Source organism: Winogradskyella sediminis, from assembly GCF_003387355.1.
Taxonomy (GTDB): Bacteria; Bacteroidota; Bacteroidia; order Flavobacteriales; family Flavobacteriaceae; genus Winogradskyella; species Winogradskyella sediminis.
Genome location: NZ_QUNH01000002.1, coordinates 156,949 through 214,619, shown reverse-complemented (window position 1 = coordinate 214,619; position 57,671 = coordinate 156,949). Strand labels below are relative to the sequence as shown.

The 57,671-nt window shown below is 34.0% G+C and carries 50 protein-coding genes (2 of these 50 only partly in view); 24 read left to right on the top strand and 26 right to left on the bottom strand.

The window, feature by feature from the left end; genetic code table 11:
* Both C8N41_RS08265 and C8N41_RS08260 read right to left on the bottom strand, forming a co-directional pair.
* A protein-coding gene (locus C8N41_RS08265; protein ID WP_092447698.1) for a lytic transglycosylase domain-containing protein crosses the window boundary here: on the bottom strand, positions 1–45 show its 5' portion. 909 nt of this gene lie to the left of the window's left edge; the window shows 45 of its 954 coding nt (coding positions 1–45); its start codon is at positions 43–45; its stop codon lies beyond the left edge, outside the window.
* A 131-nt stretch (positions 46–176) separates the two neighbouring features.
* Entirely contained in the window at positions 177–845 is a 669-nt protein-coding gene (locus tag C8N41_RS08260; protein WP_092443954.1) for an alpha/beta hydrolase family protein, read from the bottom strand.
* Between the two features lie 162 nt (positions 846–1,007).
* Here C8N41_RS08260 and C8N41_RS08255 point away from each other — a divergent pair, with 162 nt between their 5' ends.
* Positions 1,008–1,304: an N-acetyltransferase gene (locus C8N41_RS08255; RefSeq protein ID WP_092443956.1), complete on the top strand. Its 297-nt coding sequence runs from the start codon at positions 1,008–1,010 to the stop codon at positions 1,302–1,304.
* A gap of 75 nt (positions 1,305–1,379) precedes the next feature.
* On the opposite strand, the gene C8N41_RS08250 is transcribed toward C8N41_RS08255, so the two are convergent.
* Both C8N41_RS08250 and mtaB read right to left on the bottom strand, forming a co-directional pair.
* A complete protein-coding gene (locus C8N41_RS08250) occupies positions 1,380–1,883 on the bottom strand; it encodes a hypothetical protein (RefSeq protein WP_147298943.1) in 504 nt (167 codons plus the stop codon).
* 84 nt (positions 1,884–1,967) lie between these two features.
* Positions 1,968–3,302 carry a tRNA (N(6)-L-threonylcarbamoyladenosine(37)-C(2))-methylthiotransferase MtaB gene (gene mtaB, locus C8N41_RS08245; RefSeq protein ID WP_115838929.1) on the bottom strand — a complete coding sequence of 445 codons (1,335 nt, stop codon included), beginning with the start codon at positions 3,300–3,302 and terminating at the stop codon, positions 1,968–1,970.
* A 45-nt stretch (positions 3,303–3,347) separates the two neighbouring features.
* Here mtaB and C8N41_RS08240 point away from each other — a divergent pair, with 45 nt between their 5' ends.
* Positions 3,348–4,997: an ABC transporter substrate-binding protein gene (locus C8N41_RS08240; RefSeq protein WP_115838928.1), complete on the top strand. Its 1,650-nt coding sequence runs from the start codon at positions 3,348–3,350 to the stop codon at positions 4,995–4,997.
* A gap of 43 nt (positions 4,998–5,040) precedes the next feature.
* Here the strand turns inward: C8N41_RS08240 and C8N41_RS08235 are convergent, their stop codons facing one another.
* Together C8N41_RS08235 and C8N41_RS08230 are read right to left on the bottom strand one after the other, a co-directional pair.
* Positions 5,041–6,216 carry a GlmU family protein gene (locus C8N41_RS08235; RefSeq protein WP_115838927.1) on the bottom strand — a complete coding sequence of 392 codons (1,176 nt, stop codon included), beginning with the start codon at positions 6,214–6,216 and terminating at the stop codon, positions 5,041–5,043.
* Between the two features lie 148 nt (positions 6,217–6,364).
* Positions 6,365–6,616, bottom strand: coding sequence for a type B 50S ribosomal protein L31 (locus tag C8N41_RS08230; protein WP_092443965.1), 252 nt, complete (start codon positions 6,614–6,616; stop codon positions 6,365–6,367).
* A gap of 158 nt (positions 6,617–6,774) precedes the next feature.
* Here C8N41_RS08230 and C8N41_RS08225 point away from each other — a divergent pair, with 158 nt between their 5' ends.
* The 7 genes from C8N41_RS08225 to C8N41_RS08195 all read left to right on the top strand — a co-directional run bounded on the left by C8N41_RS08225 (position 6,775) and on the right by C8N41_RS08195 (position 13,869).
* Positions 6,775–7,308, top strand: coding sequence for a DUF4199 domain-containing protein (locus tag C8N41_RS08225; protein ID WP_115839526.1), 534 nt, complete (start codon positions 6,775–6,777; stop codon positions 7,306–7,308).
* Positions 7,309–7,352: 44 nt separating this feature from the next.
* Positions 7,353–8,306 carry a glycosyltransferase family 2 protein gene (locus C8N41_RS08220; RefSeq protein WP_115838926.1) on the top strand — a complete coding sequence of 318 codons (954 nt, stop codon included), beginning with the start codon at positions 7,353–7,355 and terminating at the stop codon, positions 8,304–8,306.
* 73 nt (positions 8,307–8,379) lie between these two features.
* Positions 8,380–10,107 (top strand): phospho-sugar mutase, encoded by a 1,728-nt coding sequence (locus tag C8N41_RS08215; RefSeq protein ID WP_211318190.1) that lies wholly within the window; start codon positions 8,380–8,382, stop codon positions 10,105–10,107.
* A 3-nt stretch (positions 10,108–10,110) separates the two neighbouring features.
* Positions 10,111–11,946 (top strand): ABC transporter ATP-binding protein, encoded by a 1,836-nt coding sequence (locus C8N41_RS08210; RefSeq protein WP_115838925.1) that lies wholly within the window; start codon positions 10,111–10,113, stop codon positions 11,944–11,946.
* 359 nt (positions 11,947–12,305) lie between these two features.
* Positions 12,306–12,848: an RNA polymerase sigma factor gene (locus tag C8N41_RS08205; protein ID WP_115838924.1), complete on the top strand. Its 543-nt coding sequence runs from the start codon at positions 12,306–12,308 to the stop codon at positions 12,846–12,848.
* Positions 12,849–12,922: 74 nt separating this feature from the next.
* A complete protein-coding gene (locus C8N41_RS08200) occupies positions 12,923–13,426 on the top strand; it encodes a hypothetical protein (protein WP_115838923.1) in 504 nt (167 codons plus the stop codon).
* Positions 13,427–13,434: 8 nt separating this feature from the next.
* Positions 13,435–13,869: a Spy/CpxP family protein refolding chaperone gene (locus tag C8N41_RS08195; protein ID WP_092443975.1), complete on the top strand. Its 435-nt coding sequence runs from the start codon at positions 13,435–13,437 to the stop codon at positions 13,867–13,869.
* A 45-nt stretch (positions 13,870–13,914) separates the two neighbouring features.
* On the opposite strand, the gene C8N41_RS08190 is transcribed toward C8N41_RS08195, so the two are convergent.
* The 12 genes from C8N41_RS08190 to C8N41_RS08135 form a co-directional block, all read right to left on the bottom strand.
* Positions 13,915–14,985 carry a WD40/YVTN/BNR-like repeat-containing protein gene (locus tag C8N41_RS08190; protein WP_115839524.1) on the bottom strand — a complete coding sequence of 357 codons (1,071 nt, stop codon included), beginning with the start codon at positions 14,983–14,985 and terminating at the stop codon, positions 13,915–13,917.
* Between the two features lie 96 nt (positions 14,986–15,081).
* Complete coding sequence (locus tag C8N41_RS08185) at positions 15,082–15,750, bottom strand: SCO family protein (protein ID WP_092443977.1); 669 nt, start codon at positions 15,748–15,750, stop codon at positions 15,082–15,084.
* A gap of 6 nt (positions 15,751–15,756) precedes the next feature.
* Complete coding sequence (locus C8N41_RS08180; RefSeq protein WP_249033258.1) at positions 15,757–16,323, bottom strand: toxin-antitoxin system YwqK family antitoxin; 567 nt, start codon at positions 16,321–16,323, stop codon at positions 15,757–15,759.
* 57 nt (positions 16,324–16,380) lie between these two features.
* A complete protein-coding gene (locus C8N41_RS08175; protein WP_115838921.1) occupies positions 16,381–17,136 on the bottom strand; it encodes a YHYH protein in 756 nt (251 codons plus the stop codon).
* Between the two features lie 162 nt (positions 17,137–17,298).
* Positions 17,299–17,403: a hypothetical protein gene (locus tag C8N41_RS08170; protein WP_147298942.1), complete on the bottom strand. Its 105-nt coding sequence runs from the start codon at positions 17,401–17,403 to the stop codon at positions 17,299–17,301.
* Positions 17,404–17,486: 83 nt separating this feature from the next.
* Positions 17,487–17,813, bottom strand: coding sequence for an EF-hand domain-containing protein (locus C8N41_RS08165; protein WP_115838919.1), 327 nt, complete (start codon positions 17,811–17,813; stop codon positions 17,487–17,489).
* A 109-nt stretch (positions 17,814–17,922) separates the two neighbouring features.
* Complete coding sequence (locus C8N41_RS08160; RefSeq protein WP_115838918.1) at positions 17,923–18,669, bottom strand: hypothetical protein; 747 nt, start codon at positions 18,667–18,669, stop codon at positions 17,923–17,925.
* 89 nt (positions 18,670–18,758) lie between these two features.
* Positions 18,759–19,046 (bottom strand): EF-hand domain-containing protein, encoded by a 288-nt coding sequence (locus C8N41_RS08155; protein WP_115838917.1) that lies wholly within the window; start codon positions 19,044–19,046, stop codon positions 18,759–18,761.
* A gap of 148 nt (positions 19,047–19,194) precedes the next feature.
* On the bottom strand, positions 19,195–20,625 hold the full coding sequence (locus tag C8N41_RS08150; protein WP_115838916.1) for a CotH kinase family protein: 1,431 nt from the start codon (positions 20,623–20,625) through the stop codon (positions 19,195–19,197).
* Between the two features lie 139 nt (positions 20,626–20,764).
* On the bottom strand, positions 20,765–21,265 hold the full coding sequence (locus tag C8N41_RS08145) for a hypothetical protein (protein ID WP_115838915.1): 501 nt from the start codon (positions 21,263–21,265) through the stop codon (positions 20,765–20,767).
* A 2-nt stretch (positions 21,266–21,267) separates the two neighbouring features.
* The gene (locus tag C8N41_RS08140; RefSeq protein ID WP_092443994.1) at positions 21,268–21,582 is read right to left on the bottom strand and encodes a hypothetical protein; all 315 of its coding nucleotides are present in this window, start codon (positions 21,580–21,582) and stop codon (positions 21,268–21,270) included.
* 39 nt (positions 21,583–21,621) lie between these two features.
* Positions 21,622–22,200: an RNA polymerase sigma factor gene (locus C8N41_RS08135; RefSeq protein WP_092443996.1), complete on the bottom strand. Its 579-nt coding sequence runs from the start codon at positions 22,198–22,200 to the stop codon at positions 21,622–21,624.
* A 191-nt stretch (positions 22,201–22,391) separates the two neighbouring features.
* On the opposite strand from C8N41_RS08135, the gene C8N41_RS08130 reads away from it, so the two are divergent.
* The 4 genes from C8N41_RS08130 (at position 22,392) to purL (ending at position 30,542) form a co-directional block, all read left to right on the top strand.
* The gene (locus C8N41_RS08130; RefSeq protein ID WP_092443998.1) at positions 22,392–23,603 is read left to right on the top strand and encodes an RsmB/NOP family class I SAM-dependent RNA methyltransferase; all 1,212 of its coding nucleotides are present in this window, start codon (positions 22,392–22,394) and stop codon (positions 23,601–23,603) included.
* Positions 23,604–23,626: 23 nt separating this feature from the next.
* Positions 23,627–25,414, top strand: coding sequence for an endonuclease (locus C8N41_RS08125; protein ID WP_115838914.1), 1,788 nt, complete (start codon positions 23,627–23,629; stop codon positions 25,412–25,414).
* Positions 25,415–25,619: 205 nt separating this feature from the next.
* On the top strand, positions 25,620–26,708 hold the full coding sequence (locus tag C8N41_RS08120) for an endonuclease (protein ID WP_115838913.1): 1,089 nt from the start codon (positions 25,620–25,622) through the stop codon (positions 26,706–26,708).
* 162 nt (positions 26,709–26,870) lie between these two features.
* Entirely contained in the window at positions 26,871–30,542 is a 3,672-nt protein-coding gene (purL, locus tag C8N41_RS08115; RefSeq protein ID WP_115838912.1) for a phosphoribosylformylglycinamidine synthase, read from the top strand.
* A 62-nt stretch (positions 30,543–30,604) separates the two neighbouring features.
* Here purL and C8N41_RS08110 read toward each other — a convergent pair whose 3' ends face one another.
* Positions 30,605–33,235, bottom strand: coding sequence for a chondroitinase-B domain-containing protein (locus C8N41_RS08110; protein ID WP_115839523.1), 2,631 nt, complete (start codon positions 33,233–33,235; stop codon positions 30,605–30,607).
* Positions 33,236–33,488: 253 nt separating this feature from the next.
* On the opposite strand from C8N41_RS08110, the gene C8N41_RS08105 reads away from it, so the two are divergent.
* From C8N41_RS08105 to C8N41_RS08080, 6 genes are all read left to right on the top strand, one after another.
* Complete coding sequence (locus C8N41_RS08105) at positions 33,489–35,261, top strand: AMP-dependent synthetase/ligase (protein ID WP_115838911.1); 1,773 nt, start codon at positions 33,489–33,491, stop codon at positions 35,259–35,261.
* A gap of 235 nt (positions 35,262–35,496) precedes the next feature.
* Entirely contained in the window at positions 35,497–35,952 is a 456-nt protein-coding gene (locus C8N41_RS08100) for a MarR family winged helix-turn-helix transcriptional regulator (protein ID WP_092444008.1), read from the top strand.
* 1 nt (position 35,953) lies between these two features.
* Positions 35,954–38,362: a 3-hydroxyacyl-CoA dehydrogenase/enoyl-CoA hydratase family protein gene (locus C8N41_RS08095; RefSeq protein WP_115838910.1), complete on the top strand. Its 2,409-nt coding sequence runs from the start codon at positions 35,954–35,956 to the stop codon at positions 38,360–38,362.
* Positions 38,363–38,461: 99 nt separating this feature from the next.
* Positions 38,462–39,655: an acetyl-CoA C-acyltransferase gene (locus C8N41_RS08090; RefSeq protein ID WP_115838909.1), complete on the top strand. Its 1,194-nt coding sequence runs from the start codon at positions 38,462–38,464 to the stop codon at positions 39,653–39,655.
* Between the two features lie 32 nt (positions 39,656–39,687).
* A complete protein-coding gene (locus tag C8N41_RS08085) occupies positions 39,688–40,035 on the top strand; it encodes a four helix bundle protein (protein WP_115838908.1) in 348 nt (115 codons plus the stop codon).
* Positions 40,036–40,078: 43 nt separating this feature from the next.
* Positions 40,079–41,887 (top strand): acyl-CoA dehydrogenase family protein, encoded by a 1,809-nt coding sequence (locus C8N41_RS08080; protein WP_092444016.1) that lies wholly within the window; start codon positions 40,079–40,081, stop codon positions 41,885–41,887.
* Positions 41,888–41,966: 79 nt separating this feature from the next.
* On the opposite strand, the gene C8N41_RS08075 is transcribed toward C8N41_RS08080, so the two are convergent.
* Together C8N41_RS08075 and C8N41_RS08070 are read right to left on the bottom strand one after the other, a co-directional pair.
* Positions 41,967–43,391 (bottom strand): M56/M15 family metallopeptidase, encoded by a 1,425-nt coding sequence (locus C8N41_RS08075; protein WP_115838907.1) that lies wholly within the window; start codon positions 43,389–43,391, stop codon positions 41,967–41,969.
* Positions 43,384–43,770: a BlaI/MecI/CopY family transcriptional regulator gene (locus tag C8N41_RS08070; RefSeq protein WP_115838906.1), complete on the bottom strand. Its 387-nt coding sequence runs from the start codon at positions 43,768–43,770 to the stop codon at positions 43,384–43,386. The genes C8N41_RS08075 and C8N41_RS08070 overlap by 8 nt, the downstream gene beginning before the upstream one ends.
* Before the next feature lie 115 nt (positions 43,771–43,885).
* Here C8N41_RS08070 and C8N41_RS08065 point away from each other — a divergent pair, with 115 nt between their 5' ends.
* From C8N41_RS08065 to C8N41_RS08055, 3 genes are read left to right on the top strand one after another with little or no spacing between them, the layout of a single operon-like run.
* Positions 43,886–45,031: a DUF6265 family protein gene (locus tag C8N41_RS08065; RefSeq protein ID WP_211318189.1), complete on the top strand. Its 1,146-nt coding sequence runs from the start codon at positions 43,886–43,888 to the stop codon at positions 45,029–45,031.
* A gap of 13 nt (positions 45,032–45,044) precedes the next feature.
* Positions 45,045–46,391: a M28 family peptidase gene (locus C8N41_RS08060; protein ID WP_115838905.1), complete on the top strand. Its 1,347-nt coding sequence runs from the start codon at positions 45,045–45,047 to the stop codon at positions 46,389–46,391.
* Positions 46,392–46,436: 45 nt separating this feature from the next.
* Positions 46,437–48,071 carry a M1 family metallopeptidase gene (locus C8N41_RS08055; RefSeq protein ID WP_115838904.1) on the top strand — a complete coding sequence of 545 codons (1,635 nt, stop codon included), beginning with the start codon at positions 46,437–46,439 and terminating at the stop codon, positions 48,069–48,071.
* 129 nt (positions 48,072–48,200) lie between these two features.
* Here C8N41_RS08055 and C8N41_RS08050 read toward each other — a convergent pair whose 3' ends face one another.
* Complete coding sequence (locus tag C8N41_RS08050) at positions 48,201–49,478, bottom strand: glycosyltransferase (RefSeq protein ID WP_115838903.1); 1,278 nt, start codon at positions 49,476–49,478, stop codon at positions 48,201–48,203.
* 18 nt (positions 49,479–49,496) lie between these two features.
* Complete coding sequence (locus C8N41_RS08045) at positions 49,497–51,581, bottom strand: HAD-IIB family hydrolase (protein WP_115838902.1); 2,085 nt, start codon at positions 51,579–51,581, stop codon at positions 49,497–49,499.
* Between the two features lie 327 nt (positions 51,582–51,908).
* Here C8N41_RS08045 and C8N41_RS08040 point away from each other — a divergent pair, with 327 nt between their 5' ends.
* On the top strand, positions 51,909–52,481 hold the full coding sequence (locus tag C8N41_RS08040; RefSeq protein WP_115838901.1) for a YdeI/OmpD-associated family protein: 573 nt from the start codon (positions 51,909–51,911) through the stop codon (positions 52,479–52,481).
* A 2-nt stretch (positions 52,482–52,483) separates the two neighbouring features.
* On the opposite strand, the gene C8N41_RS08035 is transcribed toward C8N41_RS08040, so the two are convergent.
* The 3 genes from C8N41_RS08035 to C8N41_RS08025 all read right to left on the bottom strand — a co-directional run bounded on the left by C8N41_RS08035 (position 52,484) and on the right by C8N41_RS08025 (position 56,115).
* The gene (locus tag C8N41_RS08035) at positions 52,484–53,947 is read right to left on the bottom strand and encodes a MoxR family ATPase (RefSeq protein WP_115838900.1); all 1,464 of its coding nucleotides are present in this window, start codon (positions 53,945–53,947) and stop codon (positions 52,484–52,486) included.
* Positions 53,948–54,033: 86 nt separating this feature from the next.
* Positions 54,034–55,164, bottom strand: a complete 1,131-nt coding sequence (locus C8N41_RS08030; RefSeq protein ID WP_115839521.1) for a vWA domain-containing protein — start codon at positions 55,162–55,164, stop codon at positions 54,034–54,036.
* Positions 55,165–55,437: 273 nt separating this feature from the next.
* Positions 55,438–56,115 carry a Crp/Fnr family transcriptional regulator gene (locus tag C8N41_RS08025; RefSeq protein ID WP_092444035.1) on the bottom strand — a complete coding sequence of 226 codons (678 nt, stop codon included), beginning with the start codon at positions 56,113–56,115 and terminating at the stop codon, positions 55,438–55,440.
* Between the two features lie 104 nt (positions 56,116–56,219).
* Between C8N41_RS08025 and C8N41_RS08020 the strand changes: the two genes are divergently transcribed.
* Positions 56,220–57,671, top strand: the 5' portion of a protein-coding gene (locus tag C8N41_RS08020; protein ID WP_115838899.1) for a heavy metal translocating P-type ATPase. Its footprint extends 924 nt past the window's final position; 1,452 of the gene's 2,376 nt are visible here — the first part of the coding sequence; it begins with the start codon at positions 56,220–56,222; its stop codon lies beyond the right edge, outside the window.

Here is a 57,671-nt window from a genome sequence, read left to right as displayed (position 1 = left end):
GCAAACCACACCTACTAATGCTAAACTATTCTTTATCATTTTCATGTCCGTAAATTTAATATTAACTGAAGACCAAAAAATCATCACTATGCTTCATCTCACTGATTCACAGCGCTTTCAAAATGACCTTTCAAAATTTTTCTTTTTTATAAATGTAATCAATCTAACCTCAGGATTCAAGCGCAACCCTCAATAAGTTTTGGTAAATTTTCGTTAAACCATTTATATTTAACGATAATCATAATGTGTGTTCCACCTTTTACAACAATACAATTTCCACGAGAAGAATAAGGGAAAATAGCATCTTTTTCACCATGGATATAAATAGCATCGGGATGCGGAGCTTCTTGACTCCAACACACCACTTGTTTTATCGCCCAATCCAAATAGGTTTTATCGCTTACAGACAAATATTTTTTATACAAATCTACACGTTTCTTTACGGTTTCTCCAAAAGCATATTTAGCCAAAATATCGATATTACTCACTAAAGACGTGGGTAAGATTTTATAAGCTTTAGTAACTTTTAGTAGTTTGAAACGTTTTGGAAGTTCGTGATGAGACTTAACGCTAGAAACTACAATTAGCTTTTTTAAGTTTAAAAATCGGCTCATTTCTTGTACTAATATACCACCAAAAGAGACTCCGAGTAAAACTATATTATCGTGTTGAATATATTGACACATCCGCTGAGCATAACTACTAAGCGATTCTTTAGCGTCGGGTATTTGCCATTCTAACCAATGAATTTTATAGTCTGACTCTGGTAGTTTTATATGTTCAAATATCGAAGGATTTGCAGCCATACCTGGCATGAGATATACATGAGTTAATTGACTTGTCATAGGTCTTAAAACTTTATATTTGGGTATCTTAATTAATTACAATTTAAGCTTTTAACATCGACAACCTAAAAAATTCGTTGATTTTTTGTACCTTTGCACAGCAAAACTATATAAAATATAGTATCTACACTGCCAACCGCTGAATTTAATAAAAAAGAAATTATGACAGAAACTGCTCAGTTAATTGACAATGACTTCCTACGTCAATTTGAATTAAATGTTGAAAACGAAATGGCAATTATAGAATACTCACTACAGGAAAGGAAGATTTTCTTAACCAAAATGATTATTCCAGATACGATTAGAACAGACGAATTTGAATTAGATTTTATAGATTTAGTTTTTTCAAACATTAAAGAACGCAACATTAGCGTAGTACCAACAAGCCCTGAAATTGCAAAATTTGTAAGACGTAATAGAAAATACAAACGTATGCTTCCTGTTGGGATTCGCATATAATTACAACCGTATAGATTGAAAAAAGCCGAAACTAATTTAATATTTCGGCTTTTTTTTATCTGAAAACTGAAAAGCTTACGGTCTTGAATATATCAGTTTTAAATCTTTAGTTTCTATAACTTCCGTGGCATCTTCGTTATAAATTTCTACGGCATCTTTATACGTCGTTGTCAAAGTATTTTCCTTAAGCACGTAGACTCTATTTGAAATCATAATAGTATCCTCTTCGTTTATACGATATTCTGAAGCAAAACTTATAATTCCTTCAGTATTACAATCAGAATTTATTTTGTACATGTTAGTACCATCTTCTTTAAAATAGTGTAAAACATTAGAAAATTCATTTCCAGACGATACCGTACCGTTGGCTTCAAAAGTTAAGGTTTCTTCTTTATTACAATCTATTTCTTTAAGGAGATTTATATGTGCCACTCCATCTTGATTGCCATCAAATGGAATATCTACAGTACGTGTGGTAAGTACCCACATACCAACAACACTATGTTCTTTTTTGTCCGAACAAGCTGTTGCAACACTTAATAAACCAACAAGACAAAAAATGCTAAAAATTTTATTCAAAGTAGACGTGATTTCTAAAGTCAAATATAAAACGAAATAATCTTTTATCAGAAAAATACTTCGTTTTAATCACGTAAAAATTACCTAATTAGCCACAAAATCCTCCTGAAACTCAAAACGAACCATACCATCATCATCAATCTTAGTTAGTTTCACATGAGCAAGTGTATTAACTAGTTCAGGATTCCATGGCGTTTTCACTTTAACATAATTTTCCGTAAAACCATGAATATACCCTTCTTTATTTTCGCTCTCAAACAATACAATTCTGCTTGTATCTAATTGGTTTTCATAAAATGCTCTACGCTTTTTCGCCGATAGTCCTCTTAACATTTTGCTTCGTTTAGCGCGTTTAGCTTTAGACACAACATTAGGCATCTTAGCCGCTTCAGTATTATCGCGTTCAGAATATTGAAACACGTGTAAATACGAAATATCTAATGCATTTAAAAAGTTATAGGTTTCAAGAAAAATATCGTCGGTTTCACCAGGAAATCCAACAATAACGTCTACTCCAATACAAGCATGCGGCATTACTTCCTTTATTTTCGCCACCCGATCCACATACAATTCTTTCATATAGCGACGCTTCATCTTTTTCAAAATTTCATTACTTCCGCTCTGTAATGGTATATGAAAATGAGGTACAAAAGCTCTAGAGTTAGAAACCAATTCAATAGTCTCATTCTTTAACAAATTAGGCTCTATTGAAGAAATTCTAAGGCGCTCAATACCCTTTACCTTATCTAATTCTTTAACCAAGTCTAAAAATGTATGTTCATGTTTTTTATTACCAAATTCGCCTTTACCATAGTCGCCGATATTCACTCCGGTTAATACAATTTCTTTGATGCCTTGTTCGGAAATCTCTTTTGCATTTTTAAGCACATTATCCATAGTATCACTACGTGAAATCCCTCTAGCTAATGGAATTGTACAATACGTACATTTGTAATCGCAACCATCTTGAACCTTTAAAAATGCCCGAGTTCTATCACCAATAGAATAGCTACCAACATAGAAATCGGCATCTTCTATTTCACAAGAATGAACTTCACCAAAATCATTTTTAGTAAGATCATTTAAGTAATCCGTGATCTTAAATTTCTCAGTTGCACCAAGTACCAAATCAACACCATGAATATCGGCCAACTCCTCTGGTTTTAATTGCGCATAGCAACCAATAGCTACAACAAAGGCTTCTGGGTTACTCTTTTGTGCCTGTTTTACTATAGACTTAAAACGTTTATCTGCATTTTCAGTTACCGAACAGGTATTTATAACGTAAATATCAGCCGACTCTTTAAAATCTACACGATTAAAACCTTCATCTTTAAAACTTCTAGCTATTGTAGAGGTTTCTGAAAAATTAAGTTTACAACCTAAGGTATAAAATGCGACTTTTTTTGTTGGATTCATTCTTGTACTTTTACCAAGTTGGCAAATTTACAACATATAAGTTATATGCTAAAACTCACACCATTCTTATTCAATAGATTGCTTTTTATAATAAGCTTTTTGGTACTATTTTCTTGTACTTCAAACCAAAGCACGTCAAAGGACCATCTCGTGTTTAGGTATAACGAGCATAAAAACATAGGCTCACTAGACCCAGCATTTTCAAAGGATTTAGCAGATATTTGGGCTACCCATCAATTATTTAATGGATTGGTGCAAATGGACGACCAACTTAATGTAAAACCCTGTATTGCTAAAAGTTGGACAATTACAGACAGTGCTAAAACTTATACATTTACGCTTAGAGATGACGTATTTTTTCATAAACACGAACTGTTTGGTGTTTCCAATTCTTCTAATAAGCCCGATTCTACTAGAACTGTAAGAGCTTCAGATTTTGAATATAGTTTTAATCGTTTAAAAGATAAAGCGATAGCTTCGCCAGGAAGTTGGGTATTAAATAAGGTTGAGAACTTTTCTGCGCTTAATGATTCTACCTTTCAAATTAAATTAAAACAAGCGTTTCCTGCATATTTAGGTTTACTAACCATGAAATATTGTTCTGTAGTGCCAAAAGAAATTATAGAACATTATGGCACTAATTTTAGGTCACATCCCATAGGCACAGGCCCTTTTAAATTTAAACGTTGGGAAGAAAACTTAAAATTAATTTTTAGACGTAACGACAACTATTTTGAAACAGACGATACAGAGCAACAACTCCCTTATCTCGAAGCTGTTGCTATAACTTTCTTACCCGACAAGCAAAGTGAATTTCTACAATTTGCACAAGGTAATATTGATTTTGTTTCAGGTTTAGACAGCTCTTATAAAGATGAAATTTTAACTAGTATAGGGCAATTAAAACCCAACTATTCTAATGATGTTAAGATGATTCGTGGACCATACCTAAATACAGAATATCTGGCGTTTTATATGGATTCAGAAATCACCCCTATACAATCCTTAAAGTTAAGAAAAGCGATTAACCTTGGTTTTGATAGACAAAAAATGATGACATATTTAAGAAATGGTATAGGAATACCTGCAAATGGTGGTTTTATTCCAAAAGGCTTGCCTGGCTATGACGCTACTATAGGTTTTGAATACAATCCGGACTTAGCAAAACAATTAATCACCGAATTTAAAACCGAAACAGGAATTTTAAACCCTGAAATTACATTAACCACAACAAGCAATTACCTCAGTTTTTGTGAATTTATTCAACGAGAACTTCAAAAAACAGGATTAGCAGTTACTATTGATGTAATTCCTCCTTCCAGCTTAAAAGATGCAAAGGCCAATGGGCATGTCGATTTCTTTAGAGCGAGTTGGATAGCCGATTATCCTGATGCGGAAAACTATTTGTCTTTATTTTATAGTAAAAATTTCGCACCAAAAGGACCAAATTACACACACTTTAACCATGCAGAATTCGATAAAATGTATGAAGCAGCTTATTTAGAAACAGACTCAGAAAAGCGAATAGCCCTATATACTAAAATGGATTCTTTAATTATGGCTTCTGCTCCAATAGTGCCTATGTTTTATGATGAAGTTGTAAGATTTACAAGAAAAAATGTGACAGGCTTGGGTATTAATGCCACCAATCTACTTGAACTAAAATCCGTAAAAAAGACTAAACTCAAAAATTAAAATCACTGAGGTACCATTGAAAACGCAACTTTAAGATGATATTTTAATTTTTTCGATATTGGCTGGTTTCTTCAAAAACATGGGTTAATATCGCTTCATCTAATTCGGTAAATTCTTCTTTTCGCCGTTTCATAACAACTTCTGCAACCTCAAAAGCTTTGTTCGTTTTATAAGTTACAAATCCTTTGCTTCCACCCCAAGAAAAACTCGGCACAAAGTTTCTAGGAAAACCACTACCAAAAATATTAGCACTGACACCAACGACAGTTCCGGTATTAAACATTGTATTAATACCACACTTACTATGATCACCCATCATTAATCCACAAAATTGTAAGCCTGTTTTAGCAAAGCCTTCAGTTTTATAGTCCCACAGTCTAACTTCTGCATAATTATTTTTTAAATTACTAGTATTTGTGTCTGCTCCAAGATTACACCATTCACCTAATACAGAATTTCCTAAAAACCCATCATGCCCTTTATTAGAGAATCCAAAAATAACAGCGTTACTGACCTCACCACCTACTTTACTATGTGGCCCCACCGTTGTTGCTCCATAAATTTTACTAGCCATTTTTAGCGTCGCATTATTGCACAAAGCAAAAGGTCCTCTTACAATAGATCCCTCCATGACTTCAGAATCTCTACCTATATAAATAGGTCCAGAACTCGCATTAAGTGTTGCAAAATTTAACGTGGCTCCTTTTTCAATAAAAATGTGTTCAGGATTAATGGTATTAATGGAAGCTGGAATTGGTTCAGATTGTCTATCCTTTGTAATCAGGTTAAAATCTTCAACAATGGCCTCTCCGTTGAGCGCAAAAATATCCCAAGTATGTTCAATTTTTAAAAGATCACCTTCAAATTCTATAGCTTCAAAAGTTGAAAAATCCGTTACCTCTTCTCCTTCTTTAATGAAAAACGCAATGACATCTTCACCTTTAAACAATGCTTGGTGATGTTTTAGATTTTTTACAACTTCTACAACTTCCAAGTTAGGAAGAAAAGAAGCGTTAATCATAATATTATTTTCCATTTCTACCATCGGAAACTTATCTGCCAAGTAATCTTCAGTAACCGTTGTTGTGGTATATTCAATATACGATTCCCATTTTTGGCGTATGGTTAAAATCCCCACCCTTAGGTCTGCAACTGGTCTGGTAAAGGTAAATGGCAAAAGATTATTGCGGTATGGACCATCAAATAATATATAATTCATTGTATGTATTAAAGTTAGAAGTTAACGTTGTGGATGTTGAGTCTCTATAAAACGAACTTAATTACGATACCAAAAGTAACCTAATTACGTAAAATAAAAAAGCCTTTCTGATGACAGAAAGGCTTTTTTATATATTGGTAAGCGAAGTTTATTTTTTAAACTTAGCATATTTATTTTTGAACTTGTCAATACGACCAGCTGTATCAACTAATTTAGATTTACCTGTATAGAATGGATGAGATGTTCTAGAAATTTCCAATTTTACCAATGGATATTCAGTACCATCAACATCGATAGTTTCGTTTGTATCAGCTGTAGACTTAGTTAAATATACCTCTTCGTTAGACATATCTTTAAACGCTACTACTCTATAATTTTCTGGATGTATTCCTGCTTTCATCGCTAAATGCTTTTAATGTATTCGATTTTTCGAGGTGCAAATTTAAGTAAAATTTATAAATCTACAATCTTTTTCACAAAATTTATTTAGCAAATATATGTAACATTTATGTAACTTTGGGTACTAACCAACTAATAAACCAAAAACTTACAAATATTATGGATAAATCTATGAAATCTTCGGCCGTTAATTTAGGGTTGTATTTAGCACTTATACTATCATCGTTTACAATTATTGGGTATGCTGTTTACCTCGACTTGTTTACAGCATGGTGGTTTGGAATTGGTCAGATGTTTTTAGTAATTATTTTTGGTATCATATCTGCGATAAAAGCTAAAAAACTCTTAGGTGGTTTTATAAGTTTTAAAGAAGCATTCACTGCTTTTTTTATCACCATTGCGATTGGAATATCAATTCCTGCGGTTATCGGTTTTATCATTTTTAATATTGTAGACACAGAGGCTGCCAGTATTCTTCAGCAAAAAATAATAGACAATCAATTAGCTATGATGGAAAAGTTTGGTGCACCACAGGCATCCATTGATGAAGCATTGGAACAAATGCAGAAAGAAGAAAATTTCTTTTCGTTAACCAATACTATCAAATCTATTGCTTACCAACTTGTAGGATTTAGTATCGTCGGACTTATTGTTGCAGCGGCTACAAAAAGAAAAGATCCAAACGTAGCTTAAATAATTTCTTTATTTTTGAAGTGTAGAAATTATAGCAAAATCATATGGATATATCAGTAGTAATTCCACTACTTAACGAAGAAGAATCTTTAAAAGAACTACATGATTGGATAGTATCAGTAATGCTATCCAATCAGTATTCTTATGAAATTCTTTTTATAGATGATGGTAGTACTGATAAATCATGGCAAATTATCTCTGAACTTAGTGAAATTAATCCTAAGGTAAAAGGCATTAAGTTTCTTAAAAACTTTGGAAAATCGCAAGCCTTACATGCTGGTTTTGCTAAAGCCGAAGGAGATGTTGTGATAACAATGGATGCCGACCTACAAGACAATCCTGAGGAAATCCCTGAACTTTTTAAAATGATTATTTCAGATGGATACGACCTTGTATCTGGTTGGAAAAAGAAGCGCTATGATTCCTATTTCTCTAAAAACCTACCTTCAAAATTATTTAATTGGGCAGCAAGACGGACCTCTGGAGTTACTTTAAATGATTTTAACTGCGGCCTAAAAGCCTACAGCAATACCGTTGTAAAACATATTGATGTTTATGGAGAAATGCATCGCTATATTCCGGTACTTGCTAAAAACGCAGGATTCACTACTATAGGAGAAAAAATAGTACAGCACCAAGCACGAAAATACGGACATACCAAATTTGGGATGAATCGTTTTGCAAACGGATTTTTAGACCTTATAACTATTTGGTTTGTATCTCATTTTGGAAAACGACCAATGCATTTATTTGGTGCACTAGGTGTAATTATGTTTTTTATCGGTTTTTGCTTTGCCACTTATTTAGGAATAGACAAATTATTTCTAAACCCAACGGGACGACTAATAACCGACAGACCGCAATTTTACATTGCCTTAGCCACCATGATTATTGGCTCTCAATTATTTATTGCAGGCTTTTTAGGAGAACTTATTCTCCGTACCAACCGACAGCAACAACGCTACTTTATAAAGGAACATTTGAATCTAACTCCTTAGTACAATTTTGTAGCTTTACAAAACATATAAAAATATTGAATTGTTTATTTTTGTTAATAAATCCATTTTATCCATGATACATATAAAACCAGAAATTTTAGAACGTGTAAACGCGTGGTTAACACCACATTTTGATGAAGACTCTCAAAAAGAAATTAAAAACATGATGGCTTCTAACCCAAAAGAATTAGAAGAGAGCTTTTATAAAGATCTTGAATTTGGAACTGGAGGTATGAGAGGTATAATGGGACTTGGCACCAACAGAATAAATAAATATACCTTAGGAAAAAACACCCAAGGCTTAAGTAATTATTTAAAAGAACAATTTCCTGGTGAAGACGTAAAAGTTTCAATTGCATACGATTGCAGACATAACAGTCAAATCTTCGGAAAACTGGTTGCTGATGTATTTTCTGCCAATGGTATACAAGTTTATTTATTTGAAGAATTACGACCTACTCCAGAATTATCATTTGCATTAAAGCACCTCAACTGTCATTGTGGTATTGTGCTTACTGCATCACATAATCCACCAGAATATAACGGTTATAAAGTATATTGGCAAGATGGAGGGCAATTAGTACCACCTCAAGATGCTGGTGTTATCGCAGAGATTAATCGTATAAATTATTCTGAAATTAAATTTGAATCTAATTCCGATTTAATACAATATATAGGTAAAGATGTAGATAATGTTTTTATTGAAGCCTCTATTAATAATGGAAGTTTTAATACACCAGCTGAAGCTAAGGCCAACTTAAATGTTGTATTTACCTCATTGCACGGAACGTCTATAACAGCTATTCCAGAAACCTTAAAACGTGCAGGATATACCAATGTAAATATTGTAGAAGAGCAACGAGAACCAAATGGAGATTTTCCAACAGTTGTTTCTCCTAATCCTGAAGAGCCAGAAGCACTTAAAATGGCCATGGAATTAGCAGATCGTGTGGAAGGAGATATTGTAATCGGTACGGATCCGGATTGTGACCGTTTAGGAGTTGTGGTACGTAATTTAGAAAATGAGTTGGTGATACTTAATGGTAATCAAACCATGGTATTAATGACCGACTTCTTACTTCGACAATGGAAAAACGCTAATAAAATTAATAACAACCAATTTATAGCTTCTACAATAGTATCAACACCGATGATGTCTGTTTTAGGAGACGCGTATGGTGTTGAATGTAAAATTGGCCTTACAGGATTTAAATGGATTGCTAAAATGATTAAAGATTTCCCAGACATGGATTTTGTTGGTGGTGGAGAAGAGAGTTTTGGATTTATGGTTGGTGACTTTGTAAGAGATAAAGATGCTGTCACTTCTACACTATTAGCGTGCGAAATTGCTGCACAAGCAAAAGCGCAAGGTAAAACCATGTACCAAAAGCTAATTGATTTATATATAGAACACGGGTTTTATAAAGAACGATTAGTATCCTTAACGAAAAAAGGGATTGAAGGTGCATTAGAAATTAAACAAATGATGGTTGATGCAAGAGACAATCCTCTAACTGAAATTAATGGTGAAAAAGTTGTTTTAATAGAAGATTACTTAGTATCTAAATCAAAAAACATCCTTTCTAATGAAGAAACACCTTTAGATATTCCTAAATCTAATGTATTAATTTATTACACTGAAAATGGAAGTAAAATAGCATTACGACCAAGTGGAACAGAGCCAAAAATCAAATTCTATATTAGCGTCAACACAGAATTAGACAATTCGTCGGACTTTGCTAAAACGGAGCAATTGTTGGGTGACAGAATTGAAGCTATCCTAAAGGATATGAAATTATAATTAATGGACTATATAAAAAAGTTAACACGGTTTATTATCCCCTATAAGAAATATGCTTATCTAAACATTTTCTTTAATATTCTATACGCCCTCTTTGGGACTTTATCATTTGTTTCTTTAATGCCAATGTTAAAAGTTTTGCTAAAAACAGCAGAACCAATTGCAAGTAAGCCCATCCGTACTAATTACGACGGCATTTTAGAGTACGGTGATTATTTAGAGGACTCTTTAAATTTCTTCATAACACAAAAAATTCAAGCAGATGGTCAATACAGCGTTTTAATTTTAATGATTTGTGTTGTCTTAGCTACCTTCCTACTTAAAAATGCGTCAGGATATTTTTCTAACTTTTTCCTAGCCTACCTTCGAAACGGAATTTTAAAAGACATAAGAAATGAACTGTATAATAAAACCGTAACGCTTCCTATATCCTATTTTTCAGAAAAAAGAAAAGGTGATATTATAGCGAGAATATCAGGTGATGTTAATGAAATTCAAAATTCATTATTAGCAATTTTAGAATTGCTCATCAGAGAACCTTTGACCATTATATTTACCATTATTGTAATGTTTACAATTAGTCTAAAGCTTACCATATTTGTATTCATTTTTATCCCAATTTCTGGATTTATAATCTCAAGAGTTGGTAAAAGCTTAAAGAAACGTTCTAAACGAGTACAGGAAGAAAATGGTTCATTTCTATCCGTTTTAGATGAAACATTAAATGGTTTAAAAGTTATTAAAGGGTTTAACGCTGAGAATAGATTTAATTCCACTTTTCAAAAATCAACTTCAAGACTGTACAAATTTGCTAACGAATTAGCTCATAGACAGAATTTAGCATCACCGACATCTGAATTTTTAGGAATTGTAGTTATTGCTGTTATTCTACTGTATGGAGGACAAATGGTTTTGGTTGATAAAACCTTAACTCCAGATCAGTTTATAACCTACATGGCTCTAGCCTATAATATTTTAACACCAGCTAAAGCCATTAGTAAAGCTTCCTATAAAGTAAAATCTGGTAATGCTTCTGCTGATCGTGTTTTAGATATTTTAAATACGGAATCTATTGTGAAAGACCCAAGTGATGCCAAAGTAAAAACAGCTTTTGAATCGGAGCTTAAACTCAATCAAATTTCTTTTAAATATGAAGATGATTTGGTGCTTAAAAATTTCTCACTTAATGTTCCTAAAGGCAAAAGTGTAGCTCTAGTAGGACAATCTGGGAGTGGAAAAAGTACAATTGCCAATTTAGTTACTCGGTTTTACGATGTTAATCAAGGTACCATTACTATTGATGGAGATGACATTAAACATGTAACGAAGTATTCGTTGCGAAATTTAATGGGATTAGTCACTCAAGATTCTATCTTATTTAATGACACTGTTGCCAATAACTTAAAGATAGGTAAAATTGATGCTACCGACAAAGAAATCGTCGATGCGTTAAAGGTAGCTAATGCTTGGGAATTTGTTAAAGATTTACCACAAAGCATACATACTAATATAGGTGATTCTGGTGGAAAATTATCTGGTGGTCAAAAACAACGCTTAAGTATTGCAAGAGCAGTGCTTAAAAATCCACCAATAATGATATTAGACGAAGCAACCTCAGCTCTAGATACCGAAAGTGAAAAATTAGTACAAGATGCTTTAGAGAAAATGATGCAAAATAGAACATCAATTGTTATTGCGCATCGGCTTTCTACAATTCAAAATGCGGATCTTATTGTGGTAATGCAAAAAGGTGAAATAGCAGAACAAGGTACACATACAGAACTTATGGCTAAAAATGGAGTCTATAAAAAACTGGTAGATATGCAGAGTTTTGACTAATTTTTCAGCAAAGATTTAAAACTTTAAAAGGTACGCGTATGTTATTATCCCACGCACTAAGCCATCTTATTTTTCTAAAAGTATACGATAAAAAAAAGGATGTATTAATTATACATCCTTCTTTTTTGTTATCAGATTTGGGGAACTGATAACCCATAATAGGTTAAGCTTAAAGCAAACATAGACTAAAAATCACTATGATACAAGAAAAATATACATTTTATCGTTATTTTGTGCGTTTTGTCGGTTTTAATGATTTTAAGAAAGTAATTATTGGACACTAAAAAACACAGTATCTTTATTTAAACTTCAATTAAACTTTTAGTAAATTTCAGAGTCTTACTAGTAAATAAAAGTCATTGGTTAACGAATCGGAACTTATAACTCGTTTAAAAAACTCTCTTACAAAAGAAGCGGCTTATAGAGAATTATTGCAACTCTATAAAGAACGTTTGTATTGGCATATCCGTAAAATTGTAATTAATCATAACGATGCAGATGATGCCCTTCAAAACACCTTTATAAAAGTGTATCGTAATATTGAAAATTTTAAAGGAGAGAGCAAATTATTTTCTTGGTTGTATCGTATAGCGACAAATGAATCTATTACACTCATTAATAAAAATGCAAAGCGTTTACAGATATCTAATGAAGAACACCAATCGAGAGCCATTAACAATTTGCAAGCCGATGTTTATTTTGAAGGAGATGACATTCAGCTAAAGTTACAAAAAGCGATTGCAACCTTACCAGAGAAACAACAACTGGTTTTTAATATGCGCTATTTTGACGATTTAAAATATAAAGATATTGCTGAAATTTTAGAGACTAGTGAAGGTGCTTTAAAGGCGTCTTATCATATTGCAGCAAAAAAAATTGAAGCATTTTTAACTTCAGATTAAACCATTTTAATAATTTGAAGTCAAAGCATTAGAAAAGAGATTAAAATAATTTCGGTTATACCGATACAATAATTATGAAAAACAGTAATTTACATAACGTAACAACTTCAGGTTTTAAAACACCAGATAATTATTTTGAGTCGTTTGAAGCTGATTTATTGGAACGCTTAAATGAAAAAGAAGTTATAAAGGCTTCTGAGGTTTCAGGATTTACTGTTCCTGATGATTATTTTAAGACTGTAGAAAATACCGTATTAGAAAAGCTTAATACCACAACAGAAAAACCGGTTATTACATTAAAACCGAAAAGTACATTTTATTATTTTTCTGGTATTGCTGCAAGTATCGTTCTGTTATTTAGCTTAGTATTTAATAACGATAATATTACCATTGACAATTTAGAAACAGAGCTTATTGAAAATTATCTATATCATCAAGACTACAGTGCCGATGATTTAGCCACCTTATTAAAAACGGATGATATTTCAGTAACTGATTTTATAGATATAGATATTTCGGACGAAACACTAGATCATTATTTTGAAAACGTCGATACTGAAGACCTAATTTTTGAATAAAAAAGATTATGAAAATAGCATATACACTTATTCTTTCTTTATTGATTTCAACGAGCCTATTTGCTCAAAAACTTGATAAAGAAAAAATTAAAGCCTTAAAAATTGCTCATATTACTGAGCAATTAGACCTTACCGAGAGTGAAGCACAAAAGTTTTGGCCAATTTACAATGCCAATGAAGATGCTGAAGATAAGTTAAGAGAAAATTCCGCCTACAGAAGAAAAGGTAAAAAACCAGAAGAACTAACAGAAAGTGAAGCAAAAGCACTTCTTTTAGCTATGGAAAAAAATGAAAAACAAAAAGTAGAATTGCATTCTAAAATGCTCAATGAATTATTAGAATTTTTACCTGCAAAAAAAATAATTAAACTATATCAAGCAGAGCGTTCTTTTAGACAAAAGCTTTTTGATGAATACAAAAAACGACACTCTAAAAGACAATAAATTATAACGACAAATTCTAAAGGAAACTTTTTACGTTTCCTTTTTTTATTCTCTAAAAGTTAATTTACTTATCCTACCTTTTCCTGCAGCGTAAGCAATAGAATCATTTTGAAATCGGATGGTATAAAACCCTTCATCACTTAAGTGCGTCCATGTATCACCAGAATCGTTACTGTAATCAATTCCTTTAAACCCAACAGCTACCAGCTCTTTCCCTCCACTATTTGGAATATATTGCACACAGCTTCTGTAACCTGGTCCTTTACCATTTGCGACTATTTGCCAGGTTTTTCCTCCATCGCTTGTTCTTATCTTGTTATTTAAGGTATCCTTTGGAGAAGTATAATCTCCACCGATAGCAAATCCATTTTTTTCATCATAAAAATCTAAGGAGTATATACCTGTGGTTGCCTTCCCTTGTATAATTGGTGTATCGTACACTTTCCAAGACTTTCCTTTGTTTGGTGAATACAATATTCTACTCGATTTACCTCCTGTTGCTACCCAAGTATGGTTCCCAACTATCGCTATATTAGTATCGCTTGCAGCAAAAGCAGTTTCACCGTGGTTAGCTTTTGGTAATTTATCGCACCCTAATTTTGTCCAAGTATCACCTCCATCTCTTGTTATGATAATACTCATACAGTCTTCTGTGGGATCACCTATAGCAAGACCTTCTTGTTCATTCCAAAATGCCATAGCATCGTAAAAAACGTCTGGGTGATTTTCTTGATAAACGACATTATGGCTTATATAAGCCCTAACATCATTATTATAATCTAACTTAAACAGCAACGCAGGAGACGCAATGCTTAAATAAAATAAATTCTTCCCATTAAACGCAGATGACCTAAACGATGGTAAAACCGAATCTTTAATCATAAGATCCGTAGCAACGCTGCCATCTCTTAAATATATACCTCTCTTGCCCTCTTGAGCTCCATAGTAAATATCTCCGTCAATTTCTTGAATAGTCCTTATACTTAATGTAGAATCTTTAAGTATACCTTTAATCCATATTCTAGACAATTTTCTTTGATTCACTATTTCTGATTTATTTTTTTTACCACAACTAAAAACGGTAACAACAACCAACAATAGAAGTAAATTTCTCATTATAACAATTTTACTCAAATATAGAAAAGCTTTACGATTAATACCGCAAAGCTTTTCAGAAACCATAATCAATCAATCAAAAGCTAAGTCATCACTCTAGCCTTCTTCTTTTAAGGCTTTAACATCTATTATTAATTGTTGCATAGATGCTCTATTTAATCCGTTATAAATACCTCTTATATGTTTATTTTTATCAATAAGTAAAAAGTTTTCAGTGTGTAAAAAATCATCAATAGTCTTTGATTCACCTAAATCATTTTCCACAAAATACTGATCGCGACCTAAACTATAAATCTCATACTTATCCCCTGTAACTAAATGCCATTTATGAGGTATCACTCCGTGTTTTTCTGCATAGTTTTTTAAAACAGAAACCGAATCTTGTGTTGGCGTCACCGAATGCGATAAAAATAAAATGTCGTTATCATCTTTAAACTCCTCCTGTAGTTTAAACATATTACCTGTCATTTGTGGACAGATCCCAGGACAACTAGCAAAGAAGAAATCTGTAATATAAATCTTGTTTTCAAATGTCTTTTGCGTAATACGCTCACCTAATTGATTCGTTAGATTAAAATCCGGTATTTTATGAAATTCTTTTTCAGCCTTGCTACCAGGTATTAACCAGTTTGGCGTAAACGATTCTTCATTATAATACGGTAAATAGTCTACTCTGCTTGTGTCTTCAACTTTAATCTGCTCTTTTTTAGGTTGGTCTTTACAGCTTACAGTAACTATAAGCAAACCGATTAGTAGATATTTCATGCTCCTTTATTTACTTGTGGTTACTTCTTTTTTAATAACGACTTCGTTCTCTAGTTTGTAACATGAATTAGCACGTCTAAGTCCAAAAACGCGACCATTCTTTGCTTCGTAATTAACATATAACTTGCCATTTTCTAACCAAGCTTTTTGCAAACCGTCCTCCTTACCATCAACCAAATGTCGTTCTTTGGCAAGTTGACCTGTTGGATACCATTTCTTTTCAATTCCATTCTTCTTCCCGTTAATGTAATTAACTTCTGAGCCTAACATTCCGTTTTCCCACCAGCTTTTATAACTGCCCACTAAGCGATTTTGCATGTAATGAGATTCTACACGAAGCACTCCGTTTTTAGACCATGTTTTAGCAACACCTTCCTTTTTTCCATTATAAAAGCCTATCTTTTCTTTTAATGAATCATTAAAATGATACCTCAACGCATACCCTGAATAAGGTTTATTTTTATAATACCAAACACCCTCGTTACCATTAAGCGTAATACTATCTCTTAAGACTTCAACATCAGCAATAGGAAACGTTTCTGTTTTATTAAAAGTAGCCTCGCGGGTGCTCATATTACAGCTCATCAATACTGCGAAAACGAACAATGATGGTATCTTTAATATTTTCATTTAGTAACCTTGATATGGACCTGCAAACGCAATATAAGATCCTGTTGTTGAATACAATTCATTGATAATATGATAATGATACTCTTCTTCTCCATCCGTGTACTGTGTTGTAGAAGTATGACCACCTGAAGCATCTAAATCTACAGGATACGTGCCGGTTGAATTACATTTTCTGCCGTAAAGAAATACTCCATCTAATAAAATACCTACTAAATTATCGTCGTCATCAGAAAACGCTTTAGGCTCTAAGTGATAGTGATACACTCCTGGTCCTATGTGCGCACCTGTCCAGTCTAAACTTGCAGCCGCAGCATCTAGTGCGCCACCTCCTTCTTGGTCATTAAATATTGAGGCGCCACTAACTGCTATACCAATAGTATCGAAATTGGTTGCTATCGCATTACCATCTAAATCTGGTGTAGCATCTACAATGATAGTTGTAGCATTGTTGTTACTAGACATAATGCTAGGTGTTGACTCTACTGTGGGTTCATCTCTGTAAAGCTCGTGACCAGAACCCCAATAAACGGTTTCATGGTCTGGTAAACCTGTAGTTTCTATAACAACACTAGATCCATCTAAATAGATGGTTGTGGCTTCTGTATTAAACGCTGAGAACGCAGCGTGTAATTCGCCAATAACCTCGCCTGTATCGTCAGTGGCATCATCTGTAGTTGAACTATCATCAGAGGAACACGATATCCCTAAGGCCAAAAAGGCTAATAATAAAGCTAGTGGTTTTACTGTCTTTTTCATAATTATTTTTTTATGGTTATAATCTTTTAGATGCTATTACTTAAAAAAACTTGTGCTTTGAATTCATTTTTTTCAACTGGAAATATCACCATCGTATTTAAGGACCTTAAAACAATATATATTAAGGTTTTTGGTTCATCAACCTATATTTAGGCTTCATTCTTATTTTCTCCTTTTGTTATCTGCATCGTTCTCATAAAACACTTTTAGTTCTTCTAAATTTAACTGACTATCACCATTGGTGTCTATCTCTTTAAATTTATCCATTAAATCTTGTTTATCTTTTGCTGCAACTTCCAATTCATTTAATTGTCCATCTTCATTTTGATCTACTGCTTTTAAAAGTGCCTTTACCGATATTTTTTTGGTTTAGAGCTATCCAATGAGGCCTCTAGTTCCTCTATATCAATATATCCATCCTCATTGCTACCTGTGATTTCAAAATCTTCAGCAATTTTCCCTCTTTCATCTTTAGACGCCTCATCTTTATCTATTTTACCATCGCTGTTAATATCTAACAATTTCAATATTTCTGAAGCATCTGGCTTTTCTCCTTTATTTGGTCCGCCTCCTTGTTTTCCTCCGTGACTTCCACCAGGAGGACCTTGAGCAAAACTGCCAAAACTGATTAACATACTCATTACGACAATGGCTAACTTTATAGGTCTGTATTTCATAATTTATCGTTTTACTGTTATTATTTATTCTTTAAATTTTATGACTTCCTTAATTCACTGATTATCATATATTGGAGTATTATTAAAACAATAACCGTGTGCTCTAATTCTATAACGCTTTACTAAGCTGATATGCCATAGTTTTTGTTTTATCTCGTAAGTTTATGGCGTTGGTTAATTGTATTTCGGATTGTAATAACCAATCTACTAGACTATTTTGATAAGCTCTACTTTTTAGTAATTCCATATAATTAGATTCGGTAGTGTAAGAATCGAGACAATTAATTCTAAACTCACGCTTAGTTAACATATCTATTAAGGATACATGTTTTTCTATAGCTGGCTGTAATCGGCCTATTACGATATTTTCAATTTTTGTTTCTTGACTTTCAAAATTGTCTAATTCATTTGGATAAGCCGCTATGAGATCTTTAAGTATATCACTTTGTATAAATTCGAACTTGTTAGTTGTGTTTACTGAATTTATAGCACCGTAATGTAATTTTGTGGGCTTATAATTGACATTAACCACATTTCTTTTTTCACTCGCTGTGAGTTGGGAAAGCTGTTGATGCATTAATAAATCTATGGTGTTCTCAATGTTTTGAGTTGTCTCTGTATAATTAATAATGGAAGCATCTAAAAGCACTAGGTTAGAATTTAGCTCTTCATTTAAGGACTGGTATATTTTTAATTCTACGATTCTATTTTTCCTTAATTCGTTTAAATCATTGATTTTCCATGCTATTAAAACACCAATTACAATTAATAAAATTTCACCTAAAGCATAAATTAAGTAGTTTCTAATTTTTCCTGAAAACAATAATTTTCTTCTTATCTTTCTAAATAACCTCATATCCAATTATCTGTTTTGCGCATTAGGTATTAAAAAAACTTCATAATTACTCACGAAGTTTTTACAACTACATCATCAATTGTTTTTTATTAATCTCTTTTCTTTCGTTCTGGTTTCGGAGCATTTTTAAACTCTTCTTCAGAAATAAATCCATCTTCGTCAGTATCTATCATAGAAAAATCGTCTTTTAAAGGGCCTTTTAATTCATCTTTTGAAAGTTTACCATCTTCATTTTCATCTAGCTCTTTTAGTAACTCACTAAATGTTGGCGGTTCTTTTCTTTTTTGATGGTCTTGAGATTGTGCATTGGCGTTAGTAGACATAAATAATGCTATTCCAAATACTAATACTACTGTTTTTAATGTTTTACTTTTCATTTTTTTAAGTTTAACGTTATGTAGGTTTAGATGCTCTTTTACTTATAAACTTGTGTTACCTTTTGTTAAATAAAACAAAAAAAACTCCGTGAGTTCTCACGGAGCATTTCAACAATTAAAAATCAATCAACTCAAAACATCTTTATTTTTATTGTCCATTTAAATAACTATTTACTGCTGTTGCTCTAGAGCCAGCATGAGCATTTAGTGTATTAACCGCAGATTGAAATTCTGAACTACTGTTTAAGAATGAGTAACCATCTATCTCTGCTGTAACATAAGGTTCTATAAGATCGGCATATGCTGCATATTGAGCTTGAATAGTGTTTACGTTAAAGGCGCCGTCAATAACCTCTTGCACGTAAGAATTATATTGAGCCTTATACACATCGTCAGCATACAAATAGCCAATTAAAGGCCACTCGGCACTATTTAACCCTGAAAAATCTAAAGCCAAAGCACCTCCCATATTTCCTGTCTGTAAGGCTTCGTTATTATCCCAAGGAATCCAATTTAACTTGTTCGTATCTTCATCATTATACAAATAGTAATTATGCGTCATTCTACCATAAGTATCCCAGTTTTGAATGACAGTATTTGTTGCCAGATACTTTAAGAATACATCAGTATCCAATACGCTTTCTAAGTTAGCTCTCCAAGTTGCTGGATCTGTAGTTCTAGTATTAGCATTTAGATAGGTATACAAACTTTCTACATCTGAGAAATCGGCATCATCTTCATTAGTTTTCTTCACAAATTCATCCTCATCATAAGTACCATAAGCAAAACTAGCAGCATCACCATCTGGCTTATATAAATTGCCATCATTATCCGAAAACTGAGTATCGATTACAGTATCATCGACTTCTTCTACCATAGTGTATAATCCGAAATAAATTGGCCCATCACCATGATCTATATATACGGTATAGAAAGCAGTGTGAGAGCCTACAAGTCCTGCATTTCTAAAAACATCCCCTGCTACTTTTTCTCTCAGTTGAGACTTATCATTGTAATTATTTTTTAGACTTAATTTTTTAAATCCATAAAAACGTTGATTATCAATTTGCGGATAATCATCTTCAAACTCATCAAAATCTAATTTTAATGATAGTTTTAAAATACCACTAGCCCAAGAAGATGCTAAACTAGAATTTCCTTTAAAGCGCACCCCAACTCTATACCACTCTATATCTTTATAAAACACTTCCGCTGGCATAAAAATTGGATCTTCGTCATCATCGGAAAATGATCCATTTCCGCTACCAAAAGTGCCATATAAATCCGTCATATCATCTAACATACTTTCCCATCGCGAAGACTCAATAACAATATCTATTCGTTTTACGGTATTGTCTTCAAACACCTCTTCAAAATTTGGATCTGCATCTTTACTATGTGTTTCTGTGGTCCAATCCGTGGCTTCAAAATCGGCATCGTTAATAATCTCTTCATTTTCGTCTTCACCTGTTGTAGTTGTACCGTCATCATCACTGCTACAGGCATTAAAAGTAAGGGTAGTGATACTGCTTAAAATTACTACAGTAACAAGTGTCATGATTGTTCTAAGTCTTTTCATCTCTATTGGTTTTTAAATTTACTATATAGAGATTTAGATGTGAAAATGAATTTTAACTTGTTATCGTATATGTTAAAAAAAACACAAACAAAAAAACCTTCATATATAATGAAGGTTTTACTGTGGGATAAAGTTATTATTAGGGTCTAGGAGGTGGTCTATGACCTTCGCTCATATTAGGAGGAAGTGGTCGGTTGGCATTATCACCTTGACGTAATGCATCGAATAATATGCTTTTAAATTTCTCCTTTTGTTTTTCGTTTGAAATGTTATGAATCATTTTAAAATGATAAAACGTCTCCTTCTCTTTTGCGGTTTCTTTTTCGCACACTAAAGATGTTATCGAGTCTATTATTTTTGGGTTAATAGAATCGTTAGATAACATACTAAAAAGGTAATCTTTTAATGCTTTTACTTCATCCGATAAATTTTTAATGGTTTGGTGATGTCCTTTGCTTTTTTCATTAAACTCCTCTAATTGTGCGGCATTAAAATTAAGTTCTTTAACTATAAAATCTTTATCTCTTTGCTGTCCTTTAGGTCTGTCATTGCGACTTAAACCCATATAATTATATAAGAAAAACCCATTCACCACAATTAGGAAAACAAGTAAAATATATAGTATTGTATTTTTTTTCATAACTAATTTAATATAGTAGATTCTGTACTTGTAACTAAACCATAAGACTCTGCGAAATTACTTAATCCCTCTTCGTACGATGTTTCTTTTAAATTGTTAAATGCTAAGATATTTAAAACCACAACACATACTAAAGTTGCCAACTGTAATTTTGGTGTAAACCAAGTTCCTGTTACATCTTGAACGTCCTCTGAGGCATTCCGAATTTGATGCATTACGTTTTCCTTAAAAAAAGGAGACACTTTAACCTCTTGTATCGACGCAGCAGCATCTAAGGTGTCTTTAACTTTTTTATTCATTTCAACATTAGTTTTCATAATTATATATTTAGATGCATAAGCTTAAAAAAACTTGCGCTAATGTTCATTTTTATAATAATTTTCTAATAGTTTTTTCAGGTTCTTTTTGGCTCTAAACATTACCGATTCTACTGAAGACAAACTTCTATCTGTAATTTCTGCAACTTCCTGATAGCTCTTACCATCTATTTTATGCAAGGTAAACACTACAGCCTGACTTTCTGGTAAACTATTTATAGCTTTAAATAAAGTTGCATTAAGCTCTTTATTTTCGAGCAGAATTCCTGGATGATTCATTTCTGTGAAATAATTTGTTTTATCCATAGGAATTACATTTCCTGTTATAGATTGTAAAAAAGCAAACCGTTTTTTTGTGTTTTTCTTTCTTATAAACTCTAAGCATTTATTCGTAGTAATTCGGTATATCCAAGTGGATAACTTAGATTCTCCTTTAAATTTATTGATAGAATTAAAAACTTCAATAAACACATCTTGTGCAATATCTTCGGCATCTTCTTTATTTGGCACAAACGAAATACAAGTACTAAATACTTTTTGCTGATATGCATCCAATAATTGACTATAAGCTTTGGTGCTTTTTAGTTTAAGTTCTTGTATAAATTCGGTTTCTTTCAAAAAAGTGTAGGCTATGCAATCGATGCGAATTTAGTTTAGATATAACTAAAAAAAAAATTGGCAGAATTATTTATTGAAAATCACACTAACACTTTGCAATATTATATTATACTGTGAATCTTTTCACTTACCTTTGCATGTTCATTTTTGCAGAAATATTAACCTGCATTCTGAAATATTAATATTTATTTATGAGATTACATAGAAACTTATGCTTTGCCGTAATTGACGGATTACACCTTATTTTTAATGAAGGTGAATACGCAGACAAAGTGATACAACAATTACTAAAACGAGATAAACGTTGGGGAAGTAGAGATCGAGGATTTGTTGCAGAAACCGTTTATACCATTGTGCGTTACCAAAGGCTTTATGCAGAAATTGCAGATGTTAAAGCGCCGTACGATAGAGATAACCTTTGGAGAATATTTGCCGTTTGGGCAACCTTAAAAGGCATTAAGCTGCCAGATTGGAAATATTTTACCGACACTCCAACACGAAAAATAAAAGGGCGTTTTGATGAATTGTCTAAAATTAGAAAATTTAAAGAATCCATACCAGATTGGATAGACGATTTGGGCGTAAAAGAATTAGGCGAAGCCGAATGGTCCAAGGAGATAGCCATGCAAAATGAGCAAGCAGATGTAATACTTAGAGTTAATACGCTAAAAACAACAAAAACCGATTTACAACTTAAACTACAGTCCGAAGATATTGAAACTGAGTTTTTACCAAATCATCCGTATGCCTTAAGATTAAAAGAACGTGCCAATGTTTTTGTGACACAAGCTTTCAAAGATGGTTGGTTTGAAGTACAAGATGCATCCTCTCAATTAGTGGCAGACTATTTAGATGTAAAACCAGGCATGAAGGTTGTAGATGTCTGTGCTGGTGCTGGTGGAAAAACCTTGCATTTAGCTTCTTTAATGGAAAATAAAGGTCAGGTTATTGCTATGGATATTTACGAAAGTAAATTAAAAAAGTTAAAAATTAGAGCGCGTAGAAACGGTGTTCATAATATTGAAATGAAAGTTATCGATTCTACCAAACCGATTAAGAAGTTACATGGTAAAGCCGATCGCTTATTAATTGACGCTCCTTGTTCTGGTCTAGGCGTGTTAAGACGAAACCCAGATGCCAAATGGAAATTAGCACCTGAGTTTATCGATAATATTAAACAAACACAACAAGAAGTGTTAGAGCAGTATTCCAAAATGGTGAAATCTGGTGGTAAAATGGTTTATGCAACATGTTCTGTTTTGCCTTCTGAGAATCAAAAACAAGTGGAAAATTTCTTAACTTCAGAAGCTGGAAAAGAATTTACATTTATAAAAGACAAAAAAGTTTTAGCCTATAAATCTGGTTTCGATGGATTCTATATGGCACTTTTAGAGAAGAAATAACAGAATTAATTACTACAATATCTATGAAGCATATTTACATTCTATTTTTATTAATTTCAAGTATCGGATTGGCTCAAATCCCTTCCGATTATTATGATAGTGCAGATGGCTTATCTGGTTTTGCATTAAAATCAGAGCTAAAATCTATTATTACTAATGGTCACAACGACCAAGGTTATGATGGATTATATACTGGTTATGCTACTGTATTTATCGACAATATAGAAGAAAGTGGTTATGAAAATGACGGCACCCTTTTAATGTATTATACAGAAAATCCTAACGGCACAGACCCTTACACGTTTACTTTAGGCACAAACCAATGCGGAAATTACAATTCTGAATCCGATTGTTACAACCGTGAGCATTTAGTTCCACAAAGTTCTTTTGGCAGTGCATCTCCAATGAAGAATGATATTCACCATGTGGTCCCAAGTGATGGTTATGCCAATGGTAAAAGAAATAATTTTCCTTTTGGTACTGTGTCATCTGCAACTTGGACATCACTAAATGGATCTCAACTAGGATCAAGTAACGTCACAGGTTATTCTGGTACTGTTTTTGAGCCTATAGACGAATTTAAAGGTGACATTGCTAGAGCGATACTTTACTTTGTAACACGCTATGAAAACAACGTAGATGGTTACTCTAGTTTTGAAATGTTTAACGGCACAGAAAATCAAGCACTAGAAGATTGGGCTATTGATATGTTGTTAGATTGGCACTATAATATCGATCCTGTAGATCAATATGAACGCGATAGAAATGATGCTGCTTTCAACTTTCAAGGTAACGCCAATCCTTTTGTAGACCATCCTGAATATGCTAATATGATTTGGAATCCAACTCCAGATACTGAAGCTCCTTCAACTCCTACCAACTTAGTAGCATCAAATCCTACGAATAGTACTATTGATTTAAGTTGGGATGCATCTACAGACAATATAGGTGTTACAATTTATGATATATATATGGATGGCAATTATGCTTTTAGTGCTAACAATACCTCTGCTACTAAAACAAATTTAATTCCAGGTGTTAACTTTTGTTTTACAGTTGTAGCTAAAGATGCTTCAGGAAATGAATCAGATCCTAGTAATGAATCTTGTGAAACGACTACAAACAATGGAGATAATCCTGATCCAAATTGTATTGACGAAAATTTTGAAAACATAGGAACTTCATCTGGATCTTACTCAAGTGTTACTTGGACAGGTAATGAAGGTCTTACTTGGAATGCAACAGATGCCAGAACAGATCAAACGCTAGATAGTAGAGCCATAACCATTAGAAATGGAATACTAGGACCAACTGATTTTAGTAACATTTCCTTTATAGATAAATTAACTGTTACGACTCAACGCGTTTTTGGAGGCGGTTCTGGAAATTTTGATTTAGTTGTAAATGGCAATGTTGTAGGCACAATACCTTATGGAGACGACCCTGAAACGACAACAATTATGGTTAATGTGAACCCTGTAACATCATTAGTAATTAACAATAATAGTACACCATCTAACAGAGTGATGTTTGATAATTTATCTTGGACTTGTGGTCTACTATCCACACCAGAATACAACTTAGAACATATCACACTTCATCCGAATCCGGTTAAAAATGAATTGACTATAGGTTTAAAATCTAATATTACTACTAATATTGAAATTTTTGATATTCTCGGAAAACGTGTTTTAAGGCAGCGCATTTCTAAAACAAGCGGCATAAATGTTACCGATTTAAGAACGGGCATTTATATTGTAAAAATGACACAAGGTGATTCTACAATCACAAAAAAACTTATAAAACAATAAGCATATAAGTTAATAATAGAATAAAAAAAGCAGCTAGAGTAGCTGCTTTTTTTATTTAAAATCATCATTATCAAAGTTTAAAACAGCACGATGTAGAAGGAGTTAAAATACATATCTAATCTCTATTTTTATTTACCTTTGCTCTAAATAATTTTAAGAATTCTCATCTATAGATTCTTATATCATTTAAAAAAATTAATTATTAATGAAACACTTTTACACTTTTATATTAGCATTTGTAACCTCATTTGCATTTGCGCAACTTACACCACCAACAGCATTAGAAACTTACTATAATAGCGTTGATTTTTCAGCAACCGGAATAGCTTTAAAAAATGATTTAATTGACCTTACCGAAGATAAACATGTTAATTATTTAAGCTATAGCGATGTTTGGGAAGCGTCTAGAGTTACAGATTTAGATCCTAATAATTCTAATAATGTAATTTTACTTTATGGTTACAATAATACAGACGGTGATATTACTACGGACAGAAGTCGTAGTAAATATGATAACGGAGGAGGCGTTGGAGATTGGAACAGAGAACATGTATACCCAAAATCTTTAGGAAACCCTAATTTAGGTACCTCTGGCCCTGGCTCTGATGCTCAAATGTTGCGTCCTAGCGATGTACAGAGAAATGGACAACGAGGAAGTTTAAAGTTTTCTGATAAGAATGCTGGTGCGTTTGCTAACGGTGAATCGGGCAACTCCAACGGAGGTTGGTATCCAGGTGACGAATGGAAAGGCGATTGTGCCAGAATCATAATGTATATGTACATTCGTTATGGAGAACGTTGTTTACCTACAGGTGTTGGTACTGGTAGCAGTGCTTCTACGCCTGATGATATGATTGATCTGTTTTTAAAATGGAATGCTGAAGACCCTGTAGTTGAAGGTGGTATTGAGGATGAAAGAAACACCTACCATGGAAACCTTTCCAATGAGTTTGCACAAGGCAACCGAAACCCTTTTATTGACAACCCGTATTTAGCGACTGTTATTTGGGGAGGTCCTGCAGCACAAAACCGATGGGAAGACCTATCTGTTGTAACCCCTCAGCTAGATGGTATTGAAATGTTTCCTAATCCGGTAAACGGCAACGAAGTTACTATTCTTTCTAACCATGATATTACGGTAGAAGTATATGATATTTTAGGAAAAAAAGTGACGGTTCAAAACATCACATCAAACCAATCTAAATTAAATATTTCTACCTTAACTAAAGGTGTATATATCGTAAAATTAAATTCTAAGATTGGAACACAGACTAAACGATTAATTAAACAATAAGCAATAGTTCATATCGTATTAAAGCGGCTCTAAGAGTCGCTTTTTTTTATGTTCAAAACATCGTGAACAACTCCCAATTTTCAATACATATTTATGAGTTAAATCACATTTAAAAAAAGTAAATTTGCATTTTACTAAACACAACTCAAATACATCGTATAAATGATTCATTTCTTCGGAAACCAAAACAGCAAGGTATTTGCTGTTCAAGCAACAAAAGAATTATCAACAGCAACCATTTCAAAATTGACATGGTTATTTGGCGACCAACCAAAACTAGAACAAGCATCTCTCGATGCTTTTTTTGTTGGACCAAGAGCCGCAATGATCACTCCTTGGAGTACCAATGCCGTTGAAATCACTCAAAACATGGGAATTTCAGATATCTTAAGAATTGAAGAATTTACTTCAGTTACTAAAGATTTCAATGACTACGACCCTATGATTTCTGAAAAATACAAAGGGTTAAGTCAAGATGTGTTTGATATAGATATTCAGCCTCAGGCGATTGTAAATATCGAAAATATTTCAGAATACAATCAACAAGAAGGCTTATCACTCAGCGATGAGGAAGTCGCCTACTTAGAAAGTGTTTCTAAAAAGATAGAACGTCCTTTAACCGATTCTGAAGTTTTTGGGTTCTCACAAGTCAACTCAGAACACTGTCGGCACAAAATTTTTAATGGCACATTTGTAATTGATGGAGAAGAAAAAGAAACGTCGTTATTCAAACTTATAAAAGAAACATCGAAACAACATCCTAACGATATTGTTTCGGCATATAAAGACAACGTCGCCTTTATAAAAGGACCTGTTGTTGAGCAATTTGCACCAAAACGTGCGGATGTTCCAGATTACTATACAACTAAAAATTACGAATCTGTAATTTCATTAAAAGCAGAAACCCACAATTTCCCAACAACTGTTGAGCCATTTAATGGCGCAGCAACAGGTTCTGGAGGTGAAATTAGAGATCGATTGGCTGGTGGAAAAGGGTCTTTACCATTAGCCGGAACTGCGGTTTACATGACCTCATACTCACGTTTAGAAGAAGAACGTCCTTGGGAAAAAGCATTTCCTGAGCGAAAATGGCTATACCAAACTCCAATGGATATCCTAATTAAAGCTTCTAACGGAGCTTCGGATTTTGGTAATAAATTTGGACAACCACTTATCTGTGGATCGGTTTTAACTTTTGAGCATCAAGACCAAAATGGCAAACTAGGCTACGACAAAGTTATTATGCAAGCTGGTGGTATTGGATACGGAAAAGCTGAACAAGCTATAAAAGACACACCTCAAGAAGGAGATAAAATTGTCATTCTTGGTGGTGATAATTATCGCATTGGTATGGGAGGGGCTGCCGTGTCTTCTGCAGATACTGGTGAATTTGCATCAGGTATTGAGTTAAACGCGGTACAACGTTCTAATCCTGAAATGCAAAAACGTGCCGCAAACGCTGTTCGTGGTATGGTAGAAAGCGAGGATAATTTTATCGTATCTATTCACGATCATGGTGCTGGTGGACACCTCAACTGTTTATCTGAACTTGTTGAAGATACAGGAGGAAACATAGATTTAGATAAACTACCTGTTGGAGATCCTACGTTATCTGCAAAGGAAATTATTGGTAACGAATCTCAGGAACGTATGGGATTAGTTATTGCTGATGAACATATTTCTACCTTACATAAAATTGCAGATAGGGAGCGTTCTCCTATTTATGATGTTGGTGAAGTAACAGGAAAACACCGTTTTACTTTTGAATCGAAATCTACTGGTGAAAAACCTATGGATTTAGCCTTGGAAGACATGTTTGGAAGTTCGCCAAAAACCATAATGAATGATGTTACGGTTGAAAAAGAATATTCAGGAATTTCATATAATACTAAAAAATTCTACGACTATTTAGACCAAGTTTTACAACTAGAAGCTGTCGCCTCTAAAGATTGGTTAACAAATAAAGTAGACCGCTGTGTTGGTGGTAAAGTGGCCAAACAACAATGTGTTGGTCCTTTACAAATTCCTTTAAATAATGTTGGAGTAATGGCACTCGATTTTAAAGGTAAAGAAGGAATTGCAACCTCTATTGGGCACTCTCCTATTTCAGGATTAATTAATCCGGAAGCAGGAAGTAGAAACTCTATTGCAGAAGCGTTAACTAATATTGTTTGGGCACCTTTAAAAAATGGATTAAAAAGTGTTTCACTTTCTGCTAATTGGATGTGGCCTTGTAAAAATGAAGGTGAAGACGCTCGTTTGTATGAGGCTGTAAAAGCAGTTTCAGAATTTTCAATCGACTTAGGTATTAATGTACCAACAGGAAAGGATTCGCTTTCTATGAAACAAAAATATCCGGATGGTGACGTGATTTCTCCTGGTACAGTCATTATTTCTGCAGCTGCAAATTGTAATGATATCACCAAAGTTGTAGAGCCTGTTTTTCAAAAAGAAAAAGGGTCTATCTATTACATCAACCTTTCTCAAGATTCTTATGAATTAGGTGGTAGTTCATTTGCACAAATCAATAATAAAATCGGAAATACCACACCAAATATTAAAAGTGCAGCTTACGTAAAAACAGTATTTAATACGATTCAAGATTTAATAAAAGACAATCAAATTGTTGCTGGACATGACGTGGCTTCCGGTGGATTGATTACCACTTTATTAGAAATGTGCTTTGCAGACACTCAATTAGGAGCTGAATTAAATTTAACAGAAATCAACGAAAGTGATTCGTTTAAAATTTTATTTGCAGAAAATGCAGGTATTGTTTTCCAATCTGTTGACAATACTATAGAAGCTAAATTAGCGGATGCCAATATTGAATTCTATAATATTGGACGCGTAATGGAAAATGATGTTTTAGGCATTATTAATGGTAACGACGTCTTTACAATGACGGTATCAAAATTGCGAGATACGTGGTTTAAAACTTCTTACCTACTCGACCAAAAGCAAACTGCTAACGGCTTGGCTAAAGATCGATTTGATAACTATAAGCATCAAGCTTTAAATTTTAATTTCCCAAATCATTTTACAGGCCAACTAAATGATAGTGTGGGCACACCTCAACTAAGACCTAAAGCAGCTATACTTAGAGAAAAAGGTTCTAATTCTGAACGCGAAATGGCAAATGCAATGTATTTAGCTGGGTTTGACGTGAAGGATGTACATATGACAGATTTAATTTCTGGCAGAGAAACCCTTGAAGATATTCAGTTTTTAGGAGCTGTTGGTGGATTTAGTAATTCGGATGTTTTAGGTTCTGCCAAAGGTTGGGCCGGATCTATAAAATACAATGAGAAAGCCAATAAGGTGATTAACAATTTCTTTAAGCGTGAAGACACCCTTTCTGTTGGTATTTGTAATGGATGTCAGTTAATGATGGAGCTCGATTTAGTAAATCCGGATCATGAGGTTCACGGAAAAATGACTTACAACGATTCACATAAACATGAAAGTGGTTTTACATCGGTTAAAATTCAAGAGAATAATTCTGTAATGCTTTCTAGTTTAGCAGGCAGTACCTTAGGGGTTTGGATTTCTCATGGTGAGGGTAAATTTAGCCTTCCTTATTCTGAAGAAAACTATAATATTGTAGGGAAATATGGCTATTCTGAATACCCAGCTAATCCTAACGGTTCAGATTTTAATACGGCAATGTTAGCTGATAAAACAGGAAGACATTTAGTAACCATGCCACATATTGAACGTTCTATTTTTCAATGGAATTGGGCACATTATCCTGCAGGTAGAAAAGATGAAGTTTCACCGTGGATAGAAGCGTTTGTGAATGCAAGATTATGGATTGAAAAAAATAATCTCTAAGTAAGAAAAAGGGCTTTTTAAATTGAAAAGCCCTTTTTTATTTAAATAAATATTGTCTCTATTTACTTAGAAATGATAATAGCTTTAGACATATACTTATCATCTGAACTAGATAATTTTAAAATATAATTACCGCTCATTACTTTTGATAAATCAAGAGTAAATAAAGAATTAACAGTTTCTGTCTGCCCATTTAAAATTAAACGACCATCAACACTAAAGAGTTTGTAAGATTCAATATAAGCATCGTTGTGCAATTTTATATTTAAGAGACCTTGAGTCGGATTTGGATAAATTGAAATGGTATTTTCTAAATCTACATCACTAACCGATAACACTTCTGAGCCAAAAAACTCAACTTCACCAACGGCTGTCCAGACACTTTCTCTAGAGTCACCTGCGCTATTAAACCGTCCGTAGCCTAATAATTTCACATAACGTGCATCGACTTCAACTTCGTAAAGGTTAAATTCAGTTGTGTTAGTTGCCGACAGAAGCAAATCTCCAGAAGTAGGTAATACCATTGTAAAATCTGCATCTTCTGTTCCTGTTGTTGATACTAAAAACTGAATACCAAATGGATCTGATTTATTGGTGGTATTAAACTGTATTAAATTCAATGTATGCATGCTGCCCAAATCATAAATAATATACTCACCATCACCTTTGTAGTCATCAATCAAAATATCACCATCATCTGCTGCCCAAACAGAACTCATATCTTTATCTAAGGTATTACTAGCATAGTTAAATTTGTCGACTCCATTTACTTCTTCTTTAGAAAAAGCATGAATTGTAACCGGATCTTCTCCTTCAATACCAGTATTAATAAGATCATATAAATCTGTTAAATCGGCACCATTCTGAGTAATATTCAATTGTCTTATGATACTACTTTCACCCGATGTTTGTGTAAAGGTAACCGAGCCATTTCTAACACTCGTATCTGTATTTTCGGTAACGCTTACAGACACCGTAGCATCACCTGTACCGGAACTAGGATCTATAGAAATCCATGCGTCATTAGAAACAGCAGTCCAACTGACATTGGCATTTACAGTGACATCGTAATTATCGGCTTCTGGATTAAGGTCAGACAAACCACTTACCGTTAATGATTCCGGAATTTCAACAGTACAGTCACCATCTAAAATACTGTCCCCAAAATTATTTAAGAAACATGCTCCAATACCTTGCCCTACCATATCATCAGTTACAGGTTCATATACACCCATATCAGCACCAACACCAGTAATTCCTGTACCAGAAAATGTAAAAATTTCACCCACTGCTGTAGCAAGTATACCTAAATCTTCAGAAAAACCAGCGTTTGTCTCACCAAGAGAAGCGCCTGCATAGACATTTCCTGAGTAATCCAAATTAGTTCCTAGATCTGCATATGAGTTTTCCGTATCACCCGTAATAATATCACTTACATTGGCGTTCCCTGTGGTAAAAAAGATTAGGTTGTTAGAAACTGTCCCTGTAGGATCAGTAGAACCTTTATCCGTATTATAGTATAAGGGAGCATTGGTATTAATTATAGTGTTGTTAGAGACATTTATATTTTCAACCTTTTGATAAGAACTCGATGTATTATCTGAAGTGCAAGGCACTGCATTACTAGCGCTGCCACCTAAAAAAGTTATACCATTATTCCATTTAGCCTGATCTATAACTGTTATACAGTCTTGAATATAATTATTGGTAATGTTATGTTCACTATCCACAATTCTAATTCCACCTGTACCATCAACATTTTCTCCTAAAAAGTAATTACCATCTACTGTAGCATTAGAGCCATGTCTAAGTACCAGTGACCCTCTACTTCTTCTAAAAGTATTATTAATATAAGAGTTGTTTTTACTTTTGTTTGTGATAATTTCATTTTCACCATCCGCCTGAACAAAATAGTTGTTACTGACCATTACACTACTATCTACATTTTGATAAGAACTTGTACCGATACGTATGGTTTCACTGTCTCCAGCATTGGTTAAGTTAGCATCAATTTTTTCGTAATTATAGAAATAGTTATTACTAATGGTATGCCCAACGATATCGCAACTCGTATTTATCTCAGGTTCGCCATCATCTACAGGAGGATAAGCGTTATACGCCAATTCTACAAGCACCATATTTCCAGAATTAGATTTATTCATAAAAGAACAATTAATTACAGTATTATAAGTGCCGTATAACATCACCCAATTGTGCTTCTTGCTTTGTCCCTCAACCTGATCAGACGGATCAACCGTTAAGCCATTCATTGCACAATTTTGAATTGTACTGTGGTTGGCGTAATCTTCACCATCTCTAAATTCAATCACCACACTAGATCCATAACCGCCTTGCCAATAAAACCCATCGACAATGACATGGTCACCTCCAATACTCATTCTTAAACCACCTGTAAATTTTACGCCACCAGGTGTTTCTGCTCTAAAGGTAATAGGCATATCTGCAGTACCTGTAGTAGGAGAAAATTTAATTCTTTCGTCTGTATCATAGATACCATCAGCTAAAATAACCGTATCACCCGGAGCGAGTGTTTCAAATAAATCATTGATAACATCGATATCATCAAGGTCATCAACCATATGTGTTTCTTGAGAGAACACGCTAAATGTAGACAGTAAAAGTAAACTTACCGCTATAAAAAAGACAGTCTTTAAGGTGTAAATTGTTTTCATTTGAATATTGATTATTAATTTATAAATTGGTTTACCAATCTGGTTAACCAAATATATAAAAAAATAATATTGTATCAATAAAAAAAGACATCTATTATTGCACTTTTCTAAAATCTGTAACTAAATTTATAAGATTATGATAACCCGTTTTCATATTATCAATTATTTTACATCAACAATCCTAATTTTATATTTTTTAAGTTTAAATTTTATATTTTCGTAATATCTCTATACTAAATAAGCTCCTATTAATATGACTGAAGTAACACGTCTTTTTGATTTTCCATATTACCAATTAAAACACAAACCAAATTCTAAAGCTCTAGTTACCAAATACAATGGTAAATGGGAAGCTATATCAACTCAAGAATACATAGATAAATCAAATGCGATTAGTAGAGCTTTATTGCGTTTAGGGGTTAAAAAGGACGATAAAATTGCAGTGATTTCTTCTACCAATAGAACAGAATGGAATATTATGGATATCGGAGTGCTACAACTTGGCGCCCAAAATATTCCTATTTATCCAACCATAAGCGCTGATGATTACGAATATGTTTTAAACCATAGTGAGTCTATTTATTGTTTTGTATCTGATGTAGAAGTCCTTAACAAGGTGCGAAAAGTACAAGCGAATACGAGTATTAAAGAGGTCTATTCATTTGATCACATTGAGGGTTGTAAACACTATTCTGAATTATTAGAACTTGGAAAAGATGACAGCAATCAACCTGAAGTTGAGTTGAGAAAAGATGCTGTAAAGTCTACTGATTTAGCTACAATTATTTATACCTCAGGAACTACCGGAAAACCCAAAGGTGTTATGCTCTCCCACTGGAATATTACAAGTAACGCCCTAGATAGTTCACCTAGAGTTCCATTAAAAAAAGGAGAGACACGTGTACTGAGTTTCTTACCTATTTGCCACATCTTTGAGCGTCTGTTAATCTATGTTTATCAATATTCTGGCGCCTCTATATATTTTGCAGAAGGCATAGATAAAATTGGTGAAAACGCTCAAGAAATAAAACCTAATTTAATGAGTGTTGTACCACGATTATTAGAAAAGGTATTCGACAAAATAATGCTTAAAGGAGATGAATTATCTGGTATAAAAAAAGCGCTATTTTTTTGGGCAGTAAGTCTGGGAGAACGCTGGAAACCATATGGTGCCAACGGAGCTTGGTATGAATTTCAATTAAAAATTGCGAATAAACTTATTTTTAGCAAATGGCGCGCAGCACTTGGTGGAGAATTAGGAACTATGGTCTCTGGAAGCGCAGCATTACAACCTAGGTTAGCCAGAATTTTTGGTGCTGCTAAAATGAGAGTTATGGAAGGCTATGGTCTTACAGAAACGTCTCCGGTGGTTGCAGTTGGTTTATATAGAGATCATATGTATAGAGTGGGAACAGTTGGTAAACCTATAGATAACGTAGAAGTGAAAATTGCAGACGATGGAGAACTTTTAATAAAAGGGCCTAATGTAATGTTGGGTTATTATAAAGATCCTGAAAGAACTGCAGATGTCATGACGGACGACTTTTTCCATACAGGAGATAAAGGAGAAATTGATAGTGATGGTTTCTTAAAAATTACAGGACGAAAAAAGGAAATGTTTAAAACCTCTGGTGGTAAATATGTTATTCCACCCCTTTTAGAAAACGACATGAAACAATCGCTTTTTATTGAACAAATTATGGTAGTAGGTGAAGGAGAAAAAATGCCAGCAGCTTTAATTCAACCTAATTTTGACTTTATACGAGATTGGATTGACCTCAAACAAAATAACGTTGGTAAAACAGATGCCGAAATTGCAAGCTCTGAAATTGTAATTCAACGCATTCAAAAAGAAGTTGACAAATACAATAAGCACTTTGGAAAATGGGAGCAAATAAAACGTTTTGAGTTGACACCAGATGTATGGTCTATCGATGGAGGACACCTGACTCCAACGCTAAAAATGAAACGCAAAATCATTAAAGAGATTTATCAAGATCTATATGATAAAATTTATCGCTCATAAATAGATTATTGTAAATAAATACAGCATCCTTTTTTTATCTAAATTTTAAGGTTAGGTTAAGAATTTTATTTTAAAACGCTTCCTTAAAAATATCATTTTCGCAATAAACACAGCTAAAAACTTATGTTTTCTAAACTTTAACACTAGTTTTTTTAACTATCACTAATTATTATTTTTTCATTTTATTATGCGTGCATAGTAATTTTTTCTTATCTTTGATTCTCAAATCAAAATAATGAAAGATAAAACCATTGACTATGTCCTTAGAACCACATGGTTAGCAGTTAATAAAATGTACAATGAAGAAGCGTCTGAATTTGGGACTACAATGGCTACTGGGTTTGCCTTATTAAGTATTGACCCAGAGAAGGGAACACCTTCTACATCATTGGGACCTAAAATGGGCATGGAAGCAACAAGCCTCTCAAGAACACTAAAAACAATGGAAGCCAAAGGCTTAATAGAACGCAAACCAAATCCTGAAGATGGACGTGGTGTCCTCATTTTCTTAACAGAATTTGGTAAGAAAAAAAGGGATTTATCAAAAGAAAAAGTTCTAACATTTAATGAAACCATTAAAAACAACGTCTCTACCGAAGAACTAGCGCATTTTTATAAAGTTGCAGAAATCATTAATAACATGATTTCAAATAAACAGATATACAATAAAAAAGAACACATTTTAAAATAAGATGAGTAAACGAAGAATAAACAAAATTGCAATTATTGGATCTGGAATTATGGGAAGCGGTATCGCTTGCCATTTCGCCAATATAGGTGTCGATGTTTTATTATTAGACATTGTACCTAGAGAACTAAACGACAAAGAAAAAGCTAAGGGTTTAACCTTAGAAGATAAGGTCGTAAGAAATAGATTAGTAAATGAAGCCTTAGCAGCCTCATTAAAATCAAAACCCTCGCCCATTTACAGTCAAGCATTTGCAAGTAGAATTACAACTGGTAATTTAGAAGATGATATTGCTAAAGTTGCCGATGTCGATTGGATTATGGAAGTGGTTGTAGAACGACTCGATATTAAACAGCAAGTTTTTGAAAAACTAGAACAGTACAGAACTCCTGGTACTTTAATTACCTCTAATACTTCTGGGATTCCAATTAAGTTTATGAACAAAGGACGTAGTGAAGATTTCCAAAAGCATTTCTGCGGTACACACTTCTTTAATCCTGCACGTTATTTAAAGTTGTTCGAAATCATTCCAGGACCTCATACAGATCAAGAAGTTTTAGACTTCCTAAATGAATATGGTGAAAAATTCTTGGGTAAAACTTCTGTTATTGCCAAAGACACCCCAGCTTTTATAGGAAACAGAATTGGTATTTTCAGCATTCAAAGTTTATTTCACACCGTTAAGGATTTAGACCTAACGATTGAAGAAGTTGATAAATTATCTGGCCCTGTGATTGGTCGTCCAAAATCTGCAACCTTCCGTACCGTTGATGTGGTTGGCTTAGATACTTTGGTTCATGTTGCAAACGGAATTAGAGAAAACTGTCCTAATGACGAACGGTTGGCACTATTTGAATTACCAGATTTCATCAATACCATGATGGAAAATAAATGGTTAGGTAGTAAAACAGGACAAGGGTTTTATAAGAAAACTAAAAACGATAAAGGCAAAACCGAAATTCTATCTTTAGATCTTAATACGTTAGAATACAGAGAAAAGAAACGTGCCAAATTTGCAACTTTAGAACTCACAAAAACGATTGATAAAGTTGTAGATCGTTTTAAAGTCTTAATTAAAGGAAAAGATAAGGCAGGTGAGTTTTACAGAAAAAGTTTTACGGCACTATTCGCTTACGTCTCAAATCGAATTCCTGAAATATCAGATGAGCTTTACAAAATTGATGATGCCATGAAAGCTGGTTTCGGATGGGAACACGGTCCTTTCCAAATTTGGGATGCTATTGGTGTAGAACAAGGAATAGCGTTAATGAAAGCTGAAGGTTTAGAGCCTGCTGCTTGGGTTAACGACATGATTGCTGCTGGTCACAAGTCCTTTTATACGGTAAAAGATGGAGCTTCTTATTATTATGATATTCCTTCTAAAACACACACAAAAATTCCTGGTCAAGACAGTTTCATCATCTTAGATAATATCAGAAAAACAAATGAAGTCTTTAAAAATTCTGGTGTCGTTATCGAAGATTTAGGTGATGGTATCCTAAACGTAGAATTCCAATCTAAAATGAATACGATTGGAGGCGACGTTCTTGCTGGTTTAAATAAAGGGATTGATTTGGCCGAAAAAGATTTTGCTGGATTAGTCGTTGGAAACCAAGGAGCAAACTTCTCTGTAGGTGCAAACATCGGCATGATTTTTATGATGGCTGCTGAGCAAGAGTATGATGAACTCAATATGGCTATCAAATATTTCCAGGACACCATGATGCGTATGCGCTACTCTTCTATCCCAACAATTTCTGCTCCACACGGCATGGCTTTAGGTGGCGGTTGTGAATTATCATTACACGCCGATAAAGTAGTTGCAGCGGCAGAAACTTACATGGGACTCGTAGAATTTGGTGTTGGTGTGATTCCTGGTGGTGGAGGTTCAAAAGAAATGGCTCTAAGAGCTTCTGACACCTTTAAAAAAGGAGATGTTCAACTCAATGTATTGCAAGAATATTTCTTAACCATTGGTATGGCTAAAGTGTCAACTTCTGCTTACGAAGCTTTCGATTTAGGGCTGCTTCAACAAGGAAAAGATATTGTAGTTGTTAACAAAGACCGTCAAATAGCCGTGGCAAAACAACACGCTAGATTAATGGCAGATATGGGCTACACACAACCTGTAAAACGAGATGATGTTTTAGTACTCGGTAAACAAGCACTGAGTATGTTTATGGTTGGTACAGACTCTATGGAAGCCTCTAATTATATTAGTGAACACGATAGAAAAATCGCTAATAAATTAGGTTATGTAATGGCTGGTGGTGACTTATCGGAACCAACAAAAGTTAACGAACAATATTTATTGGATTTAGAGCGCGAAGCTTTCTTAAGTTTATGTACAGAACGCAAAACATTAGAACGTATTCAACACATGCTAACCAAAGGAAAGCCGTTACGTAATTAGAAATGACTTCATCGTTTGCCTATAGCCTTTAGCTGTTGGCAATGTGAATTAAACATTATAATGCTAATAGCCCAGAGCTACTAGCCAAAAGCATAAAATATGAAAACAGCATATATAGTAAAAGCATACAGAACCGCGGTTGGTAAAGCACCAAAAGGCGTGTTCCGTTTTAAAAGAACAGATGAATTGGCCGCTGAAACCATCAAATATATGATGAAAGAATTGCCAAATTTAGATCCTAAGCGTATCGACGATGTTATTGTTGGTAATGCCATGCCCGAGGGCTCTCAAGGTTTAAACATGGCACGTTTAATCTCATTAATGGGATTAGATGTTGTAGATGTTCCCGGTGTCACGGTGAACCGTTTTTGCTCTTCAGGAGTTGAGACTATAGGTATGGCCACAGCAAAAATTCAAGCAGGAATGGCCGATTGTATCATTGCGGGTGGTGCAGAAAGCATGAGTGCTGTGCCAATGACAGGGTTTAAGCCCGAATTGAATTACGATGCTATCGTAAAAAATGGCCATGAAGATTATTATTGGGGCATGGGAAATACCGCTGAAGCTGTCGCTCAAAAATTCAACGTCTCTCGTGAAGACCAAGATGAATTCGCCTACAATTCGCATATGAAAGCCTTGAAAGCACAAGCCGAAGATCGTTTTCAAGATCAGATTGTTCCTATTGAAGTGGAACAAACTTATATTGATGCTAATGGCAAAAAAGCCACAAAATCATACACGGTAACAAAAGATGAAGGTCCTCGAAAAGGTACAAATCTTGAAGCTTTAGGAAAACTAAGAGCTGTATTTGCTGCAGGAGGGAGTGTAACTGCTGGTAACTCATCTCAGATGAGTGATGGTGCTGCCTTTGTCATGGTAATGAGTGAAGATCTGGTAAAAGAATTAGGTTTAGTACCTATTGCAAGAATGGTCAACTATGCTGCTGCCGGTGTTGAACCTCGTATCATGGGAATCGGACCAGTTAAAGCAATTCCAAAAGCCTTAAAACAAGCCGGTTTAAAACAAGACGATTTAGCTTTAATTGAACTAAATGAAGCCTTTGCGTCACAATCCTTAGCCGTCATTAGAGAATTAGATCTTAACCCTGATATTATCAATGTCAATGGAGGTGCCATTGCACTTGGGCATCCTTTAGGATGTACAGGAGCCAAATTATCGGTACAATTGTTTGATGAAATGCGTAAGCGCGACATGACCGGACAATACGGAGCAGTAACCATGTGTGTTGGTACAGGACAAGGAGCTTGTGGGATTTTTGAATTCCTAAATTAGAATCAAGATTAGTAGAATCTAGAACCAAGACTATGCACAATTTTAAAAAATTGGAAATTTGGAATGAAAGCATGGATTTAGTTTCAGAATCATATAAGATCACTCGAAGTTTTCCAGAGTTTGAAACGTATGGGCTAATCAATCAAATGAATAGATGTGCAATTTCAATCCCCTCGCATATATCAGAAGGAACAAGTAAAAGTTCAAATAAGCATTTTGCTAATTATCTAGAACATAGTTTAGGTTCTGCTTTTGAATGGGAAACACAACTGAATGTCGCTTTTAATGAAAGTTATATTTCAGAAGAAAAATTTAAAGAATTAGAAAACAAAATAAAACAAATACAAAAAATGATTTCAAGTTTCAAATCAGGACTATAATAGTCTAGGACCTTGGTTCTTGTATCTAATAATCTAATAAAACATGGCAACAGAAGAAAAAGACATTTTAAGAGGAGGACAATTCCTAGTAAAAGAAACAAATTGTGAAGATGTGTTTACTCCTGAAGATTTTTCAGAAGAACAAACCATGATGAAAGAATCCGTAATGGAATTCAACGAACGCGAAATTATTGCACACAAACCAAGGTTTGAAGCAAAAGATTACGCGTTAACCGAAGAAGTAATGCGAAAAGCTGGTGAAATGGGCTTTTTAGGAGTTGCAGTTCCTGAAGCTTATGAAGGTTTAGGAATGGGATTCGTCTCTACCGTATTAACCTGCGATTACATTTCATCTGGTACAGGCTCTTTTAGTACCGCTTTTGGTGCGCACACAGGTATTGGTACCATGCCAATTACCTTGTATGGAACCGAAGAACAAAAACAAAAATACGTCCCAAAATTAGCTACTGGTGAGTGGTTTGGTGCGTATTGTTTAACAGAACCTGGTGCAGGATCTGATGCTAATTCTGGTAAAACAACCGCTGAACTTTCTGCCGATGGAAAATCGTATAAAATTAACGGTCAGAAAATGTGGATTTCAAACGCAGGTTTCTGTAGCTTAATGATTGTATTTGCGCGTATTGAAGACGATAAAAACATCACAGGTTTTATTGTTGAATACGACAGTGAAAATCCAAATGGTATTACTTTAGGTGAAGAAGAACACAAACTAGGAATTCGTGCCTCTTCTACACGACAAGTATTTTTTAACGATACCGTTGTTCCTGTAGAAAATATGCTAGCTGGTCGTGGTGAAGGCTTTAAAATTGCAATGAATGCATTAAATGTTGGTCGTATAAAATTGGCCGCCGCTTGTTTAGATTCTCAAAGAAGAATTTTAACCACTGCGGTGCAATATGCTAATGAACGTAAACAATTTAAAACACCTATTGCTAACTTTGGTGCTATTAAAACCAAATTAGCCGAAATGGCGGCAAGTGCCTATGCTGGTGAATCTGCAACTTATAGAGCTGCAAAAAATATAGAAGACAGAATCGCATTACGTGAAGCGGCTGGTAATTCGCATCAAGAAGCAGAATTAAAAGGAGTTGAAGAATACGCGATTGAATGTTCTATCTTAAAAGTTGCGGTATCCGAAGATGTACAGAATTGCGCAGATGAAGGTATTCAAATTTTTGGAGGTATGGGATTCTCTGAAGAAACACCTATGGAAGCCGCTTGGAGAGATGCGCGTATTGCTCGTATATATGAAGGTACCAACGAAATTAATAGAATGTTAACCGTTGGTATGCTCGTAAAAAAGGCTATGAAAGGTCATGTCGATTTATTAGGTCCTGCTCAGAAAGTACAAGAAGAACTAATGGGTATTCCATCATTTGAAACTCCAGATTACACTGAATTATTTTCGGAAGAAAAAGAAATGATTAAGAAGCTTAAAAAAGCATTCTTGATGGTTGCTGGTGGAGCGGTTCAAAAATTTGGACCTCAACTTGAAGAACACCAACAATTACTTATTGCTGCGGCAGATATTTTAATCGAAATCTATATGGCTGAATCTGCCATTTTAAGAACTGAGAAAAATGTAAAACGTACTAGTGAAAAAGAGCAGTCAGCCCAAATAGCGATGTCTAAATTATATTTGTATCATGCGGTAGATATCGTTGAAGAAAAAGGTAAAGAAAGTATTATTTCTTTTGCTGAAGGAGATGAGCAACGTATGATGTTAATGGGACTAAAACGCTTTACGAAATACGCTAATTATCCAGACATAGTAGATCTTCGTATTGAAATTGCTGAAAAAGTTAAAGCAGAAGGAAAATACTGCTTTTAAAAATTAGGTTAAGTTGAAAATGGTTAAAAGCCAATTCTTCCCTTTCATGATTGGGGTTGAATTGGCTTTTTTATTTAACTTATTTAGTTTTTCTTATTTCTAATAAACCGTCGTAAATAGACTGAGCAATTTTCAACTGTTGGTCTTTATCAGTAAGCATTACTCTATTACTTTCATTAGTCATAAAGCCTAATTCTAAGTAGACTCCAGGAACTCTAGTGTTTTTTAAAAGGTAAAATCCTGTTGCTTCCTTTACTCCTCTACTGGAAAAATTATTTAATTGATTCTCAACTAATATGTTAGCATAATCAAGACTAGTTTCAGCAAGTTCATGTTTTGGATTGTAATAAGCTTCTGTTCCTCTGATAGTTTTATCCGTATGAGCATTACTATGTAAACTTAAAAATAAATCTGGTTTTCTGCTGTTTATAAGTTCGACGCGTTCACTTAATTCTAAGAATTCATCATTTTGTCTAGTTAGAACTATGTCAACTTTATCATCGCTTAATGACGCTAGTAAATTTGAAATATTCAATATAATATCCTTTTCACTTACATTATTTGACTTTTGACCAATATCCTTTCCGCCATGACCAGCATCGATAACAACCACAAGAGGTTCTTTTAAGTCCTTATAAGAACTAAAGACAAAGATGCCAGCAAGTAATAAGGTGACAGAAGAAATTTTTAAAGTTTGTTTGAATACTGATGATTTTGATTGATGCAACATAATAATTCGATTTTTGATTTGAATGAAATTAAATCCGCTAGTTAGAGGAACGCGGTATTCCTTTTGTCCTAAATTAATAATAGTGTTTGAATAATTTTCAATGTTAATGCCAGATAACACCGACTTTTCATCGGCAATAAATTCATGGTTTTGTAAAACAGCTTTCTTATACAACCAGATAAATGGATTAAACCAAAAGATGCAACTGAGCAATTCTAAAAGAATGATATCTACAGAATGTAATTCTTCACTATGGACGGTTTCATGAGCAATAATGCTTTTATAATCCTCTCTAGACAACGTGTGCTGTTTAGGAATAAACATATAACTAAAAAAACTAGACACCATATTAGAGTCCTCAATTTTTATTAATTTAAGATGACCTATTATTTCATATTCCAATCTAGTAAGATTGTATATTTGATATAGATTCCTTGAAAATCGAATGATTAATAAAAGAGAAATTAAACCATAAATAATTAAAATTGGATTAACACGATAAGGATTAACAGTTACCTCCTCTCCTATTGTGACATTATCTACAGTATCTATTATAGCGTCTGTCTCTGTAAATTTATCTAACTGAATTTGTGTAATGCTTGGAACGGCTTTAAATAGCTCAAATTCTAAAAATGGAGCCACAAGACATAGCACCAAAGCGCTTAAAAGAAAAAAACGATTAAACTGAAATGTCTTTTGTTTTCTGAGTAACAGAACATAAAGCACATATGAGCAGCCGAGACTAATAATGGTATATACAAAATAACTAATCATTGGCTTTCTTTTGATCCATTTTCTGCTTTAACAACGCTTGAAGTTCCTTTAATTCTTGCATCGATAAATCTGCATTTTTAGTAAAAAATGAAGCAAATTGGGCTTTAGAATCATTAAAAAAATGTTGAATCATACCATTCACTTGTTTCGTAAAATAATCATGCTTCTTAAGAATTGGATAATACTGCTTATCTCTACCTAAACGCTCAAAACCAATATAATTCTTATCGGTCATACGTTTGAGTAACGTAGAAATAGTTGTATAAGCCGGTCTTGGTTCCGGAAATTTTGCAACAATGTCCTTCATAAATCCTTTTTCAAGGATCCACAAATACTTCATGATTTGAAGCTCAGATTTATTCAGTTGTTTTATATCCACAAATATAGTTTTACTACTACAAATGTAGTAATTAAATATTAATACACAAATCCATCTTAAAAATTCTATCTTTATTGTCTCAATTCACATTCAATAATTTTAAGTCAGCTTTAATATGAAATATTTCATACTGTTCTTTTTTATTTTCACAATTTCAGAGGCACAAAACGAAAAATCTTTAACACCTAAACTAGAAAACATTAAATGGATTTCTGGCACATGGCATGGAGAAGCCTTTGGTGGTATTACAGAAGAAATTTGGAGCGAACCTTCTGCAGGTTCCATGATGGCTACTTTTAAATTAATCGTTGAAGGGCAAGTCCAATTTTATGAAATTGAGGTCATCCGAGAGATTGAAAACTCATTAATTCTACAGCTTAAACATTTTGGTTCAGATTTAAAAGGTTGGGAATCTAAAGATGAAACCGTTGATTTTCCGTTAATAGAAATTACAAAAAACAAGGTGGTATTTGAAGGTATGACGTTTGAAAAAATAAGTGCTAATGCCATGAATATACATGTCGCTATTGAAAATAATGGAAACATTGAAACTGTAACATTTCACTACACTAAAGCTTCGAAAAATAAAAAACCACTGAAACAGCTAATTAAAGTTAAGCAAGCCAAAGAAACGATGACCATTGATGGGATCGCTAATGAAACCATTTGGGATAATACTGAGTGGCATCAACTCGATCAACTTTGGTTGGGAGAATCTTACACTGCTGACGATTTTAAGGGACGTTATAAATTATCATGGACTAAAGACGCCCTTTATCTTTTAGCTGAAATTCAAGATGACACTCTTGTTGATACACATAAAGATCCACTAGTGGCATGGTGGGACGATGATTGTTTAGAAATATTTATTGACGAAGACAACAGTGGTGGCGAACATCAGTTTAACCATAATGCCTTTGCTTATCATATTGCCCTTGATGGTAATGTGGTAGACATGTCTCCAAATAAAAAAGGCAAGTTATATAATTCACATATAGAATCTAAACGCCGCGTTACTGCTAACACCACCCTTTGGGAAGTAAAAATAAATATCTATGACGATAGCTATATAGACAATAAGCTGAACAAAGCTAAGACATTACAAGCAAATAAAAATATGGGATTTGCTCTGGCATATTGCGATAACGATTACAGCACAGAACGCGAAAATTTTATAGGCTCTATTCCTGTGGAAGGAAAGGATAAAAATCGCGGTTGGATTGATGCCAATATTTTCGGAACTTTACAACTAATCGATTAATTCCACCACCACTATGAAAATTGCAATCAGCTCAATATTACTATTATTTTGTATCGTTATTGGTGCGCAAACCGATCCTAAAATTTACGACATTATTGCTGCTGTTTCCGAAGAACGTCTAAAAAACGATGTCCAAACCTTAGCCGATTTTGGCACACGGCATACATTAAGTGACACCATTTCGAATACGCGAGGTATTGGCGCAGCAAGACGATGGATAAAATCGGAATTCGAGGCTATTTCTAAAGAATGTAATAATTGTCTAGAGGTGTTTTATCAAAGTAATTTAGTCGAAAAAGGAACCAACCAGCGTATTGTAAAAGATGTTAATGTGGTTAATGTTGTGGCGATTCAACGTGGTACAACATACCCAAATCGTTACATTATAATGAGTGGCGATATAGACTCTAGAGTGTCAGACCCAAACGATTATACCTCAGATGCACCTGGTGCCAATGATAATGCTACTGGTATGGCTGGAGCTATTGAAGCAGCAAGAGTATTGTCTCAATACAAATTTGAAAGCAGTATTGTTTATCTAGGCCTTTCAGGTGAAGAACAAGGACTTTTTGGAGGACAAGGTTTTTCTAAATATGCTAAAGACCAAAATTGGCAAATCATAGGAGTACTTAATAATGATATGATTGGTAATATTGCTGGTGTCGATGGAGTAATTGACAATCGTACCTTCAGAATTTTCTCTGAACCTGTTACCACTGACGAAACCGATCCTATAAAACTAATACAACAAGCCAAAGCTAGACGCTTTTATGGCGGTGAAGTTGATGGTATTTCTCGTCAGTTAGCAAGATACGTTTATACAACAACTAAAACCTACATGCCAGAGATGAACCCTATGATGGTTTATCGTTTAGATCGTTTTGGTCGTGGTGGCCATCATAGACCATTTAACGATCTTGGCTTTGCAAGCATCCGAATTATGGAAGCGCACGAAAACTACACACAGCAACATCAAGATATTAGAACTGAAAATGGCATCGCTTATGGAGATACCTTTGAGCATGTTAACTTTCCGTATTGTAAAAAACTAACCGCTGTAAATACAATTACGATGGCAAGCCTTGCTTCTGCTCCACCAGCTCCAGATCAGGTTGGCATTGGAGGAATTGTAGAAGCCTCTGCTAAACTACAATGGAACACAGTAGAAGGCGCTAAAGGCTATAAAATCTATTGGAGAGATACGACATCACCAACTTGGAATCACAGCCGTTATGTAAAAGATGTCACCGAAATTACCTTAGAAGGCATTGTCATTGATAACTTCTTTTTTGGAGTAGCTGCAGTTGCTGAAAATGGCTATGAAAGTTTAATCACCTTTCCCAACAAAATTTTAAGATAGTTATTCTATCATTCTGAGCAATCAGTAATCTAAACTTCATTCAAAATGCTAAAAAACTACATCGCATTACTATTAATATTGGTTAGCTCTTTACTATCTAATGCACAATTACTTCAAGAAAAAAAGACGTTTACTAAACAAGATACCTTAAGAGGAAGTATTACTCCAGAACGAGCATGGTGGGATCTCACCTATTATCATTTAGATATTGCAGTCCAACCCGACCAAAAATTCATTTCAGGAAAAAACACCATTCAATATACAGTTTTACAACCTCATCAGGTATTACAAATAGACCTGCAAAATCCTATGGTGATTACTAAAGTGCTTCAAGATGGCAAGGCACTAAAAGTGACTCATGAAGGTAATGCACATTTTATCACCTTAAAATCAACTCAAAATAGAGGCAATATAAATACTATCGAAGTCTATTATGAAGGTCACCCAAGAGAAGCAAAAAGAGCACCTTGGGATGGTGGGTTTTCATGGAAAAAAGATAAAAACGGGAAACACTTTATTGCCACTTCTTGTCAGGGTTTAGGAGCAAGTGTATGGTGGCCAAACAAAGACCACATGTACGATGAAGTAGATAGTATGGACATTAGTGTTTCCATACCCAAAGGTCTTATGAATGTTTCTAATGGTAAACTAAAACAAATCGAATCAAACGATAAAACGATCACTACACACTGGACCGTAAAAAACCCCATCAATAATTATGGAGTTAACGTAAATATTGGCGATTATGTTAATTTCTCTGAAGTTTATAAAGGCGAAAAAGGACCTCTAGATCTCGATTATTGGGTGCTTTCTTATAACCTAGAAAAAGCTAAAATACATTTTAAAGATGCTCCAAAAATGATGAAAGCTTTTGAGCATTGGTTTGGGCCTTATCCGTTTTACGAAGACAGTTTTAAACTTGTGGAAGTCCCTTATTTAGGAATGGAACATCAAAGTTCTGTTACCTATGGCAACCACTATAAGCAAGGATATTTAGGAAATGATTTATCTGGAACAGGTTGGGGCTTAAAATTCGATTTTATTATTATTCATGAAGCTGGTCATGAGTGGTTTGCCAATAACATTACCAATAAAGATATTGCAGATATGTGGATTCATGAAGGCTTTACGTCCTATTCTGAAAATCTATTTTTAGATTACTATTACGGCAAAGGCGCTTCTGCAGAATACGTGATTGGGACGCGTAGAAATATTCAAAATGATAGACCTTTAATTGGTGTCTATAACGTTAACCATGAAGGTTCTAGTGACATGTATTATAAAGGAGCCAACATGCTTCATACCCTTAGACAATTGGTTGATGATGATGACAAATGGAGACAAATTCTCCGTGGCTTAAATTCAGAATTTTACCATGAAACAGTGACTACTGAACAAATTGAAGATTATCTGAGTAAGCACACCGCAATGGATTTAGCTCCATTCTTTAATCAGTATTTAAGGTCGACAAAAATCCCAACGTTTGAATATCAACTTGAAAACGGTAAGCTAAAATTTCGTTATATTAATATTGTCGATGGTTTTGCGATGCCAATTCAAGTTGAGATAGATAAACATTCTAAATGGTTATTTCCAAACGCAAAATGGCAAACTAAAACAATAAAATCGGAACGGATTGAGGTGGACAAAAATTTCTATGTACACACTAAAGAAATTTAAAACATTACAAGTTGTGTTTTAGTTTGGCGACCTCCCCAGATTATAAACTTTTAGTTCTCTAATTCACTTAAACAATAGCATTAGGTTTAGTACTAATCCATTCTCCAATATCCATTTCACAATTGCGGTTTATGAATAAATATTAGACTCCATTGTCTGTTGATTTATTGAGCTTTTAAATTTTTCGAGGATGCGTTTAGCAATACCTGTCCAACCAAAATTACGACGAGCAAAACGTGCTCCTTCCACAGACAATTCATTTCTTAAAGAGGGATATAAAAGTGGCATTGCTAACATAGCACCAAATTCTACAGGTCGATGCGGATCTGCAAAAAGCGCTTGATTTCCAAAATCAATTAAATCATATAATCCACCATGAACCGTTACAACGCTAGGCGTACCACAAGCCATAGCTTCAATAGCTACCATTCCAAAGGGTTCGTATCTTGAAGGCATTGCAAATACATGTGCTGCACGGTACACATTTGCTAAATCTTCATCAGCAATATAATTTTTCCATTTAATTTTATCTTGTATTCCTAACTCACTCGCCAATGTTTTCAACTTTTTAATACCTTCTTTATCTTGCTTAGAATCTCCACCTACAGCAGCAACCAATCGTGCTTCAGGACACAAATCAAAAACTGTTGGTAGTGATTTTATAAGTAAATCATAACCTTTATTATGTGCCATTCTTCCTAAGGCTAAAATGTCTGTGGGATGAATATCGTATTTCGCTCTAATTTTGTCCGTCTCTTTAGTTGGCACTGGATAAAAACGATTTTCGTCAATACCAGGTGGCACCATACTACAATTTCGTGGTAGCACATCGTATTGTTGCACCAATAGATCTACCTGAGGTAAGGTTGTTGCAATAACATGATTACACATTTGATACACAAAATATTCTTTTCGAATGCGTTCTTTAAAACGATAAACCTCCTCCATTTTCTTTTCGTCCATATCACTTCCCATAGAATACTGCTTCCACCAACCTAGAGAATGTGGTGTATGGACGTGTGAAATTCCTAATTCTTCGGCTATTTTTTGTCCAGCCCATCCTGCATCCCAATAATGCGAATACACAACATCATATTTTTTACGTTCTTTTTTTATAGCAGCCAAGGTATTGTTCACGAACTTTTTAAGATGATCGTGCATATCTTCTTTACGTATAAACTCTTTACCACCAAAAGGAATACGCCATATACTAAAATTCTCATCGACGTGATCGTATTCTGGCTGATCTTCAAATTGTCTTGTTACTAAATCTACCCTTTTCCCAAGTCGACTAAAACGGTCTGCCAACTCTAAAACATACACCACTTGTCCGCCAGTATCTGGTTTTCCTAATTCGACATTTGCACCTACATAGCCATGTAAGGAGATCATTAATATTGATTTCATAGTATTTAATTTTAAATGTTATGTAATTATGTTTAATTCATGACAAGCAGAAATATATTGTGCTGCGGACCACGCCTGATAGGATTTTCCCATGGGTTTACCTGTCGTTCCGTGTGCCCATTCAGTAAATTCCCATTCTACATTTATTCCCTCTTTATTTATTAATGCCAGCTTATGCAGTTCAGCGATAGCAATATCTTTAAAGCCCAACTTGTTAACGAATTTCACCCAAAAACCACCGACAAATGGCCAAATACCACCATTGTGATAGTGATTAGGAAGGTTTAATAAATTCACGGTATAATACGGTCTCCAATCTGGGTCTCCAGGACTTACTACAGGATAGACATTAGCAATAGGAAAAGGATCATTAACCCCAACTCCCCACATAAACTTAAAAGTTTGGTGTGCTTTTTCGGCATCAATTGTACCATGTAGAAAAGCCAAAACATTACCTAAAGTATCGCAACGCCAACTAAAATCGAAAGGTGTGGTCTGCGCTATTAAATAAGAAGTATCTCCAAGGGTAAATTGTTTTTCAGCAAAAGATACCGACTGAAATAATTGCTGTTTTGTAGACGGCCAAAAGTTTTGTAATATTTCCTTTTTAATGACTTGAGACCATCTTATATATTCGCCAGCCTCTTCATTCTGACCTAACATTTCCATCATTCTACCAAAGCAAACATTAGCACGATACCAAAGAATTTCATCGTATAAAATATTATAACTTCTTCCAAATAAATCCGTCCAGTCACCAGCTTCTGGAATTTCTAGTAAGGCATCATTATTACTATCATGTGCTCCCAACCATCGCATTGTTTCCTTTATAGCAGCAATATGCGTTCTTAGAAACTCTATATCTTTCGTCTCATTTACATATTCATAAAACGCAATTACTACCCAAATACCACTATCTATGGAGCAAATTCCACCTACTCCAGAATAATCAGGAATGTTATCCTTAATTCGTACATTAGAGGGAATCTGACCATTACGTGAAATATGTTCAAATAAGGTTAAGAGTGTTTGACGTGCACAGGTATGAATAGCCTCATCTTTATGAATTAAAGGCAATGCACCAATAACGGTTATAGCTCCATCTCTTGCCCAAACGCTATGATAATTGACATCTGTACCGTGAGCAATATTATCTTTTATAGAACAGGCAGAAAATCCTAATGGTGTAATATTCTTTTTTAAGGCTTCAATAGCTTTGTTATAGCCTTTACGGATCAGCGCTACTTTTTCATTTTCATCTTCATTAGCAAGATTTTTTTGTTCTTGTTTTATAAAAAAATCATCCTTGTGATCTATATTAGAATCATTATTAGCCTTACTTGGTAAAATACCATAGTGTACTAATCCCTCAATTATACCATCACTTTTTTCGTTTTCGGTATGATAGACTTTTCTGTGTTTGGTGTATTGGTATAATTCTTCATGTGCATTAGAAACAACAATACCTTTAACATTGGGCATTCCAAACATAGCAGAATCGTTGCCACTATCTCCAGCCACTACAACGTCTTCTGCTTTAATGTTGAGTTGTTTTATTAACCACTGTAAAGCATTGCCTTTATTCGCAAATTTTGGAAGAATATCTAAAAATTTATCTCCAGAATACACTACATTAATATTCATATTAGCATTCTCAAAATCTTGCTCTATACTTGAAATTAATTCGGGACTCGCATCGTATAAAAAGAAGCTTCGTTTATAGGCATGTTGAAACTTGGTAGGCTGATCGCTTATTGGGTGGTCAATATTTTGTATTAAATCTTCAACAGCTTTTACATCCCAACCCTCATCGAGAACATTATTAAACTCCTTTACCACACATTTTTCTTTGTAATTATAAATGTGCGTACCCACACCAGAAATAATATAGTCGGGTTCTGGTAGAATGCCTTTATCAATTAGGTTGAGAACGTCATCAATTAGCCTCCCAGAATTATATGAAAGCATGACGTCTTTAGGTTGATATTTATTCCAAATATTTCGGAAATTACTTTTGTGGGTATCAAAATCAATTAGAGTATTATCAATATCGAAAGAAAGAAAACTAATTTTTGGTTGTGTATTATTTTCTTCATTATGCATATAGAAATCGTTTTATGGTTGAATTATGTTAACAGATTTCCAGTAAATTACTGCCTCAATAGCTATTTAATTAACTCAAAAGCATAATTTTACACCTCATTTAATTTCTTATAAAATGATGGCTCTAGATTAAGAATTAAAGAAAACATCCTTAATTTTTTTAAGAAATCATCAATAAAAAAAAAGACAAGTGATTGAGACGTTGTTTCGCGTATCATGTTTTCAACTACGAAGTATTAAATTGAATTTAGACCTAACAGATATAAAGCATCGAGATTATTAAAGTATATTTATAGGCCTTAAACCAACCCATAAAACTTTATACATTTGGAAATCCCTGAACTCTATTTTAAAACCGACACCGAATGGCGTGAATGGCTGCACCACAACCACAACACCGTAAAAGGCGTACAATTAATATTCTATAAAGTAGACCACAAGAAAGACTCTATGCGATGGGAAGAAGCCGTGAGAGTTGCGCTTTGTTATGGCTGGATAGATTCGACTGTAAAAAGTTTAGGCGATGGCAAAAGACGACAATATTTCTGCCCAAGACAACCCAAAAGCGTTTGGAGTGCCGTTAATAAAAAACATATAAGAGCATTACAAAAAGCAAATTTAATACATCGAAGCGGACAAGAATCGATAAAGGTTGCCAAAGCGAATGGAAGTTGGTCTGCGTTAGATACTGTAGAAAAAGGCATAATACCTGAGAATCTTCAAAAAGCGTTTAAGGCGAATCCTAATGCATATACTAATTACCTCAACTTTGCTCCTAGTTACAGAAAAAGCTATTTGTATTGGTTAAACCAAGCTAAAAGAGAAGTGACGCAACAAAAAAGAATCGCAGAGATTATAAAACTCTGCGATGCTAATATTAAAAGTCGGGATGTAAGATAAAATTACAAACCACTTATATAACTTCCATAAGGATCTTTAAATTGCATACCTTCTGAAAAGCGATATTTACTTAGTTTTTGAAATTGTGTTAATCCCCAAAGAATAAATTCTTTTTCGAAATAGACATCTTTTGGGTCGATTTCTGGTTGATAATCTGCTATTAAAGCATCTAATGGTGTTACTTCATCTAACTTCGCTTTATAAGTAGCATCGTCTAAATCATCTAAAAGTTCAAAACCATCACCATTAAAAAACCATGAAATTAAATCATCATAAGGTGTTTCTTCATCTTGCTTTTGTAATTTTTCAACCTTAGGAAAATACTTTGGGAACAAGGTTTTCACAGCTTCTTCCATTAATGAATTAGCCACAAAATCTGCACCTTCTTGTTCACCTTCGTAAACCAATTCTACTTTTCCGGTTATAGCCGGAATTACACCTATAAAGTCAGATAATCTCACAGACGTTTTATCATCTCCAGAAATTAAAGCTCTTCGTTCTGCTGTACTCAATAAGTTTTCAAAAGCTGTAATACTCATACGCGCACTTACACCACTTTTTACATCAACATATTCGCTTTCTCTAGCTTCAAAACTAATTTGTTCTAACAAATCTTTGGCTAATTCTGGTACGTAAACAGATTCTGATTGTCTGGTATCTAGCTTTGCTTCTTGTGATGTAATGGTTCTTGCAATATCAACAGATTCTGGATAATGCGTTAAAATCTGAGACCCAATTCTATCTTTTAAAGGCGTAACAATACTTCCTCTGTTGGTATAATCTTCAGGATTTGCTGTAAAAACAAATTGCATATCTAACGGCAATCGTAATTTAAAACCTCTAATTTGTATATCACCTTCTTGCAAAATATTAAATAAAGCAACTTGGATTCGTGCTTGTAAATCTGGCAACTCGTTAATCACAAAAATGCAACGGTTCGCTCTTGGAATCATACCGTAATGAATGACACGATCATCTGCATAACTCAATTTTAAATTCGCTGCTTTTATAGGATCTACATCTCCAATAATATCAGCTACAGTGACATCAGGCGTTGCCAATTTTTCGGCAAAACGCTCACTTCTATGCAACCAAGTAATTGGTGTATCATTTCCTTTCTCTGCTATAAGTTCTACAGCATATCGCGAAATTGGCTCTAAAGGATCATCGTTAATTTCTGAACCTTCTACTATTGGAATGTATTCATCTAACAAGTTTACCATCATACGAGCTAAACGCGTTTTAGCTTGACCTCTCAATCCTAATAAATTAATATTATGTCTAGATAAAATAGCACGTTCTAACTCCGGAATTACGGTGTTTTCATAACCATGAATGCCTTCAAAAGTTGTCTTTTTGTTCTTTATATTTTCAATTAAATTATCTCTCAACTCATCTTTTATAGATTTTGATTGATAACCCGATTGTTTTAATTCGCCTAATGTATTTATTGTTTCTATTTTCATATTCAATTATTAGAAAAGAGATTATAGATAAAGGAAAATAGACGCTGCTATTTCGCTTTTCTATGCTCTTTATACTTTTTCTTTTTTTATCCTTTAATTCTCTTTTTTCTATTATTCTCGTAATCTTCAAAAATCATTTCGCCTAAACCTTTTAAGCCTGTGTAAAATGCTTTCCCTCTATTGGCTTGTGTAAATTCTCTAATAAATTGCATTAAATAAGGATCTTGAGCAATCATAAACGTTGTTATAGGAATATGCAATCTCCTTGCTTGTTGCGCCATAGCATAGCATTTATTGGTGATGTATGGATCTAAACCATTACTGTTTTTGTAATACTGACCATCTGGCAAACGCAAACAACTTGGTTTACCATCTGTAATCATAAAAATCTGTTTATTTGTGTTTCGTTTTCTTCGTAACATATCCATAGCCAATTGCAAACCTGCAACTGTATTAGTGTGGTAAGGTCCTACTTTTAGGTATGGTAATTCTTTAATTTTAATAGGCCAAGCATCATTACCAAACACTAAAATCTCTAAGGTGTCTTTAGGATAACGTGTGGTAATTAATTCGGCCAATGCCATAGCCACTTTCTTAGCTGGCGTTATTCTATCTTCTCCATAAAGAATCATACTGTGGCTAATATCAATCATTAGAACGGTACTCATCTGACTTTTATGAAGAGTTTCTTCCACTACTAAATCATCTTCTGTGAGGCTAAAATCACCTATTCCATTATTAATCTGGGCGTTTCTAATACTTTCGGTCATAGAAACCTTATCTAAGTTGTCACCAAATTGATAGCTTCTAAAGTCTCCTGTATGTTCGTCTCCAAGACCAACACCTTTACTTTTATGATTACCAGAACCACTTCGTTTTATTTTTCCAAAAATCTGGTCTAGCGCTTGTTGTCTTATGGCGCGTTCGGTTTTTGCAGTAATGGCGAATCCGCCTTCACCTGTTCCGTTGGGATCAATTTCTTCGCGTATATAACCTTTATTTTTTAGATCTTCTATAAAATCATCAATGGTATATTCTGGTGTGGTGAGTTTATATTCCTTGTCTAATTGTCGTAACCAATCTATAGCTTCATCAAAATCGCCAGAAGTATGTGTAATTAACTCTTTAAAAATCTCAAAGAGTTTTTCAAATGGTGATTGGTGAGGTGCTTCGTAGGTTTTAAATACAAAACCTTTTTTGTTTATTTTTTCTTTCATGTGTTTTCCTTTAATGTGATTAACTGACACATGCAGTTGGCAATTAAAAATTCCTTCTTAGTTAAAATTTTTAGCTTGCTCGTTTCATAGCTATGTAAAAATAATGCATTTTGGTCTCCTTTACTCTTGCATTAACATCTCTTTTAGAAATCAAAATTTTAGAAAATATGAATCATTAAAGGTTTCTCCTGTAACTTTTGTGGTAGCTGTAGATATATGCGTTATCGATTTATTACATATGAAGCACTAGCCTCTCAAAAGCTGTAACTAAAATTATTCTACACGTCTTAAGCCTTCTAAATCTTCTATTTTGACGTGTTTTCCGGTCGTAGAAATAAGACCTTCTTTTTTAAATTGAGATAGTATCCTAATAGCAGATTCTGTGGCTGTTCCGACTAAATTAGCATAATCTTCACGAGATAAAATAACACTAAGGTAGCCATCTTCATCTTTATCAAAGGTGTCGTGCAAATAAATTAAAACATCCGCCAAACGTTGTTTTACAGATTTTTGTGCCATATCGACAATAACATTATCAGCAACTCTTAGTTCTTTAGCCATATCTTGGAGCATATCTAGAGAAAATTTGGCGTTTTTTGATAAATCGTGAAGAATTTCGCTTTTAGGAATAAAACAAACTTCCATTTCATTTATGGCTACAGCTGTGAGATTTGACTTCTCATCTGAAACTAAAGACCGTTGACCAATTAAATCTCCACGGACTACCAATTTTACAATTTGGTCTTTTCCGTTGGCACTTAATTTAGTCAATTTACACACACCATTTTTAATACAGAAAATGCCATTGATGCTTTCACCTTCACTAAAAAGGGTTTCTCCTTTTTGAACAAATTTTGAAGTTTTACAACCCGAAATCCGAATTAAATCATCTTTTCCTAAAGCTTTTAAAGCATTAAACTGTTTAATAATACATTGGTCACATTTGTTCATAGGAAGACAATTAAATTCAAAGTTAATTAAAACATGACAATTATCATAGATTAAAATTCGTACTTTTAAGACTTTTGTTACAGGTATAAATGAGCAAATTAACAATGGAAAACAAAACTTGTTTTCACTGCGGTGATGACTGTGGTAGTCACCCAATTACATTTCAAGACAAATCATTTTGTTGTAATGGTTGTAAGACTGTTTTCGAAATATTTAACGAGAACGATCTCACCTGTTATTACGATTTACAAAATTCTCCTGGAGCAATTCCAAAAGAAATAGAAGGTAAATACGATTTTTTATCTCAAGAAAATATTATTGAAAAGCTTACAGAATTTAGAGATGGCTCCATAGAAATAGCCACACTTTATATTCCGCATATTCACTGTAGTTCTTGTATTTGGATATTAGAAAACCTCAACAAACTGAATCCTAATATTTCTGATTCTCAAGTTAATTTTGGTAAAAAAACAGTTAGAGTCACGTACAATGCTGATACAACTAATTTAAAATCGGTAGTACTCTTATTAAGTTCTATCGGTTATGAACCATACATCAGCTTAGAGGATTTTAATTCTGGTAAACAACACATTAACCGGAGTTTAATTTATAAGCTTGGAGTCGCAGCTTTCGGATTTGGTAATATCATGTTTTTGTCGTTTCCTGAGTATTTTGAAGTGAATGAATTTTGGCTTGAACAATACAAACCCGTCTTTCGTTGGTTAATGTTTGTAATGTCGTTACCTATTGTATTTTACTCGGCTCAAGATTATTTTATTTCAGCTTATAAAGGTGTAAAGGCCAAACTGCTAAATATTGATGTGCCTATTGCCCTTGGAGTATCTGTACTGTTTATTAGAAGTTCCATCGAAATTATATTTGATATCGGTTCTGGTTTTTTTGATAGCTTAGCTGGACTCATATTTTTTCTTTTAGTTGGAAAATTCTTCCAGCAAAAAACCTACAATTTCTTATCCTTTGAGCGCGATTACAAATCGTACTTTCCAATCGCTATTACTAAAATTGATACAAATGGAAACGAAAATTCCATTCAGGTCTACGATATTGAAAAAGGGGATCGTATTTTAATTCGGAATGAAGAATTAATTCCTGTAGATGGTATTTTAATTAATGGCAAAGCAAAAATAGATTACAGTTTTGTTACAGGCGAATCGCAGGCGGTCTCTAAACTGTCTGGGGACAAATTATTCGCAGGTGGAAAACAGACCAACGGAGTCATTGAAATGGAGGCCTTAAAATCCGTTGAACAAAGTTACCTCACACAACTATGGAGTAATGATGTCTTTAACAAAAATAAAGAAGACGGATTTACGAATATTACAAATACCATTAGCAAACATTTTACGATAGCCATATTAACAGTTGCATTTATAGCAACCGCCTTTTGGCTGTTTGTAGATGCCAGTAAAGCTATGAACGTATTTACGGCAGTACTCATTATTGCATGTCCTTGTGCCATTGCCCTTTCTGCTCCTTTTACGTTTGGAAATCTCTTACGCATCTTTGGAAAGCAAAAATTCTATGTAAAAAATGCA

Excerpts from the sequence above, each read along its gene's own strand:
- C8N41_RS08260 (WP_092443954.1), bottom strand. The coding sequence starts at position 845 with ATGACAAGTCAATTAACTCATGTATATCTCATGCCAGGTATGGCTGCA.
- C8N41_RS08255 (WP_092443956.1), top strand. The coding sequence starts at position 1,008 with ATGACAGAAACTGCTCAGTTAATTGACAATGACTTCCTACGTCAATTT.
- mtaB (WP_115838929.1), bottom strand. The coding sequence starts at position 3,302 with ATGAATCCAACAAAAAAAGTCGCATTTTATACCTTAGGTTGTAAACTT.
- C8N41_RS08240 (WP_115838928.1), top strand. The coding sequence starts at position 3,348 with ATGCTAAAACTCACACCATTCTTATTCAATAGATTGCTTTTTATAATA.
- C8N41_RS08235 (WP_115838927.1), bottom strand. The coding sequence starts at position 6,216 with ATGAATTATATATTATTTGATGGTCCATACCGCAATAATCTTTTGCCA.
- C8N41_RS08230 (WP_092443965.1), bottom strand. The coding sequence starts at position 6,616 with ATGAAAGCAGGAATACATCCAGAAAATTATAGAGTAGTAGCGTTTAAA.
- C8N41_RS08225 (WP_115839526.1), top strand. The coding sequence starts at position 6,775 with ATGGATAAATCTATGAAATCTTCGGCCGTTAATTTAGGGTTGTATTTA.
- C8N41_RS08220 (WP_115838926.1), top strand. The coding sequence starts at position 7,353 with ATGGATATATCAGTAGTAATTCCACTACTTAACGAAGAAGAATCTTTA.
- C8N41_RS08215 (WP_211318190.1), top strand. The coding sequence starts at position 8,380 with ATGATACATATAAAACCAGAAATTTTAGAACGTGTAAACGCGTGGTTA.
- C8N41_RS08210 (WP_115838925.1), top strand. The coding sequence starts at position 10,111 with ATGGACTATATAAAAAAGTTAACACGGTTTATTATCCCCTATAAGAAA.
- C8N41_RS08200 (WP_115838923.1), top strand. The coding sequence starts at position 12,923 with ATGAAAAACAGTAATTTACATAACGTAACAACTTCAGGTTTTAAAACA.
- C8N41_RS08195 (WP_092443975.1), top strand. The coding sequence starts at position 13,435 with ATGAAAATAGCATATACACTTATTCTTTCTTTATTGATTTCAACGAGC.
- C8N41_RS08190 (WP_115839524.1), bottom strand. The coding sequence starts at position 14,985 with ATGAGAAATTTACTTCTATTGTTGGTTGTTGTTACCGTTTTTAGTTGT.
- C8N41_RS08185 (WP_092443977.1), bottom strand. The coding sequence starts at position 15,750 with ATGAAATATCTACTAATCGGTTTGCTTATAGTTACTGTAAGCTGTAAA.
- C8N41_RS08180 (WP_249033258.1), bottom strand. The coding sequence starts at position 16,323 with ATGAGCACCCGCGAGGCTACTTTTAATAAAACAGAAACGTTTCCTATT.
- C8N41_RS08175 (WP_115838921.1), bottom strand. The coding sequence starts at position 17,136 with ATGAAAAAGACAGTAAAACCACTAGCTTTATTATTAGCCTTTTTGGCC.
- C8N41_RS08170 (WP_147298942.1), bottom strand. The coding sequence starts at position 17,403 with ATGGATAAATTTAAAGAGATAGACACCAATGGTGATAGTCAGTTAAAT.
- C8N41_RS08165 (WP_115838919.1), bottom strand. The coding sequence starts at position 17,813 with ATGAAATACAGACCTATAAAGTTAGCCATTGTCGTAATGAGTATGTTA.
- C8N41_RS08160 (WP_115838918.1), bottom strand. The coding sequence starts at position 18,669 with ATGAGGTTATTTAGAAAGATAAGAAGAAAATTATTGTTTTCAGGAAAA.
- C8N41_RS08155 (WP_115838917.1), bottom strand. The coding sequence starts at position 19,046 with ATGAAAAGTAAAACATTAAAAACAGTAGTATTAGTATTTGGAATAGCA.
- C8N41_RS08150 (WP_115838916.1), bottom strand. The coding sequence starts at position 20,625 with ATGAAAAGACTTAGAACAATCATGACACTTGTTACTGTAGTAATTTTA.
- C8N41_RS08145 (WP_115838915.1), bottom strand. The coding sequence starts at position 21,265 with ATGAAAAAAAATACAATACTATATATTTTACTTGTTTTCCTAATTGTG.
- C8N41_RS08140 (WP_092443994.1), bottom strand. The coding sequence starts at position 21,582 with ATGAAAACTAATGTTGAAATGAATAAAAAAGTTAAAGACACCTTAGAT.
- C8N41_RS08130 (WP_092443998.1), top strand. The coding sequence starts at position 22,392 with ATGAGATTACATAGAAACTTATGCTTTGCCGTAATTGACGGATTACAC.
- C8N41_RS08125 (WP_115838914.1), top strand. The coding sequence starts at position 23,627 with ATGAAGCATATTTACATTCTATTTTTATTAATTTCAAGTATCGGATTG.
- C8N41_RS08120 (WP_115838913.1), top strand. The coding sequence starts at position 25,620 with ATGAAACACTTTTACACTTTTATATTAGCATTTGTAACCTCATTTGCA.
- purL (WP_115838912.1), top strand. The coding sequence starts at position 26,871 with ATGATTCATTTCTTCGGAAACCAAAACAGCAAGGTATTTGCTGTTCAA.
- C8N41_RS08110 (WP_115839523.1), bottom strand. The coding sequence starts at position 33,235 with ATGAAAACAATTTACACCTTAAAGACTGTCTTTTTTATAGCGGTAAGT.
- C8N41_RS08105 (WP_115838911.1), top strand. The coding sequence starts at position 33,489 with ATGACTGAAGTAACACGTCTTTTTGATTTTCCATATTACCAATTAAAA.
- C8N41_RS08100 (WP_092444008.1), top strand. The coding sequence starts at position 35,497 with ATGAAAGATAAAACCATTGACTATGTCCTTAGAACCACATGGTTAGCA.
- C8N41_RS08095 (WP_115838910.1), top strand. The coding sequence starts at position 35,954 with ATGAGTAAACGAAGAATAAACAAAATTGCAATTATTGGATCTGGAATT.
- C8N41_RS08090 (WP_115838909.1), top strand. The coding sequence starts at position 38,462 with ATGAAAACAGCATATATAGTAAAAGCATACAGAACCGCGGTTGGTAAA.
- C8N41_RS08085 (WP_115838908.1), top strand. The coding sequence starts at position 39,688 with ATGCACAATTTTAAAAAATTGGAAATTTGGAATGAAAGCATGGATTTA.
- C8N41_RS08080 (WP_092444016.1), top strand. The coding sequence starts at position 40,079 with ATGGCAACAGAAGAAAAAGACATTTTAAGAGGAGGACAATTCCTAGTA.
- C8N41_RS08075 (WP_115838907.1), bottom strand. The coding sequence starts at position 43,391 with ATGATTAGTTATTTTGTATATACCATTATTAGTCTCGGCTGCTCATAT.
- C8N41_RS08065 (WP_211318189.1), top strand. The coding sequence starts at position 43,886 with ATGAAATATTTCATACTGTTCTTTTTTATTTTCACAATTTCAGAGGCA.
- C8N41_RS08060 (WP_115838905.1), top strand. The coding sequence starts at position 45,045 with ATGAAAATTGCAATCAGCTCAATATTACTATTATTTTGTATCGTTATT.
- C8N41_RS08055 (WP_115838904.1), top strand. The coding sequence starts at position 46,437 with ATGCTAAAAAACTACATCGCATTACTATTAATATTGGTTAGCTCTTTA.
- C8N41_RS08050 (WP_115838903.1), bottom strand. The coding sequence starts at position 49,478 with ATGAAATCAATATTAATGATCTCCTTACATGGCTATGTAGGTGCAAAT.
- C8N41_RS08045 (WP_115838902.1), bottom strand. The coding sequence starts at position 51,581 with ATGCATAATGAAGAAAATAATACACAACCAAAAATTAGTTTTCTTTCT.
- C8N41_RS08035 (WP_115838900.1), bottom strand. The coding sequence starts at position 53,947 with ATGAAAATAGAAACAATAAATACATTAGGCGAATTAAAACAATCGGGT.
- C8N41_RS08030 (WP_115839521.1), bottom strand. The coding sequence starts at position 55,164 with ATGAAAGAAAAAATAAACAAAAAAGGTTTTGTATTTAAAACCTACGAA.
- C8N41_RS08025 (WP_092444035.1), bottom strand. The coding sequence starts at position 56,115 with ATGAACAAATGTGACCAATGTATTATTAAACAGTTTAATGCTTTAAAA.